Consider the following 57,671-nt stretch of genomic DNA (forward strand, 5'->3'; position numbering starts at 1 on the left):
TATAATTTTACAATGGAGGTTTTTTATTTTCTACTCACCGCTGAAAGCTTTTTAGAACCACCCGCATAGCAGGTGGTATTCTAAATACAAAAAAACAGCAGTAATATTTTAAAATATTACTGCTGTTTTTTTGATATTATGTATTATTCTAATTTTATATAATTAATCCAACAATTGTTGCTGTTAATATACTTACTAATGTTGCACCATATAATAATTTTAATCCAAAACGTGCAACTACATTTCCTTGTTCTGCATGAAGACCCTTCACTGCTCCTGATATAATTCCAATTGATGAGAAGTTTGCAAAAGAAATTAAGAATACAGAAACAATACCAATTGATCTTGCTGATAAATGTATGCTTCCACCTACTAATAAATTCATTGCAACAAACTCATTAGATACTAACTTAGTTGCCATTACACTTGCAGCTTGTATTGATTCATTTAAAGGTACACCCATTAAAAATGCAAATGGAGAGAATACATATCCAAGTATTTCTTGGAAGCTTATACCAAAGACTGCTTTAAATATCATATTAATCATAGCAATTATTGCTACAAAACCAACTAACATGGCAGCTACTATAACAGCTACTTTAAATCCATCTAAAATATATTCACCAAGAACTTCAAAAAATGTTTGCTTCTTTTCTTCATTAACTACTAAAATATCTTCCTCTTCTGCTACCTCATAAGGATTTATAATTGATGCTATAATAAATCCACCAAATAAATTTAAAACAAGTGCAGTTACAACATATCTAGGCTCTAAAAGAACCATATAAGAACCAACTATAGACATAGATACTGTTGACATAGCTGATGCACAAAGAGTATATAATCTATGTTTAGGTAATAATCCAAGCTGTTTTTTTACTGAAATAAATACTTCAGATTGACCAAGTATTGCTGATGCTACTGCATTATAAGATTCTAATTTACCCATTCCATTGATTTTACTTAAAACTACTCCTATAGCTTTTACTACAACAGGAAGTATTTTTAAATACTGTAAAATACCAATTAACGCTGAAATAAATATTATTGGTAAAAGAACACTAATAAAAAATGAAAATTGATTATTATTAACTAATCCACCAAATACAAAATTTACTCCTTCTCCAGCACATTTAAGCAATGATTCAAAACCATTTGCTATACCACCTATTAAATAATTTCCTAATTGTGTATTTAGTAAAACAAAACCAAATATAAATTGTAAAATAAGCATTATAATAACAGGTTTATATTTTACATTTTTCTTATCACTACTTCCAACCCATGCAAGTGCTAAAACAACAATTAGTCCTATGATTCCAATAATATACTTCATTTCTTATGCTCCTTCTTAAATACAATATTTTTAATATTATTATGTTCTATATAAGATGCAATAAATACATTTTATTTTTAGTAAATTATTTTCTTTATGTTATTTGACTTAAAATTATAATTACACTTTAAATTTTAAAAATATTCTAAGCCATTTCGATATTTTTCGTCATAAGTACAAACATACTTATTATAAGTTTCTATTGAACATTTGTAAAGAACTGTTTGAAATTTTGTTCATATGTGTTTTAAATAAAAGGCACTCTTTTATAACTGTTTATCATAAACAATTACAAAAGAGTGCCTATATGTAGATTTCCAAAAAATTTTTTATGTTATCAAAAAACTATTATAATTAAAATAAATTTTCTTTATATTTTATTCTAAAAGCCTTTTTGCCGTGTACTGATCAGTAATTAAAATATTTGCAATTTTTCCTTTTAGTGCTCCTTTTATTGCCCTTACTTTATGTTCTCCACCAGCAACTAAAATAGATTTTTCTTTTTCTTTAAGAGCCTCTAATGATATAGCAATAGTACGATTATCAACTTCTTTATCACAAATTTCACCATTCTCATTAAAAAAACGTGAACAAATATTACCTGCACTATTTTCCTTTAAAATCACTTTCTCCCCTTCACTTAAATAACCTAAATTAAAAAATAATGATTCATCATTAACACTACCAACTGTAAAAATAGCTATATTAGATTTCATTCCTATTTTTAATATACTTCTAATATGACTGTCTTTTTCTACTACTTCTTTTATGTTAGAATTATCAAAAATCACTGGTAATGGTAAATATTTAGGAATTCCATTAAAGGCTTTAGCAAAAATAGAAGCAATTTCAGGATCATATTTATTTACCTCTAAATCAGTAATTGACCCTTGCAACTGAACTACTTTTATATCTTTTAAATTCTTAGATGTAAGTTTTTCTGAAATTTTATATATTGTTTTTCCTCCACTTACTCCAATAATATCTCCATCTTTTATATTTTCTTCTAAGTATTTTGCCCCTTCTTTAGTAATATATTCTATTATAGATTCATAATCTTCCTTTGGTGAAAGAGCAATACAAACCTCTTTTAATCCATACTTTTCTTTTAGTCCATTAGCTATCTTTTCTAAATCAGTAAATGGATCAATTACATTAATTTTAATAAAACCCTTTTCCTTTGCATATTTAAGAAGTCTTGATATAGTTGGTCTTGATATTCCAAGACGAGATGCAATTTCCTGCTGACTATAATCTAATTGATAATAAAGTCTTGCAACTTCAACACTTAATTCTTGTTTTTCATTATCTAAAATTCTCATTTTCTCTTACTATTCCCCCATATATACAATACATAAATTTATAATACAACTAAATAATCGTTTTCATTTTTTAGATTTATTTATAAGTTTATGTATTAATTTTTCATAAACCTCACATTAATTTTAATTATTAATTTTTATTCAATTATACTAAAAACAAATATTCATTTCAATATTCTACATAATCCCCGAAATATTATTAGGTTTAAAATTTGGATTTGTATACCTGCCTTTTTTAATTGTTTTATTTCCATATTGTATAGCATTTTTAGGACAATAATTAATACATGCTAAACACTGACAACATTCTCCACTCCATTTTGGTCTTCCATCTACTATTTTTATAGTATTTAAATTACAAACTTCTGAACATATTCCACAAGATATACATTCATCTGTTGAATAAAACTTAGATATATTTATAGCATTTTTTTGAAATAAAGGATTTACTACTTTTGTTAAAAGAGAAGGCATAAATCCTTTTTTTAATTTAAACACACCATTTTCCTTTTTCTTTATTACTGAATTTATTTCTTCTAAACTAATTTTAGCTTTTTCTAACTTTTCTGATTGTACTTCTTTTGAATCCACATCCCCTAAGATTATGTAATTATTAGGCATAACTATAGAAAATCCACTATTTAATTTCATTCCCTTATTATTAAGTTCATCTTCAATTATTTTCATAGTATTCCCTACATTATTCCCACAAGTTGCTACTGAAAATATATAGTTATTTTTATAATTATTAAATTTAGCTTTTCTTATAAACTCTCTAACTATTTTAGGTGGTGCCCAAGCATAAACTGGATATACAAAACCTATTATTTCATCATCTTTCAAATTAAAATTTAGCTCATTTCCTTCTTTAATAAACTCAGAAATAGAAACTATTTTATCATTATTTTCTTTAACAATTCTTCTAGCTATATCTCCTGAATTCCCTGTACCTGTAAAATAAAAAATCATTTTTTCTTCCTCCCATCATAATTATTTTAACTTTGATTCAAATAATTCTACAATTACTTTTTCTGTGTCAATCATACCTGGTGATGCTATAAGCCCCATATTTTTCATTGTAATCTCAGGTGTATTGCCATTTATACCATGTTCATTATAAATATATGTATCATTCATAGCAAATTCAACAGACCTAAAGGCTGCATCCACAGCTACTATACCTTTCATTGTACACCCTTGATTTCCTCCATCACAAATCATTCCTATTATACTAGATGCCATATTATTAATAGTTTTATTCATATCTTCTAATGTACCATCTTTCAAATAAACTAAAGCACAAGCCATTCCTGTGCCAGCAGCTATAGCACAACCACAAAATGCTGATAAACGTCCTGAATATTCTTTTATATACATTGTTATTAAATAACTTAAAGCAGTTGCTCTTAAAAGCTTCTCTTCAGATAAATTATTTATTTTATACACAGCATATAATGGCATTGTTGCAATAATACCATGAGCTCCTGATCCTGTAATACTCATTGCAGCCTTATCTAATCCAATTACTCTAGCCTCAATTGAAGCGTTACAAAGTAACTGAGCAGTTTTAACTTCATCTTTAGAAATAATTTTGCCCTTATTCATTTTTAATAAATATTTTGCAAATTTAGTTCTAGAACTTGATAAACCTTCATTAAACAGCTCCATATTCATGCAATATGCTTCACGAATAAATTCTATTTCTCTTATATCAACAGTTGTAATATATTTATATAAATCTTTTAATTTATACTTATGAATTATATGACTTTCTTCTTTTTCTAAATTTTCATTATCTTTTATATTACTTTCTTTTTGAAAGTTAACTTTACCATTTACAACAATACTTGTAATGTTCGTATGATTATGACGAATAGTTACAATAGCTGTATCACTAATTGTTTTAACAGTAGCTTCAATAAATATATCTGATGTTATACCACTTAATTCTACAGTAACTTTGCCATCATCAATAAGTTTTTTTGCCTTTACATTATCCTCAAAAGTTACATCTAAAAGAGCCTCAAGTCCTTTATTACTATTCCCTGCAACAACCCCAAGAGCAGCTGAAAATAAATTTCCAACTTCTTTAGAATTAGGAATACCACAAGTAAAAGCATTCTTATACATTCCAGAATTCATTGATACATTAACACTTTCTATTTCTCCTTTAGTATATGAACGTGCCTTAGCTACTGCAAAAGCAATTGCTCCTGGTTCAGTAACTCCTAAAGCAGGCTTCATATCTTCTTTTATAAGTAATGTAAGTTTATTCAATGTTACTTACCTCCTAATAAATATTTAAATAAACAGACTGTTTGAAAGGTATTTCAAAGAATCTGTGTAAATATATCATAATTATTAATAACTGACTTTTAGTTGGATGTTGATTTTAGATAGACCTTTAGACTTACTTAATTTAAAAAGTTTTTATTTAATATACTTTTCACTTTCTATTTTACCATTTATCCCCTAATAAGTAATCTTATATACAATTTATCTCCAAAGGAACTATTAATAAAAGAGCCTATATTTCTATAGACTCAAATCTTCACTATACTTTTTCATTAACTTTTTACAGCACCATCCGCTATACCTTCAATTATATATTTTTGACATACTGAATAAAAAATTACTATTGGTATTATTGCTATTACTAATAAAGCCATCATTGCTCCCATATCTATAGATCCATATCCACCTCTTAAATATTGTACAGCTATTGGTATAGTTGCATAATCTGTACCAACTATTAAATAAGGTAATAAGTAATCATTCCATACCCACATAACATTTAAAATTGCGATAGTTGTAGTAATTGGTTTTAGCATTGGCATAACAATTAAAAAGAAATTTTGTATTGGGTTACATCCATCTATCATTGCGGCTTCTTCTATTTCTAGTGGTATTGATTTAATAAAGCCAACATACATAAAGGTTGATAATCCTGCGCCAAAGCCTAAATACAATATTATTAATCCAACAGGATTATCTAAACTTAAAGTATTAGCAACCTTTGTCATAGTAAACATAACCATTTGGAATGGGACAACCATTGAAAAAACTATTAGATAGTACAGAAATTTTGTAAATCTAGTTTTAACTCTAGTTATATACCAGGCAGTCATTGATGTGAAAAATACTATTACTATTGTTGCTCCTATAGTAATAAACAATGACCATTTAAGAGCTGACAAGAAACCAGTTTTCTCTATTCCACTAATAAAATTTGTAATTCCAGAAAAAGTTTGTTCATTAGGTAATTGAAATGGTTCATTGCTTATATATAATTTTCCTTTAAAGGAATTCATTATAACTATTAATGTTGGTGATAGAAATAATATTGATAAGGCTGTTAATATTACATATAAAATTGTTTTTTCTACCTTTGTCCTCATTAATTTTCAACCTCCTTCTTCCTTGTAATCTTAAGTTGAAATAACATTATTACTGCAACTATTACAAAGAATATTACTGCTTTAGCCTGTCCAATACCTTCAGAGCCTACTCTTCCATAGAAAGTCTTATAAATATCTAAAGCTACCATTGCAGTTTGACCTCCAGGAGCTCCATCAGTTAAGGCTAAATTTTGGTCGAATAATTTAAATGCATTTGAAACTGTTAGGAATAAACATATAGTTACAGCTGGCATAACTAATGGTATTGTTATATTTTTTAAAATACTCATTTTTGATGCTCCATCTATTTGCGCTGCTTCTATAAGTTCACTTGGTATGTTTTGTATTCCAGCTATATATATAATCATCATATATCCTATTTGCTGCCAATTTAAAAGTATTACTAAACCCCAAAATCCATATTCAGGTTTATATGTTAAAGTTACTCCAAATTGATTTAAGATCCCATTAAGAATAAGTTGCCATATATATCCTAACACTATACCACCTATTAAATTGGGCATAAAAAATACTGTTCTAAAAATATTAGTTCCCTTTAATTTTCTTGTTAACATATAAGCAAATGTAAAAGCAATTACATTAATTGTTACTACTGAAACAATTGTAAATTTTGTAGTAAAGAAAAGTGAATTCACAAAACCATCATTTGAAAAAGCCTTTATATAATTTTCAAAACCAACAAATTGTGCATTTGCTACAGTTGTAAATTTAGTAAATGATAAATAAATACCCATTATAAAGGGAATTAAAAATGCTATAGAAAATGCTATTAATGTTGGCAAAACAAAGAACCAAAAATATTTTTTTATATTCTTTTGCATAAACTCACTCCTATATAATTTACTTAAAAAAGGCGAACATAAATATCGCCTTTTTAAGTTAATTTATTATTTTTTTTCTGATTCCCAAGTTTCTTTTACTGATTTAACAATATCATCCCATTTCATACTTCCTTGAACATATTGAAGTAAATCTGCTGAGAATTTATCTTTAAAGGCTTGACTTGGAAATGCTTGGAATATCCAAGGTATATTTTGAACATCTTTGTTAGCCATCCATTTTAAAACCTCTTCTGATAATGGATCTGATGGTTTTTCCTCTTTAAATGCCTCAAATGGAGCTATAAATCCTAAATCATTAGTAACAAAATTCTTTCCTGTGTCACTTGTAAATAACCAATTTAAGAAATCAACAGAAGCTTTTTGTTGTTCTTCTGATGCTTTACTATTTATAGCAAAATAATTTTCTGTACCTACACAAATACCTTGATTTTTTTCATCCTTCATACCTGTGTATATTGGCAAGAATTTAATATCTTTAGATTTTACTACATTACCTTTAACTTCTTTAATTTGACCCCATGCCCAGTTACCATTTTGAACCATAGCACATTCTCCTAAAGCAAATTCTGCCATAGAATCATCAACAGTTTTTCCTGATAATAATCCTTTTTTTGTTGAAGAATTTGTAGTATATAAATCAAAAATATTTTTAAAATTATTTTCATATTTAAAATTTATTGCTTTAGCCTCTAGCCCAGTTTCTAAAACTGCCTTGCCTTCAGCTGTAGTATCTTTAAATTCATAGTATAAAGGTATATTTGCTAAATGAGTATCCCATCTCCATCCATTACCTGCAGACATTGATGTTGATGCAAAAACTCCTTTAATTCCTAATTTATCTTTTTTAGATTGCATATCTTCAGTAACCTTTTTAAGTTTTTCAAAACTATTAATTTCTTCAATTGACTTTATCTTGCTATCTCCTAATTTAAAATATTTGTTCATTATAGCGTTGTTATAAATTATTCCATATCCTTCAACAGCATATGGAATTCCATAAACACCATCTTCATTAGTTATTGCCATAGATTTATCCATTAAATTTTTATAAAGGTCAGTATCTTTTAAATCTGCACAGTAATCCTTCCATGATTGATATCCTACTGGTCCATTAATTTGAAAAATTGTTGGTGCTTCCTTTTTTGCCATTTCTGCTTTTAATGTTTGTTCATAAGTACCACTTGCTGCAGTTTGAACTTTAACCTTTACCCCAGTTTCTTTTTCATATTCAGCAACAACTTTATCATAAACTTCTGCAATTTCTGGCTTAAAGTTTAAGAAATAAATTTCTTTAGCTGATTCTGAATCCTTTGAAGAATTGTTTCCACTTCCACACCCTACAAATGTACCTGCAATAATCGCTGTTGCAAGTGTCAATGATAATATTTTTCTTAATTTCATACCCTTCCCCCACATATTTTTAAATTTATAATAGAAACGTAATTTTTTGTTACGTTTTTATTCTAGTATTTTATGAAAACGTTTTTAATTTTCAAGAAAGTTTATAGCTAATATTTTTTTATATCATTATTCTCATAAAACTTATCATTTATATATTATATTTTTGTTTTTGATTAAATATTATTATTTAAAGTGGAATTCTGTAAAATTAGAAATTTATTTTATCTTTCCATTTTTCTAATTTTAATTCTATTATCATACTTAACTTTTCTCATATGTATTTATTTTTGCTCTTTTTATTATTATCATGAAATTACTGTTATGAAATAATTTCAACTCCCTTATGAATAAAAAATATCCTTCCTAGTAAAAATTTTACTAAAGGATGTACACAATTAATCGAAATTTCTAAAAATGACTAAAATACATAAAAATAATCACTCATCTCCAGTTGTATCTATTACTTCTACCACTATTGAATTACTTGAATATATAAAAGAAACTATTGGATTTGGTAAAATAATAAAAAAGACTAATTATAATATAGAAAAACATAAAAATTGCTATACATTTGTTGTTAATTATAATAATGCTATTAGCTTACTTGAAGATATTTATCCATATTTAGTTATAAAATCAAAAAGTAAAAGAGCTAAGATGATAATTGAAGATTATAAAAATTTAACTCCTAGAAATAGTAGATATTCTGATAATCTTTTAAAAGAAAAATATGAATTTTACAGAAAATTTAGAAAAATAAAATAAAGCCCACATAATTGTGAGCTTATTTTTCTATGGTGGAGGCGACGGGTGTCGAACCCGTGTCCGAAAGTAGATCCGTCTAGCTTTCTACGAGCGTAGTCTGCATATTAAATTTCGCTTACAAGAGTGCCTACAGACAGGCGCCTTGCTTGCTAGCTTCATAAGTTCCGTTCCTAGCTCAAAGCTTTGCTAGGCTCGGTTCCCCACTAATTATGACACCAGGATCCTAAGCCGTGGGCAACCTAGGGCTGATGAGTAGCTTATATTAAGCTGCTAATGCAAAATTATTATCTTCTGCGTTTATCTTTAATGCATACTTTATTATCGAGGCACCATGCTTCCCTCGGCCCGCTTACCAAACCTCACTTACCCCCGTCGAAGCCAAAACGCCCCCATGTTAGTAAATTTAGTTTTGTAAAACGCAAATAAACAATATTTAATTTTATTTCGTGTTTTAATTATATAGCACATAAACTTCACTGTCAACTTAACGAATTTATAAAACTATTTCACATTATGGCAAGTTTTTTATAACTTATAAAAACTTTTAAAATTAACTTTTTTCTGCTAATTATTTTGAAATAATAGAATCTCTCTAAATATTAATTAAATATAAAGGCCTATCGAAAATCAACACTTCCTAAAATATAATCTTTTATTTTAAATAAAGACTGTTGCAAGTTTTAATACTAATTATTATCTATTACAACAGTCTCATTATAAAAATTTAAAATCTTATATAATCTGCTGATACATATCCATAGCCATTTTTATATTTAATTTTATGCCAGCCTTTTGATGTTGATACTATTTCTACCTTACTTCCTCTTTTTAAACTTCCTATAATAGAATTTTTTGTTGAAGGACCTTTTCTTATATTTAAACTGCTTGCTGTTACTTTTCCTATTTTATTATTTGAAGATGGTTTATTTGAACTTGAACTATTATTTGTTTTCACATAATCTGCTGACACATAAGCATATCCACCTTTATATTTAATCTTATGCCAACCCTTTGATGTTGATACTATTTCTACTTTACTACCTCTTTTTAAACTTCCCTTTATTGATCCTTTTGTTGAAGCACTGCTTCTTACATTTAAGCTACTTGCTATTACTGTTCCTGACTTTATTATAGTTTCTGGTTTTTCTTGTGGCTTATTATTTGAACTATTTCCAGAATTATTATTAGAATTATTTATTTTCACATAATCTGCTGATACATATCCATAACTATTTTTATATTTAATTTTATGCCAGCCCTTTGTGCTTGATAGGATTTCTACTTTACTTCCCCTTTTTAAGCTTCCCTTTATTGAATTTTTTGTTGATGGTCCACTTCTTACATTTAAACTACTTGCTGTTACTGTTCCTGACTTTGTTACATTTTCTGGTTTTTCCTGTGGCTTTTCTTCTGGTTTATTATTGGGTTTATTATCTGGCTTTTCTTCTGGTTTGTTATTTGAATCATTATCAGGACTATCCTCTGGAACATTAGTATCTTCATTTAACTTTATATTATCTTTTAAATATTTTTCTATTCCATCTGCAACTGCCTTTGCAAGTTTATCTTGATACTTATCATCCTTTAATTTTGCTGACTCAGTTTTATTTGATATAAACCCACCTTCAAATAAAGAAGATGGCATTTCACTTTCTCTAAGAACTGCAAAATTTGCATTTTTAACTCCCCTATTATATGCACCAGTTTCTTTTATTGAATTATTTTGAATATTATCACTTAATGGTTTATGCTTTGATTTATTTTTATGATAATAAGTTTCTATTCCATGTGCTGACCCTGAAGTAAAGGAATTTATATGATTAGATACTAAAAGATCTGCCCCATATTCATTTGCCATTTTAGATCTATCAATTAAAGATATATACTCATCTGAACTTCTGCTCATTTTAACTTCTATCCCTTTATCTTCTAGTCTTTTTTGTATTTTTAGTCCTATTTTAAGATTTAATTCATCTTCCTTAAGTCCAAAAGCTGAACTTCCATCATCATGTCCACCATGTCCTGGATCTATAAATACTTTGTAATAATTTCTATCTACTTTATTATTTTTTAAATAATATTTTTCTTTACTATTTGAAACATAAACTTCTATTACATGAAGCTTGTCCCCATTCTTTTTACTTAAATAAACTGTTCCTTCTTTTTTAGGAATAACTATACCATCCTTAATATCTACTGTATATTTATTTGACATTTTAAAGTCTCTATATTTTGATAAATCTAATGTTTCTCCAAATTTTAAAGATACACCATTTTCAACTATAACCTTTTCTCTATCATACCCATTTATTACTGATAAAAATTGATTTTCTAAACCTACCTTTGAATCTGCGTCTGTTATTTTACCTCCAATAGGTATTAATGATATAGCTAACATAAATAAAGTTGTTTTAATTATTCTCTTTAACTTTTCCCTCTTCAATTAAATCCCACCTTTAAATATATATTTATTTACATTGTTCATATTTTAGTAACAATTTTATTATAATTTAATCTTTATTTTTATTCAATATTTTACAATTAATTTGTAATATTTGTATACATATCAAAATTTTTTAACTCTTAATTACTCTACCTAAAATGAAAAGTTACCTAAAATATAAACAAATAATAATAGAATTTATTAAAACTGATACTCTATTAACCTTATAAAAAGATTTTAATAAAATATCAGCCTTTAATTTATGCAGTTACTCTTCTCATAGAAGAACTTATTATTTTAAAGAGCATTGAACCTGCAACTAAATTTATAGCTACTGCTGGAATAACTACTACTACAAATAATGAAGTAAATCCTGCTGGAAGTCCAACTAAAATACTTGCAGATAACAAAAATGTTACCCCACTAATTAATGTTCCTACTGGAAACACTATTATACTTTCCACCATCCTTCTTTTATTTTCAGCCATACTTTTTAAAACTTTAAGTTTATTAATAAAAATCAAAATTAAAAATACTAAATTTACAGTAATAATTTTATCTATCATATTAGGAAGTTGCCCCCCTGGAAACTTTGTTGTCATACCTGTAAATATTCCAGTTATTATTCCTGCAATTAAAGATGTCTTATAATCTCCCCTATTTAAAATCATAATTATAAATAACATTACAAGAGCAAAATCTGGCTGCATAGGTAATCCAAGTGCTGGGGTAATTTGATGAAGTATTGCTCCAATTCCAAGTAATAAGGCATTAATTATCATTTTTTTAGTTTTTTCATTTTTTTTCATAATATCTTCTCCTTTAAAATAATTATTATTTTTTTGCCACTCTCCTAAACTTTCATCATTTCATAACACTTTGATCACCTCCTTTAATTTAATAAAAAAACCGTCCTATGCTAAAAACATAGGACGGATAAATATTCCGCGTTGCCACCTAAATTGTGTTTAATATATGTATAAAATTAAACACCACCTTAATTTCAAGTACTAACATACTCTATCTGCTATAAGGTGCAGCCCACCATAAATGCTACTTTCTAAAATTAGATTTCGTTTTATTCCTCTAAGGTCCATTCACTAAATCTCTTCTTGCTAGGATTTCACCACCCCTAACTCTCTTTATTAAAGCTTAATTTAACTACTCTTCCTTTTCACTGGATTATCATTATTAAATTCTCTTATAATATATAATATCAGATTATCAGTTTTTTGTAACCTATTTTATGGATTTATTTTAAATTATATTAAAAATAAACACTTATACAAAATACAAAGATTTAAATTTTTGCATATTTTAATATATTTAAAACTGATTCGTAGAAGAAATTTACATAGTCATGCTTGTCTTCTTCTTTAAGTTCCTTTTTAACCGCTTCTACCATAGGTACATCATCTGTAATTATGTTGTCTACCCCTAAGTAAATCATCTTTTCTGCAAGTTCTTCATTATTTATAGTAAAGACATGAACTTCCTTTCCTAAGGCATGAAGAGCATAAACTGTTTTTGAATTTACAAGGGAGGATTCTAAACTAAAGAAATCTACATTAAGTTTTTCAAATTCTCCTATAGCTGCAATTACAATATATCCAACCTTTAATTTTGGATTAATATTTTTCATTTCTTGAAGGGCTTCAAAATTATTTGATGATATTACAACTTCATCTTCCATATCATATTTTTTAATTATATCATTAACATTTTTAACTAAAGGATCATCATTACCCTTTGGCTTAAGTTCAATATTTATTTTAATTTTTCCCTTTGCTTCCTTTAATACCTCATCTAAAGTTGGAACTTTTTCACCTTTATACTTTGTAGAATGAAATGAACCATTATCAAGTTTTTTAATTTGATCTAATGTTAACTCTCTAACTGTTTTATTTACTCCTGCTGTCCTTTTAAATGTTCCATCATGAAGAAGTATTGTTTTATTATCCTTTGTAGTCTGCACATCAATTTCAGCAAAATTAGCTCCTTCTTTCTCTGCAAGCTTTATAGCTGATAATGTATTTTCTGGTGCTTTTACACTTGATCCTCTATGGGCAGTTACAGCTACTTCATCATTAATTACTCTATGAAATACTACTCCATATCCAACAGTACCACTAAATATTGCAAATGCCAAAGTTAATATAACTACAAATATGTTAGAATATTTCTTAGATATTTTATATAAAACATTTTTCTTATAATCTTCATAAGACTTAAATTCTCTTTCTTTTACATTATTTTCCCTTAAATCATAATAAAGTTCTACTAAAAATGAAACAAAAAGTGGTGTTGATATAATAGATACTAATACAAATATTATATAAAATACTATTAAAAGACCACCTAAAAATATTTTACTTGCAAAAGATGTAGCCCCTAACACATAATCACCAACGAAAAAGCCAATTCCCATAATTAATATCATTAAAATTAAAGCCATTAAAGACATTACAACTGCCCAAAGTGCTATAGCTCTAAATAACTTCCATCTATTTTTCTTATATATAACATAACTCTTTTTTACAGCATCTTTGCCTTTTACCTTTTCTATAACTACTATTGGAATAGATAAAATCCATCTAAATAATAAAATGGCTAATCCAATTATTATTAATCCATATAAAATTTTCCCGCCTATAGTTTTTGAAAGCTCTATTGTTATAAATGGAGGAATTGAATAATCTTTAATTAATGAACTACAGAGTCCTATTCCTGTTAAAGGTCCTATTACACCTGTAATTATTATAAGTGGAATTATCCCCCTATTTAATGTATCTTTTAATATTCCTATTACATTAAATATTCCATCTATAGCCTTAATTTTTTCACCTCTATGAGATTTTGCTCCTATGTATGTTAAAACCCCTATCTCTATAAATATAGTACAAAAGGCCATAATTAATAATATTAATATGCATATTATTCCTTGAAAACTTAATCCAAATTTTATGAAATCCTTATTTGTAAGTGTAAATAATCCTTCAGTTCCTATAAAGTATTTAAATATTAAATATAATATTGGAACAAATATAAAGGCTGTTAAAATCCTATAACACATTTCAAAATAAGTACATGCAAAAAAATTAAATTTAAAATTATTAAAGGTCTTCTTAATTAGAGAAAGAATTCCTTTATTTTTATATTTACTTTTCAATATTCTTCCCCCTTTACTTTAATTTTATTATCCTACTAATTTATTAGAAAATCCATTTTCATATAAAAAAGACTATTAGAAAATTACTTTCTAATAGTCTTTAACTCATTTATTATATATTTAATCTGATGTTCTTGCAAGCCATATTGCAGCTATAACAATTAATAATCCTCCAATTAGCTGAAGTCCTGTTAATGTTTCTCCATAAACTAAGTATGCAAATAAACTTCCAAGTACTGGCTCAAGTGCAACAAGTACTGATGCAACTCCTGTTTCTATATAATCTGTTGCTTTAACATAAGAAATATTTGCTATAAATGTGCTTAATACACCTATTGATAAAATATTAAGTATTACAAATATTGGTGATGCACTAGAAGTTATTGCATTGTCTATTCCAGTAAAGTTTGTGAAAAATGCTAAAACTATTGTACTTGCTATAAATCCATATATTAACATACTATCCTTAGTATATTTTCCCTCAAAAAATCTTGGTATTACAAGTTGAAGTGCAAATAAAACTCCTGTTGAAAGACCAACTAATAATCCAGTTATATCAAGATTTTCAAATCCAACTCCAAATATATTTGAAATTAAAAGACAACCTGTTATTGCAAGGGCAATTACAATTGCTTTCTTTCCTGTTATTTTTTCTTTAAAGAATATTGCATTAAATATTGTTACCCAAATTGGATTTGTAAACATAAGAACAGTTGCAACAGCAATTGGTACTCTCTCTACTGCAATGTTAAATGTAGTAAAGGATAATCCAAAAGTTACAACTCCATAAATACCACTTATTATAATTCCTTTTAAATCCACCTTAAAGGCATTTCTGTTAAAAATAAATAAAAATATACCAAATCCTATTGCAGCTATTAAGCATCTAAAAAATGATATACTCATTGAATCAATGCCTGCATTAGCTAATGTTCTACTAGTTACTCCCATCATTCCCCAGAATAATGTTGCAATTAATACAAGTATAATTCCTTTTTTCTTATTGTTCATTTTTTTCTCCTTCCGTAATTCCATTATGTCATTTAAAACTTGCTAAGGTTTACAAAATACTTTTATATTTTACTATAAATTCTTATGTATTTTTTTGTTTTAGAACATTGTTTACACTATGTACATATTTGTATTTCAAATAGGCAAAATAAAAATCCCCTATTCTATAACCAGACCGTGTACATTATAGACAAGGGGATTTTTTATTAATTTATAAACAGCATACCTTATTTAAAGTAGCCTAAATTTATTATTAACTATTGTTCTTTTAAATATTCATCAATTGCTTTTGCTGCGTCTTTTCCAGCTCCCATAGCAAGTATTACTGTTGCAGCACCTGTTACTGCATCTCCACCAGCATAAACCTTTTCTCTTGTTGTTTTACCTGAATGTTCTTCTGCAATTATACATTTTCTTTTATTTGTTTCAAGTCCCTTTGTTGTTGAAGATATAAGAGGATTTGGTGATGTTCCAAGAGACATTATTACTGTATCTACATCCATTATAAATTCTGAGCCTTCAATTTCAACTGGTCTTCTTCTTCCTGACTCATCTGCCTCTCCAAGTTCCATTCTTATACACTTCATACCTTTAACCCATCCCTTTTCATCAGTTAGAATCTCTACAGGGTTTGTTAAAAGATCAAATATTATTCCTTCTTCTTTAGCGTGATGAACTTCTTCCACTCTAGCTGGAAGTTCTTCTTCACTTCTTCTATATACAATATGAGATTCAGCTCCAAGTCTAAGGGCAGTTCTTGCAGCATCCATAGCAACATTTCCTCCACCTACAACAGCAACTTTATTACCTGTTCTTACTGGAGTTTCATAATCATCTTTAAATGCTTTCATTAAATTAACTCTAGTTAAAAATTCGTTAGCTGATAATACTCCATTTGCATTTTCTCCTTTGATTCCCATAAATCTTGGAAGTCCTGCACCTGAACCTATAAATACAGCATCAAAATCTTCATCTTCTAATAATTCATCAATAGTTATAGTTCTGCCTATAATCACATTAGTTTCAACTTTAACACCTAATTTTTTAATGTTTTCTATTTCACTTTTAACTACAGTATCCTTTGGAAGTCTAAATTCTGGAATACCATAAACTAAAACTCCACCAGCTTCATGAAGTGCTTCAAATATAGTTACATCATATCCCATTTTAGCTAAGTCTCCTGCACAAGTAAGTCCTGCTGGACCACTTCCTATAACAGCAACCTTTTTCCCATTACTTTCTTCTTTTGCTGAAAGGTCAACATTATGTTCTCTTCCCCAGTCAGCTACAAATCTTTCAAGTTTTCCAATAGAAACTGGATCTCCCTTTATTCCAAGTACACACTTTCCTTCACATTGACTTTCTTGTGGACAAACTCTACCACAAACTGCTGGAAGAGCACTATACTTTGCAATAACCTTTGCTGCCTCTTCAAATTTTTCTTCTGCAACCATCTTTATAAACTCTGGTATATCTATTGATACTGGACACCCTGTAACACATCTTGGATTTTTACATTGAAGGCATCTCTTAGCTTCCCTTACAGCCTCTTCTTCATTATATCCTAAGCAAACTTCTTTAAAGTTTTTTGCTCTTTCTTTAGGGTCTTGCTCTCTAACTGGTACTCTCTTCATTCTATCTTTCATATCCATAATTATTCATCTCCTCCACAATGTCCACATCCACCATGATGAGTGTCGCCTTCCTCTTCTTTAAGGATTGCTCTTCCTTCTTCAGTCTTATACATAGTTTGTCTTCTCATAGCTTCATCAAAATTTATTAAATGTCCATCAAATTCTGGCCCATCAACACATGCAAATTTAACTTCATTTCCAACTGTTACTCTGCAAGCTCCACACATACCTGTTCCATCAACCATTATAGGGTTTAAACTTACTATTGTAGGAATATTAAGTTCTTTAGTTAACATACACATAAATTTCATCATTATCATAGGTCCAATAACAATTGCTTCATCATAATGTTTTCCTTTATTTTTAACTAAATCTGTTAAACAATCTGTAACTCTTCCATTAAAACCATAAGATCCATCATCTGTTGCAATATAAAGATTTTTAGCAACAGCTCTCATTTCATCTTCTAGTATTAATAATTCCTTATTTCTACTACCAACTATAACATCAACATCGATTCCATGTTCCTTCATCCATTTTACTTGAGGATATACAGGCGCTGCACCAACTCCACCTGCTATAAATATAAATTTCTTTTTCTTAAGATCTTCTATATTTTCTGATACAAATTCACTTGGTCTTCCAAGAGGTCCAACAAAGTCAGCTACATAATCACCTACATTATATTCTGCTAATTTCATTGTTCCATGTCCAACTGTTTGGAAAACTATAGTAACTGTTCCTTTTTCCCTATCAAAGTCTGCAATAGTTAATGGAATTCTTTCTCCCTTTTCATCATTTTTCAATATTATAAATTGTCCTGGGTTTGCGGATTTTGCAACTCTTTTAGCTTCTATATCCATTAAGTATATATTTTTTGCAAGTTCTCTTTTTGAAACTATTTTATACATATGACTAACTCCTCTTTATTTAAATTTATATATTTCATCACCAAAAGCTCCCATGGTATTTTGGGAGCTTTTGGAAATTTATAATCTTTACTCTTTAAAAATCTACGTCTTCTCCATAGTATGCCGCATTGTAAATTCTTTCTATTAATTCAGTGTTTACTTTTCTTGGATTAGTTGCTGTACATGCATCAAGCACTGCATTTTCTGACATGTACTTTAAGTTTGCTTTAAACTCTTCTTCATCTACTCCATATTCTTTAAATGTTCTTGGTACATTTAATTCTGCATTTAAATCTCTTATTAATTTAACTAATGATTTTGTTAATTCTTTATCATTATTTCCTTCTAATTCTAACATTTTAGCTATTTTTGCATATCTACTTCCACATTCAACTGCATTAAATTCTATTACTGATGGAAGTAAAATAGCATTTGCACATCCATGAGGTACATGGAATACTCCTCCAATTTTATGAGCCATTGAATGAACTATTCCAAGAGAAACATTACTAAATGCCATTCCTGCTAAACATTGTGCATCATGCATTTCTGCTCTAGCTTCCATATCTCCATCATAGGATTTCTTTATGTTATCTCTAACCATTTCAATTGCTTTAAGAGCTAAAGGATCTGTAAAATTATCTGCAATTGTTGAAACATAAGCTTCCACAGCATGAGTCATTGCATCCATTCCTGTATGAGCAACTAATTTTTGTGGCATAGTTTCTGCAAGATCTGGATCTACTATTGCAATATCAGGTGTTATATTAAAGTCCGCTAAAGGATATTTTATTTTTGCTGCATAATCAGTAATTACTGAAAAAGCTGTTACTTCTGTAGCTGTACCACTTGTTGAAGCTATTGCTATAAATTTAGCTTTATTTCTTAACTTTGGTAATCCAAATGGAACTATTGCTTCTTTGAAAGTAAATTCTGGATGTTCGTAGAATATCCACATAGCCTTAGCTGCATCTATTGGTGATCCTCCACCTAAACCTATAATCCAATCAGGCTCAAATTCTTTCATTGCTTCTGCGCCCTTCATAACTGTTTCTACTGATGGATCTGATTCAACTCCATCAAGTACTTTAACTTCAAGTCCTGCTTCTTTTAGGTTATCCTCTATTTTTTGTAGGAAACCAAATCGTTTCATTGAGCCTCCACCCATAACGATCATTGCTTTCTTTCCTTCAATATTTTTTAATACATCAATTGAACCTTTTCCATGATAAATATCTCTTGGTAATGTAAAACGTGCCATAACAAAACTCCCCCTAAATTTTAATTTTAAATTTATATTTTATTTATTTTTAATTTTATCGTTTACATAATTATTTATAAGCAACTATCGTGCCAAAAAAAATTAAGTTATGATTCCCTTACAACTACGTCATTTTTTTAACAATCTCTTATGTTTAACAAATTTTACACTGTACTAAAATATTACACAATTTTATTTTTTATGTAATATTTTAATACATTGTTATATTTTAGTACACTTAATAAATCTTATATTTATCTAATTTATAATACAAAGTATTTCTACTTATTCCTAAAGACTTTGCAGTTTTACTCATATTATAATCATTAATTTTAATAGCCTTTTCAATTAATGTTTTTTCTATATCTTTTATATTGAAGCTATTTCCTATTTCAATATATATTCCATTATCCTTTGAATCATTCCTAGGTTTTATCTCTTTTTCTTCTATATCTTTATTTTGGAACTCATTTTGATTATTGTCAACAAATTGATAGGATATATTTCCGTCTAAATTAACAATATTTTCTATACAATTTTCAAGTTCTCTAATATTTCCAGTCCAAGAATAATTAATAAGCTTATTATATAAATCATCACTAATCTTTGGAACTTTTTTATTTAACTTAAAGGCTTTTATTCTTAAAAAATGCTTTATAAGTTTTTCTACATCCCCTTTTCTTTCTCTAAGAGGTGGTAAATGAATTGGAATAACACTTAATCTATAATATAAGTCTTCTCTAAAATTACCATTTTTAATTTCTTCTTTTAAATCCTTATTTGTAGCTGCAATTATTCTAACATCTATAGGAATTTCTTTAGTACTTCCTACTCTGCTTATCATTCCTTCCTGTATAACTCTAAGAAGATGTACTTGCATCTCTAATGGCATTTCACCAATTTCATCTAAAAATATAGTTCCACCATTTGCCAGTTCAAACTTACCAACTTTTCCACCTTTTTTAGCTCCAGTAAAAGCACCTTCTTCATAACCAAACAATTCACTTTCAATTAAGTTTTTTGGTATGGCCCCACAATTTATTGCAACAAAGTTGTTATCTCTCCTATAACTAAAATTATGTATGGCTTGTGCTAAAATTTCTTTACCTGTTCCACTTTCCCCTTCTATCAATACAGTAGAAGGACTATTTGCTATAATTTTGCAATTAGTAATAACATTTAAAATTGCATCACTTTCACCTAAAATATCATCAAAGGTCTTATATGCTCCAAAGGATTTTAAACTATTCTTTTCTCTTTCTTTGCGCATTATAATTACAGAACCTACTATTTTATCATTTAATCTTATTGGCTTTACTGTTATTAATGTTCTATTATTTATATCATTTAAAAATTTTACCTCTTTTATATAGGTTTTATAATTAGATTCTTTAAAACTTAAATTAATACTTTTCCATCCTGGTATTATAGTATCTATTTTTTTATTTAATAAATCTTCTGTATGTAAGCCTATTATTTCACAGGCTAATTCATTAACATTATTTATATCTCCATCTGAATTTATAATTATAATTCCTTTTCCTACGTTATTTATTACACTTCCTACATACTTATAGGTTTCTTCTAAAACTTCACTTACATGTAATCTTTCAAGGTCATTTTCTATAGCCTTAACTCCAAATAAAACTAATCCTAAAGTATGCGGATGCTTATTTATCCATTCTGAAGTTAAATTTAATGTTCCTATTATATCACCATTTTTCCCATGAATAGGTGCTGCTGAACACGTTAACGTTTTAAACATATTAATATAATGCTCATCTGCAGTAACTTGTACTGCTTTATTTTCTTCAATTGCAACTGCCATAGCATTAGTTCCTATGTTTTTTTCATTCATATACATTCCTGAATATATATTTAATTTTTCGTATTCTTTAATAATATTTTCTTTTCCCGTTACATATAGTATACACCCATCTTTATCTGTAAGTACTATTATAAACTTTTCATCTTTAAGAACATCTTTAAACATATTCATATATATTTTAGATATTTTAATTAACTTTGCATTATCAATTAAAATTTTATTTAATTCATCACTTTTTAGTTTTTTATTAGATTCTTTATTTTCTTCCTTTATTCCATATGCTTTGCTTCTTTTATGAGAACTTATAATTGTATTTTTATTGTCAAAATCCATTTGAACTTTCCTCCTAATACAATTTGTTAAATATTATACTTCTATTATAATACTAAATTTAACTAATTTTAACCATTTTACAAAGTATTTGCATATATATAATTAATTTTAATAAATAAATTAAAGAGAGTATTTCTCTTATGGAAATACTCTCTTTAAAATTAAGTAAATCTAAAGCTCTATCTAAACATAGCCTCAAATTAATATTTATTTCTATTTTTAAGTTCTCTTTGCATTTCTCTATTGTGAGCCTTTTCAAGTAATGAATCCCTTTTATCATAATTCTTCTTACCTTTACAAACCCCAAGGGCAACCTTAACCCTTCCATTTTTAAGATAAAGAGATAATGGTATAAGAGTTAATCCTTCTCTTGATACAAGACCTGCAAGTCTTCCTATTTCTTGTTTATGAAGAAGTAATTTTCTATCTCTTAATGGATCTTCATTAAATATATTTCCTTGCTCATAGGGACTTATATGCATTCCTCTAATAAATATTTCTCCATTTCTAACCTCTGCATAACAATCCTTAAGGTTAGCTCTACCATTTCTTATAGATTTAACTTCTGTTCCAACTAAAACTATTCCACATTCAATTGTTTCTTGTATAAAATAATCATGTCTTGCTTTTCTATTTTCTGCTAAAGAATTTGAATTTTTCTTTCTTGCCATTTTGTTTTCACCTACTTTTTCTTTACGCCTATATAACTTACTAAAATTATATTATATATTTAAATTATTATCAATTATATAAACATAGTAAAAAGGGCTATTATTTTATTTAAATATAGCCCCTTACTTTATTATTTATTCTTCTTCTATTTCTATTTCCATTTCTACTTCTTCAACTTTTGCTAATGCTTCTTTTACTTCTTTCTTTAAATGAGGTATTTTTTCATTAAATTCTTTAACTGATTCCTCATTATCTTCTTCATCTTTTATTAAGTCAAAGTATACTTCTCTATTTGCAATATCAACTCTGCTACATTTAACTTTAACCTCATCACCTAATCTGTATATATTCTTTGTTCTTTCTCCAATTAAAGCTAAGTGATTTTCATCATATATATAATAATCATCTTCTAGAGAATTAATATGAACTAATCCTTCTATTGTACTTGGAAGTTCAACAAACATACCAAAAGATGTAACTGAAGATACAATTCCATCAAATTCTTCTCCGATTCTATCTTGCATGTATTCTGCTTTCTTTAGATCATCAACTTCTCTTTCTGCCTCTTGTGCAACTCTTTCAGTTTCTGATGATTGCTTTGATGCATAATCAACAATTCCAATTAACTTTTTAGCTCTTTTACCATCAATTTTTCCATTTAATTGTTCCTTTATAATTCTATGGATTTGAAGGTCTGGATATCTTCTAATTGGTGATGTAAAGTGACAGTAATATCTTGCTGCCAATCCAAAGTGACCAAGGCTTTCTGGTGAATATCTAGCCTTCATCATTGATCTTAAAAGAAGGGTACTTACTACAGTTTCTTCCTTCTTCCCCTTAACTTTTTCTAAAACTTCTTGAAGGGCTCTTGGATGAACATCTTGACTCCATTTCATTGTATATCCAAGGTTGTATATAAATTCTCTAAACTTTGTAAGTTTTTCTTCATCTGGATTTTCGTGAACTCTATAAACAAATGGTAAGTTAGTCCAGTACATATATTCAGCTATTGTTTCATTACATACAAGCATAAATTCTTCTATTATTCTATTTGAAATTTCTCTTGGGTATGGTTTAATTTCAATTGGCTTTCCTAAAGAATTTAAAGTTATTTTAGCTTCTTCAAATTCAAAATCTATAGCCCCTCTTTTCATTCTTCTTTCATTTAAAATAGTTGCAAGTTCTTCCATTGCTAAGAAATCCTCATAAAGATAGTCATACTTTTTAATTAATTCTTCATCTTTATCTACTAAAATCTTAGTTACATCTGTATAAGTCATTCTTTCATTTGTTCTAATTATTCCTTCATGTATTTCATGTTCTAATACTTTACCTTTTTTATCAATGGTCATAATGCAACTTAATGTTAATCTATCAACCTTTGGATTAAGGGAACAGATTCCATTTGAAAGTTTTCTAGGAAGCATTGGAATAACTCTATCTATAAGATATACTGATGTACCTCTCTTTAAGGCTTCCTTATCTAGTGGATTATTTTCCTTTACGTAGTGAGTAACGTCAGCTATATGAACTCCAAGTCTAAAGTTTCCATTAGGTAATTTTTCTATTGAAACGGCATCATCTAAATCCTTAGCATCTTCTCCATCTATAGTTACCATTTTAAGGTCTCTAAAATCCGTTCTTTTCTTATACTCTTTAGGGGCTATCTCTTCTTCTATTCCCTCTGCAAAATTTAACACTTTAGTTGGGAATTCTTCTGGAAGGGAAAACTTCTTAATTATTGTAAGTATATCAAGTCCTTTATCACCTTTTTGACCTAATACTTCCTTTATAACTCCTTCTGGACTTCTTCTTTTATCTGGCCACTTTGTAACTTCTACTATTACAACATCACCATCTTTTGCTCCATTTTTCTCCTTCTTAGATATGAATATATCCTGATTTAATCTTGTATCTTCTGGTACAACAAACCCAAAGTTTTTGCTACTTTCATATACACCTATAATTGTTTTGTTAGCTCTCTCTATTACTTCAACAACTTCTCCTTCTCTCTTCTTTCCGTTTCTGTCATCTCTAGTAATTTGAACTAAAACTCGATCTCCATTCATAGCGCTATTCATGCAAGATGAAGGAATGAACACGTCCTTTTCTCCTTCATTTTCTGGTATTAAAAATCCAAATCCTCTTGAATGTCCTTGAAGCTTTCCAGATACTAAGCCTAATCTTTCAGCTGCTACAAACTTATCCTTTTTTGTTTTTACTATTAAGCCTTCCTTCTCCATTGCTTTTAATACTTTTTTAAAGGCTCTATATTCATCTGCTTTTATATCAAATACTGATGTAAGTTCTGATAAATCCATTGGTTTATATGCATCTTCACGCATAAAATCTAATAATGTATTTTTTATTCCCATCTTATTCCTCCGTTTTTTATATCTATATTCTTAATATATGATATCCATTCTTTTTGTATATTATACTCTCTCTATATTAACATATTATGTCCTATAATTCTTCTTTTAGTAAATTATCCTAATTCCAAAAGTATACTTTATTTTTCTAAAATAAACCTTTAACTAAAACATAGTTATTTTTTAAATATATTTTAAAATAAAATCCCTCCAAATTCTACTATAAGTGGTGCAAAAACTACTGACACTATTGTCATAAGTTTAATTAATATATTCATAGATGGTCCTGATGTATCTTTAAAAGGATCTCCAACAGTATCTCCAACTACTCCTGCTTTATGAGCTTCACTTCCCTTTCCACCATGTGCTCCACCTTCAATATATTTTTTAGCATTATCCCATGCACCACCTGCATTTGACATAAGTATTGCCATCATAACTCCAGTTACAACTCCTCCTGCAATAAGTCCTGCAAGTGCCTCTTTGCCAAAAAGCAACCCTACAATTATTGGAGATAAAACTGCTATAATTCCAGGCATTATCATTTCTTTTAAAGCTGCTCTAGCTGAAATTTCAATACAAGTTGAATAATCTGGCTTATCCTTCCCCTTTAATATTCCAGGTTTTTCTTTAAATTGTCTTCTAACTTCCTCAACCATTTCACCTGCTGCCCTTCCAACTGATTCCATTGTAAGCGCTCCAAATAAAAATGGAAGCATTCCTCCAATTAAAACTCCAACTAATGTTAATGGATTTAATAAATTTATTGATTTAAGATTTACTGCTTGAGTATAGGATGCAAATAAAGCTAATGCTGTAAGAGCTGCTGAACCTATGGCAAAGCCCTTTCCAATAGCTGCTGTCGTGTTTCCAACAGAATCTAATTTATCTGTAACTTCTCTAACCTCTTCAGCTAGTCCACTCATTTCAGCTATTCCTCCTGCATTATCTGCAATTGGTCCATAGGCATCAACTGCAACTGTAATAGCTGTTGTAGCTAACATTCCAACTGCTGAAAGAGAAATTCCATACAATCCTATAAGAGAATCACTTCCCCCACCAGATTTAAAAAATGCAATTAATATTCCAACTATAATTAAAATTATTGGAATAACTATTGATTTCATACCAACAGCAAGACCTTCTATTATATTAGTTGCAGCTCCAGTTTCACATTCCTTTGCAATAAGTCTTACTGATTTATAATCTGAGGATGTATATACTTCTGTAATTTTTCCTATTAAAAGTCCAACAAAAACTCCAACTACAACTGGAATAAATAATTTTAAATCTTTAAATAAATATGCACAAGCTACTCCACTTAATAAAAGTGCAATAATTCCTGATAATAAACTTCCTATGTTTAAAGCCTTTTGCGGATTTTTACCTTTATACATTTTAACTGAAATTATTCCAATAAGAGAAGCAACTATTCCAATAGCTGCAATTATAAGTGGATATATTTGTGCTGACTTTCCAATATTTAATGAAACAAACCCTCCAAGAGTTATTGCTGAAATTATTGAACCTACATAAGATTCAAATAAATCTGCTCCCATTCCACAAACATCTCCAACATTATCCCCAACATTGTCTGCAATTACAGCTGGGTTTCTTGGATCATCTTCTGGAATACCAGCCTCAACTTTTCCAACTAAATCTGCACCAACATCTGCTGCCTTTGTATAAATTCCTCCTCCAACTCTTGCAAAAAGAGCTATAGAGGAAGCTCCAAGTCCAAATCCTGTTATATACTCTGCATTTAAGTCAAATATAAAAGCAAATATAGTTAATCCAATAACTCCAAGTCCAACAACAGAAAGTCCCATTACAGAACCACCTGAAAATGCAACTCCTAAAGCATCCTTTATTCCATTTTGAGCAGCTCTTGCTGTTCTTACATTTGCTTTAACAGCTATTTTCATTCCAACAAAACCTGCAACCATTGAAAATATAGCTCCAACTAAAAAAGCTATTGCTGTCTTATAACTTAAAAAGGTTCCTATTAAAATAAAAATAATTACTACAAATATAGAAAGATACTTATATTCTTTTTTAATAAAAGCCATTGCCCCTTCTTCTATATGCATAGCTATCTCTTTCATTTTTTCATTTCCTGAATCTTTTTTTAAAATCCCTTTAGCAAGGAAAACTAAAACTATTAATGAAATAATTCCGCAAACTAAAGGTAATATTAATAATTCCATAATTACACCTCTCCTAATTATTTTTGTAAAAAATATTACATTATATAATTATGAGATTATCTTTGACATTAGAATTATTTTTTAATTTAAGCTATATTCTAAAAAAATAAAGCCAGTTTTTAAAAAACTGGCTTTTAAAATTTAACTTGTGATTCCCACACTATTTATATTAAATTTAAAACAATTGTATTGATAGCAAATAATAACATTCCAATTACGGTTACTCTCTCTAAAATAACTTCTCTTGTTCTTGATTTATTTCTTGAGAAAAATGTATCATTATTACTACCTTGAATTAATCCACTTAAAGCATCTGACTTACTTGGTTGCATAAGTATTGAAACTACAATGACAATACCAATTAACACTTCAAGTATTAATAAAGCTGTTTGCATGGGAACACCTCCTAATATTTAAACGCTTATTTTATACTATTTAACTCAATTAGTATATCATAAAGGATAGTTTATTTCCACACTAATTTCCAAAAATTATCTAACTACTATAAATATTATTTTTTAATATTAAAGAATGCTTTCATTCCTCTGTATTCTGCTACATCGTCTAATTCTTCTGCAATTCTTAATAATTGGTTGTACTTAGCAACTCTTTCTGATCTTCCTGGAGCACCAGTCTTTATTTGTCCTGCATTTACAGCAACAACTAAGTCAGAAATTGTTGTATCTTCAGTTTCACCTGATCTATGTGAAATTACAGCTGTATATCCTGCTCTATTTGCCATTTCAATAGCATTTAAAGTTTCTGTTAATGTACCTATTTGGTTAAGTTTTATAAGAATTGAATTTGCAATTCCCATTTCTATACCTTTTTCTAATCTTTCAGTATTTGTTACGAATAGGTCATCACCAACTAATTGGATTTTGTTTCCTAACTTTTCAGTCATTATCTTCCAACCTTCATAATCTTCTTCTGCCATACCATCTTCAATTGAAATTATTGGATATTTATTTACTAAGTTTTCGTAGAATTCAACCATTTCACTTGGTGATAATGTTTTTCCTTCATGTTTTAATACATACTTACCATCTTCAAAGAATTCTGATGAAGCAGGGTCTAAAGCAATAAACATATCCTTTCCTGGTTCAAGTCCAGCTTTCTTAATTGCTTCAATTATAACTTCAATAGCTTCTTCATTTGATTTTAAGTCTGGTGCAAATCCACCTTCATCGCCAACACCTGTTGAATATCCTTTTTCGTTTAATAACTTTTTAAGAGCATGATATACTTCTGAGCACATTCTTAATGCTTCTCTAAAAGTATAAGCTCCAACTGGCATAATCATAAATTCTTGAAGGTCAACTGAGTTATCAGCATGTTCTCCACCATTTATAATGTTCATCATTGGTACTGGTAATACTTTTGCATTTACTCCACCAACATATTGATATAAAGGTAATCCTAAATAATTTGCAGCAGCTCTTGCAACAGCTAAAGATACTCCAAGTATTGCATTTGCTCCTAATTTTCCTTTATTTTTAGTTCCATCTAATTCTATTAATGTTTTATCTATAAATGTTTGATCTAAAGCATTTAATCCAACAAGTTCATCTGCAATAATTTCATTAACATTCTTTACTGCATTTAAAACTCCCTTTCCATTAAATCTTTCTTTATCTCCATCACGAAGTTCTACAGCTTCAAACATACCTGTTGATGCACCAGAAGGTACTGCTGCTCTTCCTACTGTTCCATCCTCTAAATAAACCTCAACTTCCACTGTTGGGAATGATCTTGAGTCTAAAATTTCTCTTGCTAAAACATCTACTATTTCTGCATATTGTTTCATTTTATTATCCTCCTTAACAATCAAATACATTTAATATTATTTACAACATTTATTTATTTTATTAAATATTTCATTGCTTTTTATTTGTTTATATTATAATTCATTTTGTTGATATTTGCAATCAATTGATATCTATTTTCAGTTTTTTAATATTCATCAAATTTTACTAACATTATAAAGTTTTTCTTCATTAATAATATATTCCTAGTTACATACTATCCTATATGTTAATAATATTCCAAATAAAAAACTATTTCAAAATAATTAATTATGAAAATATTGAATATAAGGTTAAAAATAATCTAATTATTAATTTATTTTTGTCCTTACAAAATATTTTATAAAAATTTTTTGAAATAGTTCTAAACTTTAAATATTAATTATATTTAATATTATTTTTTTCAAAATACTTTTTTGCTTTTTTTCTCCATTCATTTGCTACTTTTGAATTTTCAATTTCAATATATCCTAAAAAAGAATTTAAAACCTTAAGTGAGTTTAATTTTTTCATTAAATGTCTTGGGAAATCTACCTTTCTAGTATAGAAACCCTTTGGATCTATCATCATAAGTTCAAACTTATCAGTTACATAAACATCCTTGCACCTTGTGTCTAATTTTACAAATCCTAGTTTTTTAAATTCTTTAAGTAATCTATATATCTTCATTGACATTTCTCTATTTAATCCATTTCTTTTTATGTATTTATCTAAAGGTGTCCCACAAACTTTTTCCCTTACTATATATAACTTTCCATGGGTATATATCCTTGGAAAATATTTAGACTTTCTAGTTCTTTTTAAAATATTTCCTTCTGATTTACAAACCTTTTCCTTTAAAAATATTTTTATAACCATATTATTTGGAAGTTCATAAACTATTCCATTGTTACCTTTTCCTAAATATTTAGCTCTTTTAAATAATCTTTCTGTTCTTTTATCAAAACAGGCAGAATAAGCATAATTTGATTTCATATTATCATCTCATATATTATTCTTCTCATTATTATAGTATTAAAGTTATTTTTTATTGTGATAATCTAATTAAAACTCATTATAACCATAATTTTTATACAAAAGAGGTTTTATTAAAATATTTTTACATCCCTCATATACATTTTAAAAGCATATTTTTATATGCAAAAAGGAACCTTCGTAAATTACGAAAGTTCCCTATATTAAATACTTTAAATTACTTTGTTAAAATGCTACCTGTCATTTCCTTTGGTGCTTCAAGTCCCATTTCCTTAAGCATTGTTGGTGCTATATCTGATAGCTTACCATCTTCTAATTCTTTTCCTTTTGAATGGTTTGATACCCATACAAATGGAACTGGATCAGTTGTGTGAGCTGTAAATGGAGTTTCTGTTTCAAAGTCTATCATAGTTTCAGCATTTCCGTGGTCAGCAGTTATAAATACTGAACCATCCTTTTCTAATACTTTATCTACTATCTTTCCTAAACATTCATCTACTGCTTCAATTGCCTTAACAGCAGCTGGTACTACTCCAGTGTGTCCTACCATGTCTGGATTAGCAAAGTTTAATATAATCATATCATATTTTTCACTATCTAATCTCTTTAATAATTCTTCTGTTACTTCGTAAGCACTCATTTCTGGTTTTAAATCATAAGTTGCAACCTTAGGAGATGCAATTAATGCTCTATCTTCATTTTCATTTGGTTTTTCTACTCCACCATTAAAGAAGAATGTTACGTGAGCATATTTTTCAGTTTCAGCAATTCTTAATTGATTTAATCCCTTATTTGCAACAAATTCACCTAAAGTATTTTCTAATGTTTGAGCTTTAAATGCTACATTAACACCTTTAAATGTTTTATCATATTGAGTCATTGTTACAAATACTAAATCTAAATCTTTAGCATTAAATCCATCAAAATCTTTTTGAGTTAAAGCTCTTGTAAGTTCTCTAGCTCTATCTGGTCTAAAGTTGAAGAACACTACTGAATCTCCACTATTTACAGTTCCAATTGCATTACCATCTTCTAATATTACTGTTGGAACTACGAATTCATCTGTTTTATCATTTTTATATGATTCTTCCATAGCTTCTACTGCACTATTTGCTGTATTTCCAGTTCCATTTACTATTGCATTATATGCAAGTTCAACTCTTTCCCATCTATTATCTCTATCCATTGCATAGTATCTACCACTTACAGTAGCAATTTTACCTACGCCAACTTCTTTCATCATAGCTTCTAATTGTTCTATAAATGCTTTTCCTGATGAAGGTGCAACGTCTCTACCATCCATAAATGCATGAACATAAACCTTTGAAAGTCCTTCTTTCTTAGCAAATTCTAAAAGTCCTTTTAAATGATTTATATGTGAATGAACTCCACCATCTGATAATAATCCCATTAAGTGTAATGCTGAATTATTATCCTTAGCATTTTTCATAGCTTTTAAGATTTCTTCATTATTAAAGAATTCTCCATCTTCTATTGCTTTAGTTATTCTTGTAAGTTCTTGATATACAATTCTTCCTGCTCCAATATTTAAATGACCAACTTCTGAGTTACCCATTTGTCCTTCTGGAAGACCTACAGCCATTCCTGAAGCTTGTAACATTGAATGAGGATATTCCTTTACTAATTTATCAAAATTTGGTTTTTTAGCTAATGAAACAGCATTACCTTTTGAAGCTTCTGCTATTCCAAAACCATCTAATATCATTAACATTACTGGTTTCTTTGCCATAATTATACCTCCGATTTTATTTATATTTTACTTTAACAATTTCTTTTTTATTATTTGCTTTTTTTCCTATATATTATACTACAAGAAAATATGTGAAACAAGAAAAGCAATAGTATGAAAGAATTTATATTATCCAATCATGACTATTGCTTATATGTTAATACTATATTTTAGTAGTTAACTATTGCAGCAAAATCTGAAGGTACTAAACTAGCTCCACCAACTAATGCTCCATCGATGTCTGATTGAGCCATTTGTTCTTTAATAGTAGCTGGCTTAACTGATCCACCGTATTGTATTCTAACTTTATCAGCAACTTCTTTTCCAAACATTTCAGCTACAACATTTCTTATAGCAGCTATTGTTTCGTTTGCTTGTTCTGATGTAGCAGTTTTTCCTGTTCCAATAGCCCAGATTGGTTCGTAAGCTATAACAACTTTTTCTGCTAATTCTTTATCTAATCCATCTAAATCAGCTTTGATTTGTCCTGCTAAAACTTCTACAAATTTTCCTGATTCTCTTTGTTCTAAAGTTTCTCCACAGCAAAGGATTGGAGTTATGTTATGTTTAAATGCAGCTTTAACTTTCTTGTTGCAAGTTTCATCTGTTTCGTTGAAGTATTCTCTTCTTTCACTATGTCCGATTACTACATAATCAATTCCCATAGCTTCAAGCATTACTGGTGAAACTTCTCCTGTAAATGCTCCACTTTCTTCAAAGTGCATGTTTTGTGCAGCTATTTTAACATTTGATCCCTTAGCAGCTTTAATAGCAGCATCTAAGCATACAAAAGTTGGGCAAAGAACTACGTCACATGTAGCATCCTTAACTAATGGTTTAAATTCATTTATAAAATCTACTGCTTCTTCTACAGTTTTATTCATTTTCCAGTTTCCTGCGATTATTGCTTTTCTCATTTAAATTCACCTCTAAAAATTTTTATTCTAAAATAAAGTTTAGAGCCACTCTTAAAAAATAGAGTGGCTAATATTTATTTATAAACTATTTAATCTCTTAAAATTAGCTATTTAAAGCATCTATTCCAGGTAATACTTTACCTTCTAAGAATTCAAGTGATGCTCCACCACCAGTTGAGATATGAGTCATCTTATCTCCAAATCCTAAGATATTTACAGCAGCAGCTGAATCTCCACCACCAATTATAGTAGTTGCAGCTGAATCTGCCATAGCCTTAGCTACTGCAATTGTACCCTTATTGAAGTTTTCGAATTCGAATACTCCCATTGGTCCATTCCAGATAACTGTCTTAGCATCTTTAATTGCATCTGCATATATCTTTTCTGTTTTTGGTCCGATATCTAATCCCATACTTCCAGCTGGAATATTTTGATCTTCTGTTATAGTTGCTTCTACATCTTTGAATTCTGTAGCTACTCTATGATCTACTGGTAATAAGAAATTAACACCCTTAGCTTTAGCTTTTTCGATCATTTCTTTAGCATATTCAACTCTATCTTCTTCAACTAATGAAGTTCCAACTTCATATCCTTGTGCCTTTAAGAATGTATAAGCCATTCCTCCACCAATTATTAAAGTATCAACTTTATCTAAAAGGTTGTTTATAACAGCTATTTTATCAGAAACTTTAGCTCCTCCTAAAATTGCAACGAATGGTCTTTCTGGATTTTCAACAGCATCTCCTAAGAATTTTAATTCTTTTTGAATTAAATATCCACATACAGCTGTATCTATAAAATCAGTAACACCAACTGTTGAACAGTGAGCTCTGTGAGCTGTTCCAAAAGCATCGTTTACGAATATTTCAGCAAGTGAAGCTAATTCTTTTGAGAATTCTTCTCCGTTTTTAGTTTCTTCTTTTCTATATCTAGTGTTTTCTAATAAAACAACGTCTCCGTCTTTCATTTCTGCTACTGCTTTTTTTGCATTTTCTCCAACAACATTATCGTCTGCTGCAAAAACAACTTCTTTTCCAAGCATTTCGCTTAATCTCTTAGCAACTGGTGCTAAAGATAATTCTGGCTTTGGTTCTCCCTTTGGTTTACCCATATGTGAGCAAAGGATTACTTTTGCGCCATTATCAACTAAATATTTAATAGTTGGAAGTGCTCCATTTAATCTATTTTCATCAGTTATAACTCCGTCTTTTAATGGAACATTAAAGTCGCATCTTACTAAAACTTTTTTGCCGTTAACATTTATATCTTCTATAGTCTTTTTATTGAAGTTCATTCTTTTCACCTCTAAAAAATTATATTTATATTTTAAAATAGTCTGGCCTTATAGCCTTATACTACAAAACCAGACTTATAAAACTTTTTATTTACTATCTAATTAATAGATTACTTTAAGTTAGCGAAGTATCCTAAAGTTCTGATTAATTGGTTAGTGTATGACATTTCATTGTCGTACCATGAAGCAACTTTAACTAATTGTTCTCCGTTAACTTCCATTATCTTTGTTTGAGTTGCATCGAATAATGATCCGAAGCTTATTCCGATAACGTCTGCTGATACTATTGGATCTTCAGTGTATCCGAATGATTCGTTAGCAGCAGCTTTCATTGCAGCGTTAACTTCTTCAACTGTAGTCTTCTTGTCAAGTACACATACTACTTCAGTTAATGAACCAGTTATTACTGGAACTCTTTGAGCGTTTCCGTCTAACTTACCAGCTAATTCTGGGATAACTAATCCGATTGCTTTAGCAGCTCCTGTTGAGTTAGGGATGATTGATCCTGCAGCAGCTCTAGCTCTTCTTAAATCTCCTTTTCTGTGTGGAGCATCTAAAGTGTTTTGGTCATTTGTGTAAGCGTGGATTGTAGTCATGAATCCTTCTTTTAATCCAAATGAATCATTTAATACTTTAGCCATTGGAGCTAAACAGTTAGTTGTACATGAAGCACCTGATATAACTGTATCTTCTGCCTTTAATATTTCGTTGTTTACGTTGAATACAACTGTTGGAAGGTCGTTTCCAGCTGGAGCTGAAATAACAACTTTCTTAGCACCTGCTTGGATATGAGCAGCAGCCTTTTCCTTTGAAGCGAAGAATCCAGTACATTCTAAAACGATGTCTACATTTAATTCTCCCCATGGTAATTCTGCTGGGTTAGCATTTGCAGTAACTTTAATTTCTTTTCCGTTTACTACGAAAGCTCCTTCTTTAACTTCGATTTCTCCATCGAATCTTCCTTGTGCTGAATCATATTTGAATAAGTGAGCTAACATTTTAGCATCTGTTAAATCGTTGATTGCTACAACATTAAATTCAGGGTTGTTAATCATTAGTCTTAATGCTAATCTACCTATTCTTCCAAAACCGTTAATTGCTACATTTACCATATTGTAAATACCTCCTAAAAATAGCTTTTATAAAATAAAATTTTTTTATAAACAATTTAATTATTTTGACTGCTTAAGATTTTAAATATTTCTCTTCCTGCAGCCTCATCGGTGATTAATACACCATTTTTGTTATTTCGTTGAGTCGCTATAATTGACTCCACTTTATTTTTTCCACCAGCAACAACAATATGTGTTTTAATTTGTCTGGCTTCATCAACAGTTAATTCTACTGTAGTTGTATTTAATACTACATTTGAATCCTTATCGAAATAACATCCAAATGCTTCTCCTATAGCGTTAAGCTCTGCTAACTTAGAAATTCTTTCATCTGAAAGTTCTCTTTTTTTAGCCATTACAAAAGCATTTCCTACACCATATATAAATATGTCTGCATTATGTATGCTTTTAATAACTTCTTTTATAGATTCTTCATGTTTTAAAGAATTTAAAAGTTCTAAACTAGCACTTTCGGGAACATGAAGCATTTTGTAAGTTCCATCAACTTTTTTTGCAAGAGAAGCAACTAAAGTATTTGCTTGTATTTCTACTGTTCTTCCAAGTCCACCTCTTGCTGGAACTACTAATACGTTAGAGACATTTCTAATTGGTCCAAAAGATTCTACAACTTCTTTAACTGAACTTCCTCCAGTTAATGCAATAATTGAATTGCTCTTAATTATTTTTTTCAAATAATTAGAAGCTGCTTTTCCTATATCTTTAAGTACTGATGGATTACTATCTACATCTCCTGGAACTATTATAACTTTCTTTAAAGAAAGTAATTTTTTTATTCCATTTTCTATATCTGATAATCCTCTAAGTTCATGGATAAACATACTTAACTTATCAACTATCTCTTCTCCACTCTTAGTTACATTCATACCAGATGCATTAATTTCTATTAATCCTTGACCTTTAAGAAAACTTACTTCTGTTCTAACTACTCTCTCGCTTAAAGAAAGCTCATTTGCTAAAACTCTTCTTCCTATAGGCTGATTTAAAAATATAGTTCTTAGAATAATGTACCTTTTTTCGAGTACCTCTACAAGTTCAGGAACTATCTTCTTTTGCAAACTTAATATTTCCTGCAACTCTCACCACTCCTTTTGGTCACAAATCGTCCCACTCTTTTTATATCTGTCCCACAACTCTATTATAAGTTATATTGATTAATTTTTAAAGTGTTTATTTAAAATTTTTTGATTTTTTCTAATAAACTACTAAAAGAAAAGTTTAAAAAAAACTATTGTTTGTAGTAATCAATTACAACCTTTTTCTTTTACTTGAAGACTTAATTCCAAGTTCCTCTCTATATTTTGCCACAGTTCTCCTTGATATATTCATCTCTTCTTCTTTTAATTTATCAGCTATAAATTGATCAGAATATGGCTTTTTCTTATCCTCTGAATCAAAAAGTTCTTTTATTCTATTTTTAATTTTTATAACTCCTAAATCTTCATTAGCTGTAGATACTGAAGTAGTAAATAAATTCTTTATTCTTACTGTTCCCCTATCAAGTAAAATATATTTATCTTTAATAGCTCTACTTACTGTAGATTCATGAACTTCTAGCTCTTTAGCTATTTCTTTTAAAGTCATTGGTTTTAAGTAGTTATTTCCTTTTTTTAAATATTCTTTTTGTCTTTCAATTATTTTTTCTAAAACTCTATATAAAGTACTTCTTCTTTGTTCTATACTTTTAATTAAAAATATTGCCTTATTAAGTTTTTCTTTAACATACTCAGAATCTTTAGAATTATCATCTTTATTTATTACTTGTTTATATGTTTTATTTATTGATAACCTTGGAAGTACACTGTCATTCATAATTATTATAAATTCACCATCAATTTCTCTAATTGCAGCATCTGGTATTATAAACTTTACTTCATCACCCGTATAAAAGCCTCTTGATGGCTTAGGTTCTAATTTTTTTATTACATCCCCATATCTTTGAGCTTCCCTTGGTGATATATTTAATGCCTTACCTAACTGTACATATTTGTTGTCAGCTATATCTTCTAAATGATTTTTTACTATTTCAACCATAATATCATCATCTAATGCCAATTTATCTAATTGTATAAGTAAGCATTCCTTTATATTTCTTGCACCAATCCCATAAGGCTCAAGATCTTGTACAATCTTTAAAACTTCCTCTCCCTTTTCAAGAGTAATATTAAGTTCTTCACAAATATCAGTTAAATTGCATTCTAAATATCCTCTATGATCTAAGTTTTCTATTATATAATCTCCTATTTCCTTTATGTATTTATCTATTGAAATTTCTAATAGTTGTTCATGCAAATATTCTTTTAATGATTTCTTTTCTGAAATAAAATTAAAAGGAGATACCTCATCATCATCATATGAACCATAACTTTGAGCTCCATAATTATCAAACTCAAAATATTTTATCATTTCCTTATAATCATATTTATCCATTACCTTCTCTTCAGTAATAGATGATTTTTCTTGACCATTATCTTTAATGTCTAGTATTGGATTTTCTTCGTATTCTTTATCTATATACTCCCTTAAATCATTTACAGACATTTGAAGCATTTTTATAGACATTTGCATCTCTTGAGTCATTACTAACTTTTGCTCTTGAGTTAAATTTATAGAATACTCCATTTTCATAATATCACTCATTTCCACTCATTTCTTTAATTTATAAGTTTGTAATTTTATTATACATTATATCATACAAGCCCCTACTAATAAATATGTAACGGTTTTCTGAGAGTATCCATATTTTTTATTTTTATCCTTTAAATTCTATAACCTCAAAAGTTTTTGTTGGTACTTTTATATCTTTAGCAGCTATTTTTTCTTTATATTTTTTTAAGTCTTCCATAGTTTTTTTAGATACAGCCTCCTCTGTTGAAGGGGCATAATCTATCATATTATCTTTAACTCCTAAAATTTCCATATTTTCAATACCACTTTTAAAGCTTCCTTCTTTTACTTCTTTGCAAATATTTAAAACTGCTTTATCAACTTTTTTAATCATAGATGAAATTATTTGATTTTTATATTCTGATATCTCAGATCTTTGATCTGTATCAACACCAATTGCATATTTTCCTCTCTCCTTTGCTGCTTTAAATACTCCCATTCCAGCATTACCACAGGTTTGAAATATTATATCGCATCCTTCATCATAAAGTTCTATTGCCTTTTCATAAGCTTTTTTTTCATCAGAAAAACTTTGAGTAAATCTTACGTTAGTACCATCTATAACTAACTTTGCAGCCTTCTCATTTACAGCTTTTATTCCTGCAGCATATCCATTATAAAATTCTAATCCTATTTCATCATTTACTCCCCCTACATATCCTACTTTATTTAGCTTTGTTTCATTTCCTGCAATTACCCCCATTAAAAAGCCACCTTCTTCATGATGAAAATTAACAGATTTTACATTTGACTCATTTACTTTAGCATCAAAAATCGTAAAGTTTTTATCTCTTCTCTCCCTTGATATTTTTTCAATAGGTGATTTCATTTCTTCTCCCATTACAATTGTCATCTTTGAAGTTTCTGCAAGTTTTCTAAGTGGCTTTGTGATACTTTCTTTATTTTCTTTGCCATCTTTAACTTCTATATATTTAGGCACTATTCCTATCTTTTCTTTTGCTTCCTCTGCACCTTTTTTTGCTAACTCTCCAAAGGACTTATCTTTAAAATTTTGAGCTAGTAGTCCTATATTTATTTTTTTATTTGTAAAACCCATAAAACCTGTATTACACCCTTCAATAAACATAAATAAATATATACAAAATAATAAAACCAATAAAATTGAAATTTCTTTATTCTTAACTATTTTTTTCATATAAGTCACCTCAATAAATTTATATGATTTTATTTTTTCCAAATTATATTTTTTAATGCAAAATAAAAAGAACATCAAATTTGATGTTCTCTTTTATAACTTATTTATAATTTCTTATTGTAATTTTTCACTTACGAAAAATAATCCAACGGCTTTATCTCCAGAATGTATCCCCACTGAACAACCAACTGGACCTTCGATATAATTAATATTATTGCTTTTTAAATATTCCTTTAATGGATCAGCTATTTCGTCATTATTTACATTTACTATAATTACAGGTAAATCTTTTCTTGGAATTAATGTTTCCATATCACTTATAATTCTCTTAGCTGCCTTCTTACTTCCTCTTACTTTTCCCTTTACTGCCATAACCCCATCTTTAACTTCTAAAATAAGTTTAATTCCAAGCATTCCAGTAACAACACTTACTGCTTTAGGAAGTCTTCCACCTTTAACTAAATTATCTAATGAATCAAAGCTTAAAGAACTATTTATATATGGTTTAATCTCTTCTAATTCTTTAACTATTTCTTCTATAGGAAGTCCTTTATCTACAAGTTGAGCTGCTTTTATTACTAAAAGTCCAAGTCCTGATGTTATTGTTTGAGAATCAACAACATAAACATCTTCTGTTTCTAGCATTTGCTTTGCAATACATGCTGATTGATATGTTCCACTCATTCCAGATGACATCATTACTGCTAAAACCTTATATCCTTCATCAAGATATTTTTTAAATGACTCCACAAATCTGTTTGGAGTTATTTGTGCTGTTGTTGGAAAAACATCTCCCTCATCTATTCTCTTAAAAACTTCATTTAAAGTTATTTCAATTCCATCTAAATAGCTTTCTTCTCCAAAATTTATAAGAACTGGTAGCACCTCTACATTTAGTTCTTTTAAGAGATTCTTTGGTAAATCTACAGTACTATCTGTTATAATTTTAATTTTTTCCATTACCTCACTCCCCTCTAAATTATTTCATATTAGGAAATCCAAATTGCCTTAAAGCTTCGTATGCAACAATTGCAACTGTATTTGAAAGATTTAAACTTCTTGTACTTGTTTTAATCATAGGAACTCTTAATCCTTCATGAGCATTATGCACACTATCTGGTACTCCACATGTTTCTCTTCCAAACATGATGAAATCTCCTTCTTCAAATTTAACTTCATCATAATGTTCTCCACCATGAGTTGTTGCTAAATATATTTTTTTGTCCCCATATTTTTTCATAAAATCTTCATAACTTTCATGAACTTCAAGATCTAATTCACTCCAATAATCAAGTCCCGCCCTCTTTACTTGTTTTGAACTTATATCAAAACCTAAAGGCTTTATTAAATGTAACTTTGATCCTGTAAGCACACAAGTTCTAGCTATATTTCCTGTATTTTGTGGTATCTCTGGTTGATACATAACTATATTTAAATTCAAAAAAATCACCTTCCATAATCAAATACAAAGAAAAAAGAAGATGAATTTAACATCCATCTTAAGTTTCTTATAGACCTATTCTACAGGCTATAATAAAAATAATACTACATCAGTTCTTTTTAGTCAAAGAGTTTATATAATATCATCTTCTTTATTTTTCCATTTTAATCTAAATAAAATTATGTAAAAATAATATACTTTATTATACAAATTTAAATAATTCCTCTTAAATTTATCTTATTTTAAGTATAAATTTTTCAAGAGCTTTTCTTACTCCATCATTATCATTTGTATCTGTAATATAGTTTGCCTTCTCCTTAAGTTTTTCAATTCCATTGCCCATAGCAATTCCAAGACCAGCATATTCAATCATAGATATGTCATTTTCATTATCACCTATACAGATTATCTCATCTCTACTAATTCCATAATGCTCTGCTAAAATTTTAACTCCATTACCTTTTGAAACTCCTTTAGCATTTATTTCTATACTTCTATGACCTGAACAATAATATACTATTTCCTTTATATTATCTAATTCTTTTCTAAACATTTCTGTCTTTTTAGGAGAAACTGAAAATGTTATACATTTTGTTATTTTTCCTTTATAATTTTTAAGTTCATTATCCCAATTATCTTCACCTTTAATTGTTGTTATCTTTATTGGAAAATCGCTATCTTTAATTCCTGGCAAAACTACCCTTGCAATAACATTACTAATATAACTATTTGTAAGAATTTCATTCATAGTATGCATATGTAATATGATTCCACATTTTTTTGCTATTATAAGTAATCTTTTACAAACATTTATATCTATATCACTTTGAAATATAATTTCATCACTATTTTTTTCTCTAATTACAGCTCCATTACCTGCAATAACAGCATCTGATGCTCCTATAAAATTTGAATAATATGCTGCATTATTATAAAGTCTTCCAGTTGTTACAACAACTTTAATTCCTTTTTCATTAACTTCTTTTATTACCTTTTTACTTTCATCAGAAATAGTTTTTCTTTTACTAAGTAAAGTGCCATCCATATCTATACATACCATCTTGTAACTCATATATTCATCTCCACCCTAAATTAACTATTATAAAAAGCAAGTTATAAACTATAACTTGCTTTATTATATAATTTTTTATAATTATATTCTATGAAAAGTATTAATTTTTTATTTATTTAAATGATTGTTAACTTATCTAGTTCCAACTAAAACCTTTCTAGGTACCATTGCATAAGTGTCTGTTGAAACTAATTCTTTATTTATAACCTTCCCATTTTCATAAGTTAATATATATCCTTTTGCTATATATCCAACCTGTCCAGGGTTTTCAACTACTCTTTCGCCTTTAGGAAGACTTGGATCATTAACTATTTGTTCTGTTGGTGGAATTTGTTTTATTATTTCATTTGTCATATCATAAGTTTTTCCACCTAGTCCCTTAACATCACCATATACTTTAAAACTAATAATTTTATTATGTGTAGTTCCTTGTATATAAATTGGGAAATCATATGGATTTTTAAATTTATAATCTAAATATCCCCATGCTACTGTAGCATCAAGACCTGGTTTTGCATATCCAACTGTTAATGAATGATTATGTCTTTCAGTAGATCTTATATTAGCTTTCATTACTGCTCTATAAAGAGTTGATGATACTTGACATATACCTCCACCAATATCTTTTTCTACTTTATTATTTATATATACATTTCCTTCTTTGTATTTACTTTTATCCTTTTGACTTGCTTCACTATAACTAAAACTTTCTCCTGGCATTAAAAGTGTTCCATTTACAAATTCAGTAGCAACACTTATATTAGTTGCTCTATTTACATCTGATGATTGGAATGAAGAAGTAAATGAGCCCATTACACCATTTATTTTGCTTAATTCTTTTTTAGTTACTTTAGGCTTGTCCTCTTTTAATTCTACTTCAATTTTTGTTTCTTCACCTAGATTTCCATTTATCTTTTCTTTAAGTTCTTTATCTATTTCCTCTTTATTTATTAAATAACCAATCTTTTCTGATGTTATATTTATACTTCCATTACTGCCTATTGTTATCTTAGCATTTTTTGCTGGAACATTAAATTTTTCCATTATATTATTTTCTAAAGAAACTAATTTTTTGTTACTATAATTAAAGTCTAATTTAACTTCATGTTTTTCGTTTTTCTTATTCTTTATTAAAGATTTCTTTTTAAAAACATTTAAATCTTTTCCATAATTAAAGGCTTCATTTATAGTTTTATCGAAATCATATTTAGGTTCAATTTCTGAATAATTTGCTTTAAACTCTTTATCTGTACCCTTTAAATCAACTATTATCTTTTTATTATTAATATTTGCTTCAAATTCTTTTTTAAGAGTACTTTTCCCTTCCTCTTTGCTCATTCCTCCAAGATTGACTCCTTGGACTATAACATTTGGGTAAATTTTATTTTCCCACTTTTCTACCAATTTATTAATAGATGAAATATAAATTCCAATTCCAATTAATAAAACTACTAAAAAAATAGAACTACCAATTAATATATTTTTTTTATTTTTATTACTGATTCGCCTTCTTCTAACTCTATCAGGTTTATCAACAGTATTTCTCACTAAACATCCTCCTTATATACCTATAGATAAATTCTTTATCTAACAAATTATATTATATATTATCAAATTGTAAAATATAAGTCTATTTTGTTACTTTTTATAAATTCTTAAATAAATAGGGAGTCTTATAATCTTCAATTAAAAGACTCCCTAAAAATTTTTATATTATTTAATTCTTCCATCCAATCTATATTTACTTCTAATTTGAGATGTTTCTCCATCATAATCAAAAGCTTCTATAGTTATATCCAAAACTCTACTCTTAGGTTTATAAATTTTACTTAAAGGTATTCTAAATGTAGTATCATCTTTATCAACAGTTCCTACCCAATAATTATCAACAAATATATTATATCCTAGTAAATCTACATCACTATTTTTATTCCATGAAACATATATATATTCATTATCCATCCAAGCATTTAATCCACTTACTTGTCTTGGCTGCATTAAAAGAGCTAAATTATTTGGTCCCCAGTTTGCATCTACTGGATTGCCTACTCCAGGTACAACTTGATTTTCACTATATTGCCAAACTCTCCATCTAGTCCATCCTCCTATATTTGGTGGAACTTTCGGATTGTTAGGAATACTTGTGTACATAGCAATCCATAAAGGCATATTTTTTAATGGATATGTTCCATTACTTGATTTAAAATCATTATAAATTTTAATAAAAAACAATCCAGTATAAATCATAAGCCTTCTTCTTGTTTTTTTCTCAAATCTTTTTCTAAATCTGTCTACCCAATTTAAAAGAGCATCTGTATCAATTTTAGGATCATAGGGTGCTTCTACATCTATTACTGGAAATAAATCTCCGTAATTTTTATTTCCAAAAGCTTTTTGTAAAACATTAATAAAATCATCACATTGAGAATCTGCTGTTAAAAGATTATAAGATGGCACAGCATAATGATATGCTCCAACTGGAATGCCATAATTTTTACTTTCTCTTGCAAATTGTACAAACTTCTTATCTTCTCTAAATGCTCCAGTTGCAGAACCTGAAGATCTTAAATATAAAAAATCAATGTTACTTGCTAAAACCCTAAAATCAACTCCCCTACTATATTCATTTAGGTCTATGCCAAAAGTACTTCTAGCATTTTTATCTTGCATAACTCCTCCAAGGAAAAATACTTATTCCTTAATAGAATATTAGTTTGCAACATATAAGGTTACATTAAAGAAAATATTTTTTAGATTTTAAGTCTTATATAAAAACTTATATCATTTCCATAACATTCTCCCCATATTTTTCCACCATGCATCTTAACTATATTTTTAGAAATTGCAAGACCAAGACCTGATCCTCCAAGGTCTGCACTTCTTGATTCATCTAACCTATAAAATCTATCAAACAATTTATCAAGTTTTGCCTGTGGAATATTTTCTCCTCTATTTTTAACTGCTATTGTTGCATAGCCGTCCTTTGCATATACACCAATAATAACTGCTCCTGGTTTATAAGAATATTTAACTGCATTAGTTAATAAATTTTCAACTACTCTAACCATTTTAGCAGGATCAATACTTACAATTATTTTTTGATCTGTTAATGTTTTTACTTGTTCTATATTTGAACTTTCAAAATAAGGTTTCATCTCCTCAGAAACTTGGGATACAAAATCTACAAGATTAACTTCTGCTTTATTAAGCTTCATTCCATTATTGTTAAGCTTTGTATATTCAAATAAATCTTCTATTAAAACTTTAAGTTTTTCAGATTTATTATATGCAATGTCTAAATACTCATCCATAGTTTTTTCATCTTCATATTTTTTATCTTTTACAAGTCCTATATAGCCCATTATTGATGTAAGAGGTGTTCTTAAATCATGAGAAACATTTGTAATTAAATCTGCCTTAGTTTTTTCTGATACTTCCTGGGCTTTAATTCTCCTATTTATTTCATCTGCCATATTATTTACATTTAATGCTATATTAGATATTTCATCATTTCCATCCTCTGGTATCCTATGGCTTAAATCTCCATCTGCAATAGATTTAATTCCCTTTGCAATTTGGTCTAAATATTTAGTTTTCTTATTTGTTACAATTAAAAATAAAACAACAAATACTATTATTGAAAGCATTAAAGCTAAATAAGAATTGGTAACTTCATAGTCTACGTAATTAATCCTTGCTGATGGAATACCACTATATATTAAGTAGTATCTCCCATTTCCTATACTAAGAGGATATAAAACTGTATATTCATTAGCTTCATGTTCATTTTTAGAAAATTTTGATATATTTTTAAGTACATTAAATATATCTATTTTTTCTTCTGAAGCATTTGAATTTCTGTAAATAACCTTTCCATCAATATCTGATATATATACTTTATCTGAATTATTTGAATCACTTTTAATTATATTTTCAAAGAGCTTACTATCATCAATTTTTATTTTTCCAGCATGCTTCTCTCTTTCAATTTCATCAACTATATCTTGAGCATTATGATCAATAATACTATAATCATATTTTATTTGGGCATTAGTTTTAACACTTCTAAACATATCATTCATAATGCCATAGGATATTATAGCTATTAAAAAGCAAGCTCCAAAAACTAATACAAGTTCAAATCTAATACTCTTTTTTATTTTCTTATCAATATACTTAATTAACTCTTTTACTTTTCTAAATATTTTTAAATTTGAAAACTTATTTAGTAATCTTCCTATAAATCCTTTCTTTTCTCCATTTTTATTTTTCAATTTTATATCCTACCCCCCAAACAGTTTTAATAAATCTTGGACTTCTTGGATTTTCTTCTATTTTTTCTCTAATTTTTCTAATATGAACCATTACTGTATTATCTGATTCCATATATTCTTGATTCCATACACTTTCATATATATTTACCATTGAAAAAACTTTTCCTCTATTTTTGGCAAGTAATACTAATATATCAAATTCTGTTGGTGTAAATTTAATTGATTTTTCACCTAAAAATACTTCATGGGTATCTAATTTTATTACTAAATCATCTATTGTTATTGTTAATTCATTATCTTCTTTATTTTGATAGTTATTAAACTTTTTATATCTTCTAAGCTGAGATTTAACTCTTGCTATAAGTTCTAATGTATTAAATGGTTTGCTTAAATAATCATCAGCACCCATATTAAGCCCTAAAATTTTATCTATATCCTCTGATTTTGCTGAAAGCATTATTATTGGCATTTCACTTTCTTCTCTTATTTTTAAACAAGTTTCTATTCCATTTAATTTTGGCATCATAACATCTAATATTACTAAATCAATATCATTTCCCTTTAATAAATATAAAGCTTCTTCACCATCTTTAGCCTTTAATGTTTCATATCCTTCACCTTTTAAATATATCTCAACTAAATCTCTTATTTCCTTTTCATCATCTACAATTAAAATCTTTTCCTTATTCAATTTAATACTCCTCCCATAAAATAGTTATTATTTTATAACTATATTTCAATTTTAAAATTTACTTCTTAAATAATTATCTCACAAAATCTTAATAAATTCTTAAAGTATTTATTTAAAATAGTATAAAAAAATAGACTCTTTATAATTAACACTTAAAAGTGTTTGTCTATAAAAAGTCCATTTTATTAATCTTAACTTTTATCTTTTTTCTTTTAATGATTCTTCAATAATTTTATCAATTAATTGGCTATAAGAAATATTTATTCCAGCTGCACTTTTTGGGAATAAACTATTTTTAGTCATTCCCGGAAGAGTATTTACTTCCAATATGTATGGAACACCTTCTTCTGTAACTATCATATCTACTCTTGCATAAACTGAACATTTTAATGCTCTGTATGTTAAAAGAGCCATTTCTTCAACTTCCTTATGAAGTTTTTCATCTAGTGTTACAATAAATTCATCTGCTCCACCATCATTATATTTAGATTCAAAATCAAAGAACTCTGATTTTGGCTTTATAGCTAAAACTGGATACATTTCATTATTAAATATTGGGCAAGTTATTTCTTCACCTTTAATGAATTTTTCAATCATAACTTCACTGTCCCATTTAAATCCTTCATTTACTGCATTTAAAACTTCTGACTTATCTTTTATAATAAATGTAGCTACACTTGAACCTCCATGAGTTGGTTTAATAACTACTGGATATCCAAGCTTTTCAATTTCATCAAAGTTTAGTTCTGATACATCTCTTAAATTTATCCAAGGAGCTGTTCTAATTCCAGCTGCTTTTAAAAGACTCTTTGACATATCTTTATCCATACATGCAGCACTACTTAATGGTCCGCATCCTGAATATTGTACTCCTAATGATTGTAGTACTGATTGAACTGTACCATCTTCTCCAAATTGTCCATGAAGGGCTAATAATGCAAAATCTATATTTTCTTTTCTTACTTTATTTATTATATCGTCCTTTTTATCTATTACAATTTTAACAACATCATATTTATTAGTGTCTATGTTTTCTAAAATTGACTCTCCACTATTTAAGGAAATTTCTCTTTCTGATGAGATACCTCCCATTATGACTCCAACTTTCATACTTGTACCTCCAAATATATATTATATTTAAAATTACTTATTATAACTATTATATTAATTTAACCCTTAATATTATATCACTACTTCTAATTAAAATATATAACTTTAATAATCAATTTGCATTTATATTAAGAATAGTATATTGTAAACATATAAAAATATAAGGAGATAAAACTATATATGAAAGAAAAAAATAAAGCAATTATATTATTAATAATTTCAGCTCTTTCTTTTGCCATTATGAGTACCTTTGTTAAACTTTCAGGAAATATTCCATCAATAGAAAAAAGCTTTTTTAGAAACTTAGTAAGTTGTTTTGTAGCTTTTTATATTATAAAGAAAAGTGGAGATAGTCTTTTTGGTAAAAAAGAAAATAGAAAATATTTAATCGGAAGATCATTACTTGGAACAATAGGAATAATAGCTAACTTTTATGCAATTGAACATTTAATATTAGCTGATGCCAATATGCTTAATCAGCTTTCACCATTTTTTGTAATTATATTTTCTAGCCTTTTCTTAAAGGAGAAAATCACAAAAAATCAAGTTATAATTTTATTACTTGCCTTTACAGGAAGTTTATTTATAATAAGACCTTCCTTTAGCTTGCAAATAATACCGGCTTTAATAGGAGTTACATCAGCAATTTGTGCTGGTGGTGCTTATACATTTGTTAGATTTTTAGGTGGAAAAGAAAAAGGACCTACAATAGTATTCTTTTTCTCACTTTTTTCAATATTAGTAACTCTACCTTTTGTTTTAATAGATTTTAAGCCATTTTCTTCTATACAATTAGTATATTTATTAATGGCAGGTGTAGCAGCATCTGTTGCTCAATTTGCTATAACAGCAGCCTATAAACATGCACCAGCTAAGGATATTTCAATTTATTCTTATACCCAAATAATATTTACAGCCTTTATTGGATTTATATTATTTGGTCAGGTGCCAACAACCTTTAGCTTTATAGGATATGCAATAGTTATTTCAGCATCTATTGCAATGTTTATATACAATAACAGATTAGCTAAAAAATCTGCTAATTAATTTTATAAAAATCTAAAAATAAAAGTCAAAATAATAAGCTTATTATTTTGACTTTTTATAATTATTATATTTAACTATGATTTAAATATATTTTTTCTTATCTTCCCATTTACAAATATGGTTTAATGGACATTCAAAACATTTTGGTCTTTGAGATGAACAGCATCTTCTTCCGTGAAATATTAAAAGATGGTGTGTAAGAGACCATTCTTTTTTTGGTAATTCCTTTTGAAGTTGTTTTTCCACTTCTAAAACATTATTTGAATTTGCAAGACCTAATCTATTTGAAACCCTAAAAACATGGGTATCAACTGCAATTGAAGGCACTCCAAAGGCATTAGATAAAACTACATTTGCAGTTTTTCTTCCTGCACCTGCTAAAGACATTATTCCTTCCATTGTTTTTGGTACTTCCCCATTAAAATTTTCTTTAAGTTGTCTGCACATAAGAACTAAATTTTTTGCTTTATTTCTATATAATCCAATTTGCTTTATTCTCTTTTCTAAATCTTCATTTGTAAGAGTTAAAAAAGAATCTAAATCTGGATAATCTCTAAATAATGTTTCTGTAACTTCATTAACTTTTTTATCTGTTGTTTGAGCAGATAAAATTGTAGCAACTAAAAGTTGAAATGGTGAATTATAATTTAATTCACACTTAGCATCTGGATATGTTTCCTTTAATATTTCAAGTATTTCTTTAGTTCTCTTTTTCATGTTTACACCTCTAATCTTTATAAACACCCCTATAACTTTCAGGTAAAAGATTTGCTATAGACTTCATAAGTACATTAAGACATCTATCATCATACTCATGCTTAGTTTCTTCTTTTTCTTTTTTTGGAAGAACTACTGGATCACCAAAATTAATTGTTACATCTGCATCTTGCCATTCTTCCCCACCCATATCTCCATCAGAACATATAGGTAAAAGTTTATCTGTTCCACTCATTCCAATTGGAACTACTGTAGCATTTTTAATTTTTGCAAGAAGTAATACTCCCTTCTTTCCTTCAATTAAAGCACCAGTTCTACTTCTTGTACCTTCTGGGAAAATTAAAATATTTTCTCCACCCCTTACTGCCTTAACCATTTTAGTCATTGCTTCCTTATCAGCAGTATTAGGCTTTATAGTTATATTTTTAACCATTTTTATTCCTATATTTGTTATTGGGTCATTTGATAATTTAATTCCCGCTATAAAATATGGATCAAAATCTTTTTTTAATATTTTATTTAAAACTAATCCATCTGAATTGCTTAAATGATTGCATATAAATACTATTGGTTTATCTATTTTTTTTAATTTTTCATATCCGTTAATTTGTATATTTGCATGTTTTTTTATGTATCCATCTGTTATTTTTTTGCCAGCAAACACAACTAAATTTTCTGGTAATACTCCTATAATTTTCGCCATAAATGGTGATAACATAAGATATTCCACCTACTTCCTAAATATATTAATCTAAAATATATTATATTCTAGTTATTTATAAAAGTCTATCTATATAACTATTAATATAAGGAGACTCACTTTTTATATCTCCTATATCTTCCTTCTTATATTTTACTTTTCTTATTATTGCATTTCTTATTAAGGTGTTTTTTCCTCTCCAGCCACAGGAAGTAATTTTATAAGTATTTTTAAAATCTGCATTTTTAAGATTTATTATAAAATCTTCATTATCAAATTTCATAAATTCCTCTATTTTAAATTCTTTTAATTTAGTAACTTTAGCATTCTCATTATAAGGACACTTCATTTGACAGCTGTCGCATCCAAAAATTCTTCCATTTAACAAATTAATTTCCTTATCACTTAAATCTTTCTTTTGAGTTAAATAAGATAAACAAATATTTGGATTTTTTCTAAATGAATTTATTGATTTTGTTTGGCATTCCTTAAAGCAAATATTACATTCTTTGCATTCATAATATTTATTTATATTATTAAAATTAGTTTTATCTTCCTCATAAATTTCTAAATCAGTTATTATTTCCCCTAAAAAAACATAGGATCCATATTCCTTTGTAATAAGCATATTATTTTTACCTATAAATCCAATTCCAGAAAGAGCCCCAATATATCTTTCAGGTAAACTATTGCTATCTACAAGGGCAACTGACTCCCCACCTAACTCTTTAATAAATTCACATATTTTTTCTAAATAAGAATGAACAACTCTATGATAATCTAGTCCCTTTGTATATACTGAAAAACCATTATCACAAAAACTTTCAGAAGTAGCATAAGGGAAAGCTATAGAAATTATAGTCTTTCCCTCTTCCATATAAATATTTGGTTTTATTCTTTTATCTATGTCTTTCTCTTCAAATTCATTTTCTAAAGAAAGTTTCTTTCTATTATTATAGAATTCTCTAAGTTCTTCAAAATCTCTGCATTTTATAAAACCAATTAAATCTAAATTTAAGGTTTTGCAAAATTCTAATATTTTTCTTCTCTTTTCCATGCCTTTACTCATTCTATTTTATTTTCTCCTAAAGTAATTAATTTTAAATCACCATATCATTATATATTCTTTTGCCTTCACCTTTAACATTTTTTATTTCTATTATTTTTGCTTCTGTCTTTTTTATAATCTTAGCTGGTATTCCTACAGCAGTAGAATTATTATTAATATTTTTTAATACAACTGAATTAGCTCCAATTTTCACATTATCACCTATATAAATAGGTCCTAAAACTTTAGCTCCAGCTCCTATTATAACATTATTCCCTACAGTTGGATGTCTCTTGCCTTTATCTTTTCCAGTTCCACCTAATGTTACTCCATGATATATTGTAACATTATCTCCAACTTCTGCTGTCTCTCCAATTACAACACCCATTCCATGGTCAATAAATAATCCCTTACCTATTTTTGCACCTGGATGTATTTCTATTCCTGTAAAAAATCTACTTAATTGAGATATTAATCTTGCTAGAAAAAAGAATTTATGATTATATAACTTATGAGCTAGTCTATAAACTATTAAGGCATTAACACATGGATATAATAAAAATACTTCTATTTTACTTCTAGCTGCTGGATCTTCTTCTAATATTCTATTTAAATCATATTTTAAATTTTTAAACACAGCGGGGCTCCCCCTTTTTATTAAACTTATTTTAATGGATTTTATTTAATCATATAATCCCATTGATATATACTTCTCTCCTCCATCTGGTGCAATTGCTAAAACTTTCTTTCCTTTTCCAAGTTCCTTTGCAACTTGAATTGCTACAGATAAAGCACTTCCAGCTGAAATACCAATTAAAACTCCTTCATTTACTGCAAATTCTTTAGCAGCTTTAAAAGCTTCATCATCAGTTACACTTCTAATTTCATCTACATATTCCTCTTTATATATTGAAGGAATAAATCCTGCTCCAATTCCTTGAATTTTATGTGGCCCCGGTTTTCCACCTTGTAAAACTTCTGAATTTTTTGGTTCTACTGCAACTGTTTTAAGTCCTTTTATATTTTCTTTTAACTTCTTAGAAATTCCTGTAACAGTTCCTCCTGTACCTACACTTGCAACAAATACATCTAAATTTGGAATATCCTTTAGAATTTCTTCTGCTGTAGTTTCATAATGTTTTTCTGGATTTGCTATATTTTCAAATTGTTGTGGTATAAAGTATCCATCTTTTTTTGAAAGCTCCTCTGCTTTTTCAATTGCACCTTTCATTCCCTTACTTCCATCTGTTAAAATAAGTTCTGCTCCATAAGCTTTTATTAATGCTCTTCTTTCCTCACTCATTGTATCTGGCATAACTATTATAACTTTATATCCCTTTAATCTTCCTATCATAGCAAGGGCAATTCCTGTATTTCCACTTGTTGGTTCTACTATAACTGACCCTTCTTTTAAAAGTCCTAATTTTTCAGCTTTTTCAATCATTCCAAGAGCAGCTCTATCTTTAACACTTCCTCCAACATTAAATTTTTCAAGTTTTACATAAACATCAGCCATATTATCTTCAGTATTTTTAATTTTAAGTATTGGTGTATTTCCAATCATTTCTAAACTACTATTGTAAATCATATTAATTCCTCCATTTTTTTATTTTATTTTAAATTTCAAATTTTATTTACTAGTAAAATTAACAATTAATAATTTTTATATTATTTTTAAATATAAAAAAAACTCCTTCTCTAAAATTATAGAGACGAAGTAAAATCCGCGGTTCCACTCTAATTAAATTAGTAAAAACTAATTTCAACTCAATTCAAGCACATTAATATACTTTATCACTATAACGGGTGATTCCGGATAACCTTACTATAACTTTTCTGGTTTTCAACTCCAAAGGGCACTTCATATAAATTCTTGATGAAAAGTTCTCAGCAATCTTTTCTCTCTGTAATCTTCCTTTATATTACTTTCCTTCTTCTCAGTTTTTAATTCCGAGTATTCTGATATGTTTTATATTTATTATTATATTCTTTCTTTATTTATTGTCAACACTTTTTTTAATTTTATATAATATGTTTTAAAAATTAAAAATTTTTTTCTAAAATAAAAAAAGAATTTTCCTAAAAACTAAATATTTTAAATTTAGTAATTAAAAAAATCCTTATTTTATAAAAGCTATCTAAAATTTAAAATGTTACATCATCTTCCATTGTAGTTCTTACATATTCTTTATCTATAAGAGAAGATTTAAGTAAGAAATCTGATGTTGCTCTATTCATTGCTACTGGTATATCATATAATACTCCAATTCTAAATAAAGCTTTAACATCTGGATCATGAGGCATTGCTGTAAGTGGATCCCAGAAAAATATCATAAAATCAACTTCTCCATTTATTATTGCAGCACCTATTTGCTGATCTCCTCCAATAGGACCACTTTTATATGGATGAACTTTAAGTCCTGTTTCTTTTGCAATAAGTTTTGCTGTAGTTCCTGTTCCACAAAGGTTATGTTCCTTTAATATTTCCATATGTTCCTTTGCCCATTCTATTAGCTCTTTCTTTTTGTTATCATGAGCTATTAATGCTATGTTCTTTTTCTTTTTAATTGTTACCTTCACTATTATTTTCTCCCCTCAAAATTATTTTATCTTGTTAAAACTTATATTAATTTCTAAAAATGATTTAAATATTTCTAAAGGAATTAATTAAAAATAACATTAGTTTAAAATATACCTTTAGATTTTATTAAACCGATTTGCCAATCAATATCATATTTAAACATTTACATAATTATAACACAAAAATGCCTTTTCTTGAATATTTATGAAATTCCATATTCTTTTACTTTTTTATTTTAATCCAATATACCTTTTAGCTAATATTAATTTAAATCTTATAGATAATAAAAAAACTTTTTATAATTAAGATTTTTAAATCATCCTAATTATAAAAAGTTATTACAATTCTTATTTTTCTTTTGCTTTTTTATTTTTCTTTTTCCATAATGGATATAAATATTCATCTACAATATCATGAATTATAACTATACCAACTAATCTATCATCTTCATCTACAACAGGTACTGATAAAAGATCATATTTGTTTGCAAGTTCAATTGCTTCTTCAATATCATCTTCATGTTTTAATACATTAAAATCATCTTCCATTATTTCTTTTAATTTTTTACTACCATCACTTAAAATTAAATCTCTTAAAGAAATTATACCTTGAAGTTTATCTTCCTTATCTGTTATATAAATATAATACATAACTTCTTCATCTGGTTCCATTTCCTTTAATATATCAACAGTTTCTTTAACTGTTATATCCAAATTAAGAGAAATAAAATCCTTTGCCATTATACTACCAACTGTTTCATCTTCATATTCTAGAAGTTCCTTTACTTCATCTGCATCCTCTTTTTCAAGATTAATTAATATTTTTTCTCTCTCTTCTTCATCAAGTTCATCTAAAAGGTCTGCAATTTCATCACTTGGCATATTTTCTAAAAGTTCTGCTGCCTTAACTTCTGATAATTCTTTAATTATCTTACCTTTATATTCTTGTTCTAATTCTTCTAAAGCATCTGCTGCTAAATCTTCATCAAGGGATTCAAATACTTGTCTTCTTGATTTACTATCTAGTTCCTCTAATATATCTGCAAGGTCTGCTGGGTGAAGTTTTGAAAGTTTTTGATAAGGTACTTGAAGTTTTAAATTATTATTTATCATTTCTAAGGATTCAACATCATCCCACATTAAAACTGTATCATCATAATTTTTTCCTATTATTTTATAAACAAATTTTGCAAGCCAACCTATTCCCATTCTTCTGTATTTAGCAAGGGGACCAGTTTCTACTGCAACAACTCTGTACTCTCCTGCAATTTTTGCTATTCTTAAATCATCAACTCTAACAACTTGCTTACCATTTATATCTACTATCTTTTTATCTAAAAGATGCCTAGATAAAAGGTAGCTATAAGTTCTTGGAAGTATTTCTTTACTTCCCTTTGTTTTGATGACTACCTTTCCATCATTATCATAAAAATTAATATCTCTAAATTCATAATGATAAATGGAACCATCCTTTTTAACTTTATATCCTATTATTCTTGGATATCCATCTTCAGTAGTTACATAAACATCCTTTAATGTTCCCATAACATCATTGAATTCATCATATATTTTATTACCTAATATATTAGTGTATAAAAAAACTGTTAATTGTTTCATAAAATAGTTTATCTCCCCTCTATTGTCTTAGAGAAACCTAAATAAAACTATCCACTTAAATTAACAGTATCTATCTTTTTAAATTTAAATAGAGGTTTTACTCTAAGACATGTTATTGAGTTTTGGTTTATCGCCCAACTGAGGTCCAGCCTCCATCTAAAAACACCATCCTTATTTCTTAAAATCTTATAAATTATTGCACAATAAAAAATGGTTTTGCACATAACAAAACCTTAGTTAGTTTTAACAATAAAGTATATCTACATTTTTATTATATTATATTCATTAAAAAAGGCAACAACTTTTCATAATTAATCTATAATTTATATATAAAATATAAATATCATAAAAAAAACCCTCATAATTTTATGAGAGTTTTCATTTATTCTTTTAATCCTAAAATTTCTATACCATCTTTTATACATTGAACTCTTAATGGAAACTCTGGTCCCTTTTCTCCATCTATATCCGTAACAATATCTTCGTCGCATTCAATTAAAACATCATCTGTTTTAAAATAAACTACCTTTTCTGAATCTAAATGATCTCCCCTTAAAACCTTTAAGAAAAGTGGTAAAAGTTCAATTAATGGTACAGCTTTAAATAAAATTAAATCAAGCATACCATCTTGTGCATCTGCTTTAGTTGCTAAATTTAAATTTCCTGCTGTCTTTCCATTAAATAATAATAATAAGTACATTTCTCCATCATAATTATATTGTTTCGATTTTAAATTTACTTTAAGTCTTCTAAAATTAGGTAATTCTTCTAACCCCTTAATATAATATGCTAGCTTTCCTATTGCATTTTTAAGATGTACATCAGTTTTTTGTGATATATCAGTGAAAAGTCCTGTACTTGCAACATTTATAAAATATTTATCATTTATTTTACCAATATCCACTTTTTGTGGTTTTGACTTAATTATTCTATTACATGCCTCTTTTATATTACTAGGCATCTCCAAAAACTTACCAAAGTCATTTGCTGTTCCAACTGGAAGTATTGCTATTGGAAGTTTTATATTTCTTTTCATCATTGCATTTAAAACAGTATCTACTGTTCCATCCCCTCCTGCTATAAGAACATATGAATAACTTTCATCAATACAATCTAAAGCTTCAATTGTTTCTTGTTCTCTGCTTATTCTATATGGAACTATCTGATATCCTGCTTTATGATGAATTTTTATAACATTATCTAGTTCATTTATTATTGCATTTTCTCCAGAATAGGGATTATAAATGAAACGTACTTTTTTCATTATCATATTCCTCCTTGTTATAGCATTAATTTATATTATACCTGTCACTTTTTACATTGTCTACTAATTTAAAAACATGATAAATCCATTATAAACTTACAATTAATAGTACCTAAATTTTTTCTTAAATCTTTTTTTATCCTTAGTAATATAATAATTTGTATGCTATAATTACTTATTGTAAGTTATTTATGATTTTTAGGAGTGGTTATATGAAAAAAAGTTGTATTCCTAATATATTTACCTTTATTAATTTATCATGTGGAGTTTTATCAATTTTATCAACTTTCACTGATGGAGGAAAATATATTCAAGCTGCTATACTGATATTGCTAGCAGGTTTAGTAGACAGATATGATGGAAGGATTGCTAGATATTTACAAGTGTCAAGTGAAGTTGGTAAAGAATTAGATTCTTTAGCTGATCTTGTATCATTTGGAGTTGCTCCTTCACTTTTAATATATTCTTTATTTAATTTAAAAGAATTTGGTCCATTAGGACTATTAGGTTACATAATCCTTTTAGCTTTCCCAATTTGTGGAGCTTTTAGATTAGCTAGATACAACATATCTACATTTAATGGTGTATTTACAGGAATACCTATTACAATTGCAGGTTGTTTCATGGCATTTTTTGCAATTATAGCAATTTATATTAAAATAGAAAATATTAATACAATAATACCAGCAATATTAATGATTTTAGGATCATATTTAATGGTAAGTAATTTAAAATTAAAGAAATTATAATTTTTATATCCCAGGTTTCTATTACCTGGGATATTTTATTTTTCATCCTCCCTTTTATGGTGTGGATCATTAAAAAAATTAAGTTCATTATTTATTTCTGTTTGAATAACTTCTGTAAGTCCATTTTTTATTTTTCCTTTTTCATAATTTGTTGTAACTATATCATTTTTAAGCTTACTATACCTTAAATAACTTTCTTGATACTTTTCTATTACATTAAGTAAATCATCAATAACCCCGCCTATTTCATTAACTCTATCTACAGCACTTTCAACTTCCTTTGTTCTTCTTTCAGATATTGTATTAAGTTCTGATGCACCTGCAACTAAAAGTCTATATGAATCTACATACCTTTTTAATAAATCTGTAAGTTTTACAAGGTCATCAAAATGCGATGCCATTACTTTTTCGTGCATAATATTCCTTCCACTTAAATATACTGATATATTTTATAATATTAATTTATTATTTATTTTATTACATTTTAAAATAAATAGTCGGCACTAATAAAAGTGCCGACTATTTTTATTTAGAAGTAATCTCCTTTGCATATTCCTCATCTGTCTTAAGCCATTTTTTTAGATCAATTGGATATTCTTTATTTGATTTAATATGCATTTCACAGCTCATATTTTTATTATCCTTACAATATTTTTTATCCATATCTCTATAATTTTCATCAAAATCAATTAACTCCTCAAAATTCACTAATTCTTCAAAGTTAACTATTTCACTTTCATC

Annotated in this window: 49 protein-coding genes, 1 other RNA gene and 2 other annotated features (1 of these 52 running past the window's edge); of the genes, 3 read left to right on the forward strand and 47 right to left on the reverse strand. The window is 27.9% G+C overall.

The window, feature by feature from the left end:
* Nucleotides 1-154 precede the first annotated feature (154 nt).
* From J2S18_RS11935 to J2S18_RS11965, 7 genes are all read right to left on the reverse strand, one after another.
* On the reverse strand, nt 155-1,336 hold the full coding sequence (locus J2S18_RS11935) for a NupC/NupG family nucleoside CNT transporter (RefSeq protein ID WP_307487166.1): 1,182 nt from the start codon (nt 1,334-1,336) through the stop codon (nt 155-157).
* A gap of 377 nt (nt 1,337-1,713) precedes the next feature.
* A complete protein-coding gene (deoR, locus tag J2S18_RS11940) occupies nt 1,714-2,658 on the reverse strand; it encodes a DNA-binding transcriptional repressor DeoR (protein WP_307487167.1) in 945 nt (314 codons plus the stop codon).
* A gap of 177 nt (nt 2,659-2,835) precedes the next feature.
* A complete protein-coding gene (locus J2S18_RS11945) occupies nt 2,836-3,627 on the reverse strand; it encodes an EFR1 family ferrodoxin (RefSeq protein ID WP_307487169.1) in 792 nt (263 codons plus the stop codon).
* A 21-nt stretch (nt 3,628-3,648) separates the two neighbouring features.
* Nucleotides 3,649-4,935, reverse strand: coding sequence for an L-cysteine desulfidase family protein (locus J2S18_RS11950; RefSeq protein WP_307487170.1), 1,287 nt, complete (start codon nt 4,933-4,935; stop codon nt 3,649-3,651).
* A 290-nt stretch (nt 4,936-5,225) separates the two neighbouring features.
* The gene (locus J2S18_RS11955; RefSeq protein ID WP_307487171.1) at nt 5,226-6,056 is read right to left on the reverse strand and encodes a carbohydrate ABC transporter permease; all 831 of its coding nucleotides are present in this window, start codon (nt 6,054-6,056) and stop codon (nt 5,226-5,228) included.
* Nucleotides 6,056-6,898 (reverse strand): carbohydrate ABC transporter permease, encoded by an 843-nt coding sequence (locus tag J2S18_RS11960; protein ID WP_307487173.1) that lies wholly within the window; start codon nt 6,896-6,898, stop codon nt 6,056-6,058. Before J2S18_RS11960 ends, J2S18_RS11955 begins: the two co-directional genes overlap by 1 nt.
* A gap of 66 nt (nt 6,899-6,964) precedes the next feature.
* On the reverse strand, nt 6,965-8,320 hold the full coding sequence (locus tag J2S18_RS11965; RefSeq protein ID WP_307487174.1) for an ABC transporter substrate-binding protein: 1,356 nt from the start codon (nt 8,318-8,320) through the stop codon (nt 6,965-6,967).
* Nucleotides 8,321-8,734: 414 nt separating this feature from the next.
* Here J2S18_RS11965 and J2S18_RS11970 point away from each other — a divergent pair, with 414 nt between their 5' ends.
* Nucleotides 8,735-9,085 (forward strand): hypothetical protein, encoded by a 351-nt coding sequence (locus J2S18_RS11970; RefSeq protein WP_307487175.1) that lies wholly within the window; start codon nt 8,735-8,737, stop codon nt 9,083-9,085.
* A 30-nt stretch (nt 9,086-9,115) separates the two neighbouring features.
* Here J2S18_RS11970 and ssrA read toward each other — a convergent pair.
* From ssrA to J2S18_RS12120, 30 genes are all read right to left on the reverse strand, one after another.
* Nucleotides 9,116-9,476: a transfer-messenger RNA gene (ssrA, locus tag J2S18_RS11975) on the reverse strand.
* Between the two features lie 333 nt (nt 9,477-9,809).
* On the reverse strand, nt 9,810-11,528 hold the full coding sequence (locus J2S18_RS11980; protein WP_307487177.1) for an N-acetylmuramoyl-L-alanine amidase: 1,719 nt from the start codon (nt 11,526-11,528) through the stop codon (nt 9,810-9,812).
* A gap of 260 nt (nt 11,529-11,788) precedes the next feature.
* Entirely contained in the window at nt 11,789-12,337 is a 549-nt protein-coding gene (locus J2S18_RS11985) for a tryptophan transporter (protein WP_307487178.1), read from the reverse strand.
* A gap of 116 nt (nt 12,338-12,453) precedes the next feature.
* Nucleotides 12,454-12,715: a binding site (T-box leader), on the reverse strand.
* 113 nt (nt 12,716-12,828) lie between these two features.
* A complete protein-coding gene (locus J2S18_RS11990) occupies nt 12,829-14,697 on the reverse strand; it encodes a glycerophosphodiester phosphodiesterase family protein (protein ID WP_307487179.1) in 1,869 nt (622 codons plus the stop codon).
* Between the two features lie 120 nt (nt 14,698-14,817).
* A complete protein-coding gene (locus tag J2S18_RS11995) occupies nt 14,818-15,708 on the reverse strand; it encodes a DMT family transporter (RefSeq protein ID WP_307487181.1) in 891 nt (296 codons plus the stop codon).
* 257 nt (nt 15,709-15,965) lie between these two features.
* Entirely contained in the window at nt 15,966-17,360 is a 1,395-nt protein-coding gene (gltA, locus tag J2S18_RS12000; protein ID WP_307487182.1) for an NADPH-dependent glutamate synthase, read from the reverse strand.
* A gap of 2 nt (nt 17,361-17,362) precedes the next feature.
* Complete coding sequence (locus tag J2S18_RS12005) at nt 17,363-18,253, reverse strand: sulfide/dihydroorotate dehydrogenase-like FAD/NAD-binding protein (protein WP_307487183.1); 891 nt, start codon at nt 18,251-18,253, stop codon at nt 17,363-17,365.
* 94 nt (nt 18,254-18,347) lie between these two features.
* Complete coding sequence (locus tag J2S18_RS12010; protein ID WP_307487185.1) at nt 18,348-19,514, reverse strand: iron-containing alcohol dehydrogenase; 1,167 nt, start codon at nt 19,512-19,514, stop codon at nt 18,348-18,350.
* Nucleotides 19,515-19,752: 238 nt separating this feature from the next.
* Complete coding sequence (locus tag J2S18_RS12015) at nt 19,753-21,675, reverse strand: sigma 54-interacting transcriptional regulator (RefSeq protein ID WP_307487186.1); 1,923 nt, start codon at nt 21,673-21,675, stop codon at nt 19,753-19,755.
* A gap of 200 nt (nt 21,676-21,875) precedes the next feature.
* Nucleotides 21,876-22,346, reverse strand: a complete 471-nt coding sequence (smpB, locus tag J2S18_RS12020) for an SsrA-binding protein SmpB (protein WP_307487188.1) — start codon at nt 22,344-22,346, stop codon at nt 21,876-21,878.
* Between the two features lie 135 nt (nt 22,347-22,481).
* A complete protein-coding gene (rnr, locus tag J2S18_RS12025; RefSeq protein ID WP_307487189.1) occupies nt 22,482-24,722 on the reverse strand; it encodes a ribonuclease R in 2,241 nt (746 codons plus the stop codon).
* Between the two features lie 191 nt (nt 24,723-24,913).
* Nucleotides 24,914-26,926: a sodium-translocating pyrophosphatase gene (locus J2S18_RS12030; protein ID WP_307487191.1), complete on the reverse strand. Its 2,013-nt coding sequence runs from the start codon at nt 26,924-26,926 to the stop codon at nt 24,914-24,916.
* Between the two features lie 164 nt (nt 26,927-27,090).
* Nucleotides 27,091-27,321 carry a preprotein translocase subunit SecG gene (gene secG, locus J2S18_RS12035; RefSeq protein WP_307487192.1) on the reverse strand — a complete coding sequence of 77 codons (231 nt, stop codon included), beginning with the start codon at nt 27,319-27,321 and terminating at the stop codon, nt 27,091-27,093.
* 116 nt (nt 27,322-27,437) lie between these two features.
* Nucleotides 27,438-28,733: a phosphopyruvate hydratase gene (gene eno, locus J2S18_RS12040; protein ID WP_307487193.1), complete on the reverse strand. Its 1,296-nt coding sequence runs from the start codon at nt 28,731-28,733 to the stop codon at nt 27,438-27,440.
* 376 nt (nt 28,734-29,109) lie between these two features.
* Nucleotides 29,110-29,706, reverse strand: coding sequence for a protein kinase (locus J2S18_RS12045; protein WP_307487195.1), 597 nt, complete (start codon nt 29,704-29,706; stop codon nt 29,110-29,112).
* 217 nt (nt 29,707-29,923) lie between these two features.
* Nucleotides 29,924-31,456 (reverse strand): 2,3-bisphosphoglycerate-independent phosphoglycerate mutase, encoded by a 1,533-nt coding sequence (gene gpmI, locus J2S18_RS12050; protein WP_307487196.1) that lies wholly within the window; start codon nt 31,454-31,456, stop codon nt 29,924-29,926.
* A 170-nt stretch (nt 31,457-31,626) separates the two neighbouring features.
* Complete coding sequence (gene tpiA / locus J2S18_RS12055) at nt 31,627-32,373, reverse strand: triose-phosphate isomerase (RefSeq protein ID WP_307487198.1); 747 nt, start codon at nt 32,371-32,373, stop codon at nt 31,627-31,629.
* Nucleotides 32,374-32,476: 103 nt separating this feature from the next.
* Nucleotides 32,477-33,667 carry a phosphoglycerate kinase gene (locus J2S18_RS12060; RefSeq protein WP_307487199.1) on the reverse strand — a complete coding sequence of 397 codons (1,191 nt, stop codon included), beginning with the start codon at nt 33,665-33,667 and terminating at the stop codon, nt 32,477-32,479.
* Nucleotides 33,668-33,777: 110 nt separating this feature from the next.
* Complete coding sequence (gene gap / locus J2S18_RS12065; RefSeq protein WP_307487201.1) at nt 33,778-34,779, reverse strand: type I glyceraldehyde-3-phosphate dehydrogenase; 1,002 nt, start codon at nt 34,777-34,779, stop codon at nt 33,778-33,780.
* Between the two features lie 56 nt (nt 34,780-34,835).
* Nucleotides 34,836-35,873, reverse strand: a complete 1,038-nt coding sequence (locus J2S18_RS12070; protein ID WP_307487202.1) for a sugar-binding transcriptional regulator — start codon at nt 35,871-35,873, stop codon at nt 34,836-34,838.
* A gap of 172 nt (nt 35,874-36,045) precedes the next feature.
* Nucleotides 36,046-37,425 (reverse strand): RNA polymerase factor sigma-54, encoded by a 1,380-nt coding sequence (rpoN, locus tag J2S18_RS12075; protein ID WP_307487204.1) that lies wholly within the window; start codon nt 37,423-37,425, stop codon nt 36,046-36,048.
* Between the two features lie 124 nt (nt 37,426-37,549).
* The gene (locus J2S18_RS12080; protein ID WP_307487205.1) at nt 37,550-38,620 is read right to left on the reverse strand and encodes a BMP family lipoprotein; all 1,071 of its coding nucleotides are present in this window, start codon (nt 38,618-38,620) and stop codon (nt 37,550-37,552) included.
* 114 nt (nt 38,621-38,734) lie between these two features.
* Nucleotides 38,735-39,580, reverse strand: coding sequence for a DegV family protein (locus J2S18_RS12085; RefSeq protein WP_307487207.1), 846 nt, complete (start codon nt 39,578-39,580; stop codon nt 38,735-38,737).
* 19 nt (nt 39,581-39,599) lie between these two features.
* Nucleotides 39,600-40,061, reverse strand: a complete 462-nt coding sequence (locus J2S18_RS12090; protein WP_307487208.1) for a tRNA (cytidine(34)-2'-O)-methyltransferase — start codon at nt 40,059-40,061, stop codon at nt 39,600-39,602.
* Nucleotides 40,062-40,293: 232 nt separating this feature from the next.
* Nucleotides 40,294-41,133 carry a Cof-type HAD-IIB family hydrolase gene (locus J2S18_RS12095; protein ID WP_307487210.1) on the reverse strand — a complete coding sequence of 280 codons (840 nt, stop codon included), beginning with the start codon at nt 41,131-41,133 and terminating at the stop codon, nt 40,294-40,296.
* A 132-nt stretch (nt 41,134-41,265) separates the two neighbouring features.
* The gene (locus J2S18_RS12100; protein WP_307487211.1) at nt 41,266-42,681 is read right to left on the reverse strand and encodes a VanW family protein; all 1,416 of its coding nucleotides are present in this window, start codon (nt 42,679-42,681) and stop codon (nt 41,266-41,268) included.
* Nucleotides 42,682-42,846: 165 nt separating this feature from the next.
* Complete coding sequence (locus tag J2S18_RS12105; protein WP_307487213.1) at nt 42,847-43,803, reverse strand: glycoside hydrolase family 25 protein; 957 nt, start codon at nt 43,801-43,803, stop codon at nt 42,847-42,849.
* Nucleotides 43,804-43,883: 80 nt separating this feature from the next.
* Entirely contained in the window at nt 43,884-45,407 is a 1,524-nt protein-coding gene (locus tag J2S18_RS12110) for a sensor histidine kinase (protein ID WP_307487214.1), read from the reverse strand.
* Complete coding sequence (locus tag J2S18_RS12115; RefSeq protein WP_307487216.1) at nt 45,397-46,098, reverse strand: response regulator transcription factor; 702 nt, start codon at nt 46,096-46,098, stop codon at nt 45,397-45,399. The genes J2S18_RS12110 and J2S18_RS12115 overlap by 11 nt, the downstream gene beginning before the upstream one ends.
* 198 nt (nt 46,099-46,296) lie before the next feature.
* Complete coding sequence (locus tag J2S18_RS12120) at nt 46,297-47,208, reverse strand: D-alanine--D-alanine ligase (RefSeq protein ID WP_307487217.1); 912 nt, start codon at nt 47,206-47,208, stop codon at nt 46,297-46,299.
* Between the two features lie 180 nt (nt 47,209-47,388).
* Between J2S18_RS12120 and J2S18_RS12125 the strand changes: the two genes are divergently transcribed.
* Nucleotides 47,389-48,255, forward strand: coding sequence for a DMT family transporter (locus J2S18_RS12125; RefSeq protein ID WP_307487219.1), 867 nt, complete (start codon nt 47,389-47,391; stop codon nt 48,253-48,255).
* Nucleotides 48,256-48,336: 81 nt separating this feature from the next.
* Here the strand turns inward: J2S18_RS12125 and nth are convergent, their stop codons facing one another.
* The 8 genes from nth to J2S18_RS12165 form a co-directional block, all read right to left on the reverse strand.
* The gene (gene nth, locus J2S18_RS12130; protein WP_307487220.1) at nt 48,337-48,972 is read right to left on the reverse strand and encodes an endonuclease III; all 636 of its coding nucleotides are present in this window, start codon (nt 48,970-48,972) and stop codon (nt 48,337-48,339) included.
* 10 nt (nt 48,973-48,982) lie between these two features.
* Nucleotides 48,983-49,690 (reverse strand): lysophospholipid acyltransferase family protein, encoded by a 708-nt coding sequence (locus J2S18_RS12135; RefSeq protein ID WP_307487222.1) that lies wholly within the window; start codon nt 49,688-49,690, stop codon nt 48,983-48,985.
* A 58-nt stretch (nt 49,691-49,748) separates the two neighbouring features.
* Nucleotides 49,749-50,729: a tRNA epoxyqueuosine(34) reductase QueG gene (gene queG, locus J2S18_RS12140; RefSeq protein WP_370873850.1), complete on the reverse strand. Its 981-nt coding sequence runs from the start codon at nt 50,727-50,729 to the stop codon at nt 49,749-49,751.
* 43 nt (nt 50,730-50,772) lie between these two features.
* The gene (epsC, locus tag J2S18_RS12145; RefSeq protein WP_307487225.1) at nt 50,773-51,357 is read right to left on the reverse strand and encodes a serine O-acetyltransferase EpsC; all 585 of its coding nucleotides are present in this window, start codon (nt 51,355-51,357) and stop codon (nt 50,773-50,775) included.
* A gap of 45 nt (nt 51,358-51,402) precedes the next feature.
* Nucleotides 51,403-52,308 (reverse strand): cysteine synthase A, encoded by a 906-nt coding sequence (gene cysK, locus J2S18_RS12150; RefSeq protein ID WP_307487226.1) that lies wholly within the window; start codon nt 52,306-52,308, stop codon nt 51,403-51,405.
* 117 nt (nt 52,309-52,425) lie between these two features.
* Nucleotides 52,426-52,668: a binding site (T-box leader), on the reverse strand.
* A 197-nt stretch (nt 52,669-52,865) separates the two neighbouring features.
* On the reverse strand, nt 52,866-53,300 hold the full coding sequence (locus J2S18_RS12155; protein ID WP_307487228.1) for a methylglyoxal synthase: 435 nt from the start codon (nt 53,298-53,300) through the stop codon (nt 52,866-52,868).
* A gap of 348 nt (nt 53,301-53,648) precedes the next feature.
* The gene (locus J2S18_RS12160) at nt 53,649-54,917 is read right to left on the reverse strand and encodes a magnesium transporter (protein ID WP_307487230.1); all 1,269 of its coding nucleotides are present in this window, start codon (nt 54,915-54,917) and stop codon (nt 53,649-53,651) included.
* Nucleotides 54,918-55,299: 382 nt separating this feature from the next.
* Complete coding sequence (locus J2S18_RS12165) at nt 55,300-56,181, reverse strand: YegS/Rv2252/BmrU family lipid kinase (RefSeq protein WP_307487231.1); 882 nt, start codon at nt 56,179-56,181, stop codon at nt 55,300-55,302.
* A gap of 212 nt (nt 56,182-56,393) precedes the next feature.
* On the opposite strand from J2S18_RS12165, the gene pssA reads away from it, so the two are divergent.
* Entirely contained in the window at nt 56,394-56,930 is a 537-nt protein-coding gene (pssA, locus tag J2S18_RS12170; protein ID WP_307487232.1) for a CDP-diacylglycerol--serine O-phosphatidyltransferase, read from the forward strand.
* Between the two features lie 35 nt (nt 56,931-56,965).
* On the opposite strand, the gene J2S18_RS12175 is transcribed toward pssA, so the two are convergent.
* Together J2S18_RS12175 and J2S18_RS12180 are read right to left on the reverse strand one after the other, a co-directional pair.
* The gene (locus J2S18_RS12175; protein ID WP_307487234.1) at nt 56,966-57,346 is read right to left on the reverse strand and encodes a hypothetical protein; all 381 of its coding nucleotides are present in this window, start codon (nt 57,344-57,346) and stop codon (nt 56,966-56,968) included.
* A gap of 109 nt (nt 57,347-57,455) precedes the next feature.
* Nucleotides 57,456-57,671, reverse strand: partial view of a hypothetical protein gene (locus tag J2S18_RS12180; RefSeq protein ID WP_307487235.1) — the 3' portion only. The gene runs 45 nt beyond the window's last position; 216 of the gene's 261 nt are visible here — the last part of the coding sequence; the start codon falls outside the window, past its right edge — the gene reads right to left on this strand; it ends in the stop codon at nt 57,456-57,458.

It is taken from the genome of Eubacterium multiforme (assembly GCF_030813415.1).
Classification (GTDB): domain Bacteria; phylum Bacillota; class Clostridia; order Clostridiales; family Clostridiaceae; genus Clostridium; species Clostridium multiforme.

Coding starts and splice junctions, on each gene's coding strand:
- J2S18_RS11960 (WP_307487173.1), bottom strand. CDS start 6,898: ATGCAAAAGAATATAAAAAAATATTTTTGGTTCTTTGTTTTGCCAACA.
- cysK (WP_307487226.1), bottom strand. CDS start 52,308: ATGATTTACAATAGTAGTTTAGAAATGATTGGAAATACACCAATACTT.
- eno (WP_307487193.1), bottom strand. CDS start 28,733: ATGAAACAATATGCAGAAATAGTAGATGTTTTAGCAAGAGAAATTTTA.
- J2S18_RS11955 (WP_307487171.1), bottom strand. CDS start 6,056: ATGAGGACAAAGGTAGAAAAAACAATTTTATATGTAATATTAACAGCC.
- gltA (WP_307487182.1), bottom strand. CDS start 17,360: ATGGATATGAAAGATAGAATGAAGAGAGTACCAGTTAGAGAGCAAGAC.
- nth (WP_307487220.1), bottom strand. CDS start 48,972: ATGAAAAAGAGAACTAAAGAAATACTTGAAATATTAAAGGAAACATAT.
- J2S18_RS11970 (WP_307487175.1), top strand. CDS start 8,735: ATGACTAAAATACATAAAAATAATCACTCATCTCCAGTTGTATCTATT.
- J2S18_RS12010 (WP_307487185.1), bottom strand. CDS start 19,514: ATGGCACGTTTTACATTACCAAGAGATATTTATCATGGAAAAGGTTCA.
- J2S18_RS12005 (WP_307487183.1), bottom strand. CDS start 18,253: ATGTATAAAATAGTTTCAAAAAGAGAACTTGCAAAAAATATATACTTA.
- gpmI (WP_307487196.1), bottom strand. CDS start 31,456: ATGGCAAAGAAACCAGTAATGTTAATGATATTAGATGGTTTTGGAATA.
- J2S18_RS12060 (WP_307487199.1), bottom strand. CDS start 33,667: ATGAACTTCAATAAAAAGACTATAGAAGATATAAATGTTAACGGCAAA.
- J2S18_RS12045 (WP_307487195.1), bottom strand. CDS start 29,706: ATGAAATCAAATTATGCTTATTCTGCCTGTTTTGATAAAAGAACAGAA.
- J2S18_RS11995 (WP_307487181.1), bottom strand. CDS start 15,708: ATGAACAATAAGAAAAAAGGAATTATACTTGTATTAATTGCAACATTA.
- J2S18_RS12085 (WP_307487207.1), bottom strand. CDS start 39,580: ATGGAAAAAATTAAAATTATAACAGATAGTACTGTAGATTTACCAAAG.
- J2S18_RS12095 (WP_307487210.1), bottom strand. CDS start 41,133: ATGAGTTACAAGATGGTATGTATAGATATGGATGGCACTTTACTTAGT.
- gap (WP_307487201.1), bottom strand. CDS start 34,779: ATGGTAAATGTAGCAATTAACGGTTTTGGAAGAATAGGTAGATTAGCA.
- J2S18_RS11935 (WP_307487166.1), bottom strand. CDS start 1,336: ATGAAGTATATTATTGGAATCATAGGACTAATTGTTGTTTTAGCACTT.
- J2S18_RS12080 (WP_307487205.1), bottom strand. CDS start 38,620: ATGAAAAAAATAGTTAAGAATAAAGAAATTTCAATTTTATTGGTTTTA.
- J2S18_RS11965 (WP_307487174.1), bottom strand. CDS start 8,320: ATGAAATTAAGAAAAATATTATCATTGACACTTGCAACAGCGATTATT.
- queG (WP_370873850.1), bottom strand. CDS start 50,729: ATGGAAAAGAGAAGAAAAATATTAGAATTTTGCAAAACCTTAAATTTA.
- J2S18_RS12105 (WP_307487213.1), bottom strand. CDS start 43,803: ATGCAAGATAAAAATGCTAGAAGTACTTTTGGCATAGACCTAAATGAA.
- J2S18_RS12125 (WP_307487219.1), top strand. CDS start 47,389: ATGAAAGAAAAAAATAAAGCAATTATATTATTAATAATTTCAGCTCTT.
- J2S18_RS12160 (WP_307487230.1), bottom strand. CDS start 54,917: ATGAAACAATTAACAGTTTTTTTATACACTAATATATTAGGTAATAAA.
- secG (WP_307487192.1), bottom strand. CDS start 27,321: ATGCAAACAGCTTTATTAATACTTGAAGTGTTAATTGGTATTGTCATT.
- J2S18_RS12015 (WP_307487186.1), bottom strand. CDS start 21,675: ATGGATTTTGACAATAAAAATACAATTATAAGTTCTCATAAAAGAAGC.
- smpB (WP_307487188.1), bottom strand. CDS start 22,346: ATGGCAAGAAAGAAAAATTCAAATTCTTTAGCAGAAAATAGAAAAGCA.
- J2S18_RS11945 (WP_307487169.1), bottom strand. CDS start 3,627: ATGATTTTTTATTTTACAGGTACAGGGAATTCAGGAGATATAGCTAGA.
- J2S18_RS12030 (WP_307487191.1), bottom strand. CDS start 26,926: ATGGAATTATTAATATTACCTTTAGTTTGCGGAATTATTTCATTAATA.
- J2S18_RS12175 (WP_307487234.1), bottom strand. CDS start 57,346: ATGCACGAAAAAGTAATGGCATCGCATTTTGATGACCTTGTAAAACTT.
- J2S18_RS12165 (WP_307487231.1), bottom strand. CDS start 56,181: ATGAAAAAAGTACGTTTCATTTATAATCCCTATTCTGGAGAAAATGCA.
- J2S18_RS12120 (WP_307487217.1), bottom strand. CDS start 47,208: ATGAAAGTTGGAGTCATAATGGGAGGTATCTCATCAGAAAGAGAAATT.
- pssA (WP_307487232.1), top strand. CDS start 56,394: ATGAAAAAAAGTTGTATTCCTAATATATTTACCTTTATTAATTTATCA.
- rpoN (WP_307487204.1), bottom strand. CDS start 37,425: ATGAAAATGGAGTATTCTATAAATTTAACTCAAGAGCAAAAGTTAGTA.
- tpiA (WP_307487198.1), bottom strand. CDS start 32,373: ATGAGAAAAGCAATAATCGCAGGAAACTGGAAAATGAATAAAACTGTA.
- rnr (WP_307487189.1), bottom strand. CDS start 24,722: ATGGGAATAAAAAATACATTATTAGATTTTATGCGTGAAGATGCATAT.
- deoR (WP_307487167.1), bottom strand. CDS start 2,658: ATGAGAATTTTAGATAATGAAAAACAAGAATTAAGTGTTGAAGTTGCA.
- J2S18_RS11985 (WP_307487178.1), bottom strand. CDS start 12,337: ATGAAAAAAAATGAAAAAACTAAAAAAATGATAATTAATGCCTTATTA.
- J2S18_RS12135 (WP_307487222.1), bottom strand. CDS start 49,690: ATGTTATCACCATTTATGGCGAAAATTATAGGAGTATTACCAGAAAAT.